Source organism: Cytobacillus sp. IB215316 (assembly GCF_033963865.1).
Taxonomy (GTDB): domain Bacteria; phylum Bacillota; class Bacilli; order Bacillales; family SM2101; genus Nanhaiella; species Nanhaiella sioensis.
On record NZ_JAXBMC010000006.1, the window covers coordinates 1 to 57,671 of the forward strand.

Below are 57,671 nucleotides of genomic sequence, written 5' to 3' on the forward strand. Positions count from 1 at the left end.
ATTCTTCTACTTCTCCAGTGACTGATACTAAATCACCAACGTTAACATTTGTGTCTTCGATATAGACGTAAATACCTTCTGATGTACGTACATCGGCATCAGCCTCAGGTGCTTCCATAAAGAATCCTTTTGAACCATCGATAAGCGTTACAATTCCTTTTACGTTTTTAACAATTTTTCCATCATATAAGGATTGATGCGCTGCCCCTTGGATATCATGAATATTCAGAGAATCAAGGGGTAAAATTGTTTGGTACTCAAAAACAGCCACTTCACTTGCTTCTCCGTCTTTGACAACTATTGCTTTAATTGTTACATCTTCCGTAACTTCTATAGCTTCACTATATACTTCACTTGTAGTTGATGGGTCTGTCCCATCTACTGTATAGTAAATCACTCCGTCTTCAACAAGTGTATCTAGCTCAACAGTTGATCCAGTTTCAATTGCTCCAGCTGCTGGATTAGCAAAAACCGAGAATGCATCTTGTACTATATCCAACGCTGAACGTGGTGTAAGCTTATATTCACTATAGTTGTAGTCAATTACTCCCGTAATTGATTCATATGTTTTTCCAACCTCTAGTAAACTAGCATCTTCTGGACGTAGCTTAAACTCACCGTTTTCATCTACACCTGTGAAGTTACCATTACTATCAACTTCAGTAATTGTAACATTTTCTACCTTGACTAACTCTGCTTCTACAGCCTCACCTGTATCAGTCGTTAAATCTTCAGCTGTAATAACCTGTACTTCTGGAATATCTTCGCTTTCAGCTACTACTTCTATAGCAGCTACTTCTAATTGTGCCATGTCAAAATATTGATTCAGTGTCCCTTCGGCAGAAATACGGTCACCAATATTAGCTGCAATATCACCACGTACGACAATTCCAGCTGAATCATCCTGTACGTATAAATTTGTTTGTCCACCTGCCACGAAAGATGCAGTAACAATTCCTTCAATTTTCGCTTCACTACCAACTTCAAGTGAGCGTGTATCTGCGATTGATTGCACTTCAAGTGGTGCTTTTACAGTGTATGAGAATGAAGCTACATTACTTGCATCCAATCCTTCTTTTACTGCAATCGCTTGAATCGTTACATCTTCAGTGATTGTGATTGGTGCATCATATAATGTGCTTTCTTCCGTAGGTAATGTGCCATCGGTTGTAAAATAAATGTCTGCACCATCAGTTGATGTTGACAAGGTTACTTCTGTGCCAGCTTCTACTTCTCCAGCGTTAACAGAAGCTTTTACTTTTGAAGCTTGTGTCACTTCCCCATCAAAGCTTGTCCAAGTAATATTATCAATGACTACTTGTTTGCCAGTAACATTTACTAACTGAATTTCAACCTCACCAGCAATATTTAATTCTTCTACTGAAAAGGTATGAACATCAGTATCATCAAAAGCTTCAGACAATCCTATTGATCCACCATTTATAAATAACTCTACTTGTCGGTCTCCGCTTCCAGTGAAGCCTTTCTTTAAATCTACTGAAAAAGAACTAATGCCATCCGAAATAGGGCTAGAAAGTATACTACTATTGTCGCTTGAACGACGTAACATTAACCCCTTACCTTCAATCGGATAATCACCTTCATCACGTGAAGCAACATATGACCAAGTCACCCCATCGTTTCCAACATATGAGTTTGTTTCATAACTTCCTGTTGCATTGGAGTTGTCAAACGTTTCTACATACTCTTCGGCAGCAAACGACTGTCGAATAAGCCCAACGTTTAACAAGTTGAACACTAATAAAGCCACTAACACAAGGCTTACTCGTTTTCTAGTTATCTTAGACACTTTCATTCTCCTCCTCTACATTCTTATCAATATATGTATACGCTTTCAAATAATTCCACAAGGTCTGATGCATGGTCTGATGTATGACATCTAACCTCGCGAGTTTAATTATATCAGTTATCCTCTAAATTAAAAATGAATTTTTTGTTGCGTTAATCTTAATTTTTGCTAATAGCAAGGGATAGTACTCATGTTGGAAAATTTTTCACAACAAAATGTTATCCCTTCAATTTAGTTTCGCACCATCCTTACTCAATTTTTACCACAATTTCACCTTTTTCCCTGTGTAACACTTTTTCTTTTTAATTAAAAATCCCCAACCTATTTTTATTCAAAGACCTTTGGTGAAGTAGTAATGAAGAAGCACTATAGATAAAGCACCATGTAATCTTCATCAAACTATTTTCATCCCTTTTTTGTTTTTTCCATACATTTCTTTTTTGGCTAGTTCATTATTTGATCAAACAGATAAATATACTTGTTCAATACCATCTAATTCATGAGCCTTTTTTAATACTACATTCATTAATGCTCTCCCTATCCCCTTACCTCCGCTTCGAGGGGAAAGATACATTGCAAATATATTTACTCTATGCTTTAATTTCATTTTTTATTTTTGTAGTAAAGTAACCACTCCAATAATTTGTCCACATTCAAATGCATCATAAGTGAAGGAAGCTCTGTTTCAATTGAAAATTCTTTCTCCTCTTCATAACTTGATGCAAATGCTTCAGGATAGTCTTTTAAAGCTTGTAATCGAAGTTGTTGATAAGCTTCTGCATGTGAGGAATCCAAAGGTCTAATATCCATAACTACAATCCTCCAAAAATGTATTAGTATAGCCTTCAAATCAAGCATAATCTGTAAAGCTATTAAAATACCACGCTTAATTTTTGAACGTTGCCTTTATTATAATAAAGTTTCACTTTAAAAATACTCTTATTTAGTCGTACTTTTCCTTATTTCTTGTAACATATACAAAGCAAATTTATTTAATTTATCATCTGGTATATCCATGCCTTTAACTTCCCCCATATATTCTTTTACAGCATCATCGACTATTTTTCGATATCGTTGGGGTAAGTTTTCCTGACCCCAATATCCACCTTCAAGTTTTGAACAAATAACACCTTCTGTTACATAATAAAGTACCCGACACAAGTTTAAAGTGAAGTAGACTGCATCATCCACAATTTCATTTTTGGCATTTTTAATATCGTACCAAATAGAATCAATATAAATATCTCTTGGTACGTCTGTAAAAACTTCATCAATTTCTTTTCCATATAAGCACTTACCTCTATGAAAAATAATAGTCAAATGGGCCGCTAATTCAGGGTCTGTATACCCTCCGCATATATAATTATTGTCTGATAAGTATCTTTCCTTATGAAAATTTGAATAGTGCAACTCAAACGGTGTTGGATGTACGATTTCATGTGCAAACCTCTCGAGAATGACACTCATTTCCACTCCCTTAGGTGGAACATTTTCTAAATGAATAATGGCATGAATGAGTTCTTTTTTTGTAGTAAAATTGATTGGTTTTTTTACGACAACAACAAAATCTATATCACTCGAATCGTTATAGCAATTCATCGCCAGTGAACCATGTAAATATATACCTACTAGATTATTATCTAATATACGCTTATATGTATCTATGATTTGATTTAATAGTTTATAAGGCTCCATTTTATACCTCGTCTTATTTTTGAATGATATATAATAGGCTGTTTTTCGCATTAATTGTTGCTTTTCGTACTAAGAGCCAAAACGTACACAAATAGAGTTCGTGGCATCTTTCCTTCTGTACAACAATGGCTAATCATGTAAAACCACTATTGTTGGAACTAATTGGATAACAATAGCCATAGTTTACTAAAAGAGCTTATATAAATTACCAGATTTTATTATATAATTAAATGAAAAAATAGAATAGACTTCGGAGGAATATTATGGTTGATCTTAACAACACTGGGAGTATTAATAATGGTGGTGCAGGAACAAGTAGTGAACTTGGCAAAGCTTTAGCTAGTAGATTAAGTCCTATCGAAGCTGCAAGAAAATTTATCCACTGTCATTTTCCAAATTGTCATGCAGCTATACTCGCAGGAAGTGTCATAAGAGGTGAGGCGACAGAGACTTCTGACCTCGATATCGTAATTTTTGACAAACATGTCGATCGTTCATATCGAGAATCACTCATTTATTTAGATTGGCCTATCGAGGTTTTTGTTCATAATTTATCTTCCTATAAGCAATTTTTTAATAGTGATTATAAAAGGGCAAGACCATCTTTACAAAGAATGGTTTCCGAAGGGATTGTCATAAAAGACTCCGACATCATAGGTCTAATCAAACAAGAGGCTAATGAAATATTAAGCAAGGGACCAGAGCAGTGGTCCGAAGAGACTATCACTATGAAACGATATTTCATTACTGATGCCCTTGATGATTTTATTGGCTGCACTGATAGGTTCGAAGCTATCTTTATTGCCAACACGTTGGCTGAACTGGTTCACGAGTTTGTACTAAGAACGAATAGGCAATGGACCGGTACGTCTAAATGGATTGTTCGCTCTTTAAATCATTTTGATAAGTCGTTTACGAAGGAATATGTCGAAGCGTTTGATTTGTTCTATCAAACGAATAATAAAGAAAAAATCATTACATTGGTAGAAAGCGTGTTACTGCCCTCTGGAGGACGTCTATTTAGTGGATTTACTTTAGGTAAAAATAAATAAGAGTTTGTCCTTACTATTTTCTAGGTCAATTTCAATAATTTACGGGTCTTTTCACTCCTTTTTCGGGTTAATTTCAATGATTTACGGGTCTTTTCACTCGTTTTTCAGGTCAATTTTATATATTTACGGGTCAACTTGCTATTTATTTGGATCTTTCACCTATTATCCATATTGAACAAGCTCTTCCGCTTGCTCACACGTTGCAGCAAGCGGTTTATCTACATATACATCTATTTGTTAATGAGAACAAGTTGAACTAATGCCGAGCATAGTACATTACACTATTTTCATTAATTTACTTCAATTCAAGGTAACTAAACTTCTTCATGCAACTCCCCTTTAGCTCCCCATGTTTCATAGTAGATTAACTTTTGTAGATCTTGGCGCTTTTCCCAGTTATGGATTTCTAGCAAAGGAGCTTTAGGGTAATTATCTGTATAACCAAGTGATAGAAGTGCAACTGGGTCGATATGTGGAGGAATATTTAATATGTCTCTAACATCATTCTTTTTGTAAAAACTTACCCAACCTAGTGCAATTCCTTCGACACAAGAGGCTAACCACATATTTTGGATGGCACAAGAAACAGACATAATATCAGTTTCAGGTATCGAATTTCTCCCGAGTACATGTGAACCACCGCGTGTCGGGTCACATGTAACACAAATCGTTAGTGGCGCTTGCTTTAAACCTTCAACTTTTAAATCTAAAAAGTTGTTCTTCCTCTCCCCTTCATAATGAATGGCCAATGCTTTACGTTCCTTATCCGCCGCCCAAGCTAACTGTTCTTTCACATCATCTGTAGTTATTAAAATGAAATTCCATGGCTGCATAAATCCAACTGATGGACCGCTATGCCCTGCCTGAAGAATTCGTTGAATAGCATCTACTGGTAATGGATCAGATAAAAAGGATCGAATATCTCTTCTTCTGCCGATGACCTTGTAAACAGCATCTCGTTCTTCATTTGAGAACATCACATCACCTTCAATCAAAATATTGTTTGTATACTGCGATTATAGCATGTATAGGTTTAGTTATAGTTTATGAAAGGACACCTTAAATGTTATTCATGTTTTCCCAAAAAGAGTAAAATAAACAGGCTGTTTTCGCATTAATTGTTTCTTGTCATACTAATAAGTATAAATCAAGCATTTGGTATCTGTTTAAACGTATAAAACCACCTAATAAAAGTTACAAGTGACCCTTTTATAATCATTAATATTTGCTAAATTTAACATCCTCGTCTCCATTATTAAATACGGAATGATTCCTTAATACTCAGTTATGTGACAAAATGTCGCATAACTAAGAGGCTGACACAAAAGTCAGCCTCAAGGAATTTCAACACATTGAAGACCTTATCAAAGCTCTAACTAGTAGTAAGTTTCTCTTACTATAAGACACTTAAGTATAATTGAAGCTCTTATCGTGAACATGCTGATACAAATAAAAGAATGCATGTAATCTCTTCTTCGTTCTTATAGCATTAATTGATATTATGAAGAATACCGCTACATGAAAAATGATTTCAACGATAGACTTGAATAAATCAAAAGAAACGTTGTGACTTACAGCTCCATCGTATTTAACATGTCTCTGAGCTTAATCAATTCATCTTTCGTAACTGTTATACCTTTACCCATTTTTTCGCCATCAGGAGACCACTCTCTAATATCAAATTTCGGCTCTCTATCGTTCCAGCTAATACTTCTAAGCTCTTTTGTCCAACCTTTCGCTGACTCAGAAAGAACTCCAAATCTATCTATTACTTCATATTTTATATTTGCCATATGATCACCTCATTTTTGTATAGTTTGTTTTATATAATAAAATATTATCACAATGACAACAACCCATTGCATCTTCTCAATTAGGAATACATCATCCCTACCTCCTATGTATACAAACAATTCTATATTTTCCACAGGGGCTATATAAGAAGCAACTTTTTAAAAAGAGATAAGAAATTTTAATATCTAATAAGTTAACGGAAAATTAGTACAATCACACCATTCATATAATGTAAAATATAGACATGAAGTATGAGGGGGTTATTTGTGAAAAAGCTTTTATCGCTATTTACACTTGTTTTATTTTTAGTAGGATGCAATTCAGGTTTAACTTTTTCAGAAACAACTATGAACCATATTGACAAAGGTGCTAGGGAATTTTTCGAATCGGTGGAGAGCGAAAATGGAGTTTATCTTTTTTTTGATGGCGAAAAAGCACTTTATGTGCTTTTAAACGGAAAAAATGTCATACAAGGAGATCCAGCTACTTACTATACGGATTTTAATGTAGAAGCTATTGATGATACAATAAACGTTCGGTTTAACAAAGATGAAACTGACGATTATACTAATAAAACCTTAAACAATCATGTATTGTTTAAGATAAATAAAGATAATGATAAGGATTATGAATACATTCGGTTTTTTAGTAATGGCCAAGAAATACCTATCGATGTAGTATCAGGTAACTAATCATGTCTCTCTGTTTTAGTCTACTAAGAAGTATTTGAAAGATAAGCAAATGATTTTAATCTGACGTATATTTACCCCGTCCAATTATAGGGTCGGGTAAACATACTTGTTTCATTTTAGAAACTTACTTCTACAAGATGCTTTGTAATCAAGATGCTTCACATTCACTTAATGATCCTCCACATCAATGAGAAACACTTTATCTTTAAAGCCACCTCTATTTTGGTTCTTTAAATCTCGCCTCTCATCAACTTTCTCAATGGTTACATGATGAACTTTTGCTAATGCATGTATGAGTTCAAGTACATCAGCTAACTCTTCTATAGCAGATTCATGATCTTTAGCATCAAGATACTCCTGCATTTCTTCTATCAGTTTTTTCTTCAATTCTTCCGTATATTCTTCTTCTGATAAATGTTTTATTCGATATTTCTTTCCTGATTGTTCAATAATTTGAGGTATGTAATCACGAACAAGTTTGTTATACAAGGGCATATGGACACTCCTTTGAACTATGAACCTTTCCCAGTTTATATTCATGAACAGAATATAAATAATGAGTCTGAAAAAATTGAATGAAACTAAAAGTGAAAATGAAATACTATTATTGCACATTTAAAAGGAGCGTCAAAAAAGTCAAGTATTGACTAATTTGACAGCCTCATAGTTATTTAATCACATTACATATATTTTTCAAGGAATGCTGATACAGTTCTATAAACCTTTAACTCATTCTCCAGCTTTGAAAATCCATGTCCCTCGTCTTCTAACACCATATATTCAACATCTCGACCTTTTTCTTGTAGTGCTGCTACGATTTGATCAGATTCTGCTTTTACAACACGTGGGTCGTTCGCTCCTTGAATAACAAGCATTGGTTTGGTCATGTTATCTAAATATGTAATCGGAGAAAATTCAATTAACTTCTCTTTGTCTTTTTCCGGGTTTCCGACCCATTGATCCATACTTGGTTTCCAGAAATCTGGTACAGAATTAATAAACGAAAACAAATCACTAGGACCAAAAATATCAACTACAGCTTTAAAATATTCCGGATGCCTTCCATGTAGCAATAATGACATGTAGCCACCATAGCTTCCACCTATTAGGAAAATCTTATCTCGATCGGCATAGCCATTTTTAATTAGGTATTCTAACCCTTCAATATTATCAAGGCGTGGACCATGTCCCCAATCACCTTCAACCATTTTTGTAAACTTCAACCCATATCCAGTAGAGCCTCGGAAATTAGGTGCAAAAATACTAAATCCTTCATTAATTAAATATTGAAACACACCTCTAAAGAATTTTCGTTCGCCATATTGAGGTCCACCGTGTGGCCAAAAAATAACATGACCATTGCTATGTGCAGCTGTTGCTTTAAAGAAGAGTGCTTCTATCTCGAGTCCATCAAACGACTCATACTTAATTACCTCGGGATCGACTAACTGTTTCTCATCTACACCGAGCACACGATTGTTTGTTAGCTGCTTCCATGTATGTGAGTTACTTTCTTTTTTATAAATATTTGCTGGCTTTGTAGCAGAAGTGCCTAATAAATATAAATGACCACTTTCTGTAACAGTTAACTTTTGAACCTCTCCTACTGGACTCTCTACTTCTTCTAATTTCTTCGAATCTATTTCGTATCGATATAGAAGATCTTCAACACCCTTATCGCTAACAGCGTACAGTTGTTTATGTTGTTTATCATATTTAATCATTTTGAACCCTGCACCAGGTACTGAAACTAGTTTGTTAAACTCTTTAGTTTCAATATTAAATTTAGCAATATACGAAAAATCCTCACCATAATCAGTTATTAGAAAAATTTCTGTCTCTGAAACATATATAGCATCTGTTACAGTGTGCTGCTCATTCGTTTCTGGTGTTAAGGAAATGATCTCCTCATTTACTTTTACATAGGATAGCTTGTGAGTGTTAGAGAAAAACTTACTAATAATAAAGCTCTCTTCACTAGGGCTAAAATCTAGTAAAAATGTAGCCGCGCCTTCCCCATCATGAATGACTTGTTCTTTCCCTGAATCGAGGTGATAGCAATAACTCTTTAGGAAAGTCGGTTCATCTTTTGAAGATGTATAGTATAAACGTTTGCCATCATCTGATAAAATCGGTGAAATGTGACGATTGCCTTCTGAGGTTCTAACTGGCTGTAATTCGCCACCGTGTGGAGGAATCATATAGAGTTGAGCGTTTTCATCCCCTTCATGATCAAATGCTGCGATTACAAATTTTCCACTCTTGTCATACTGAAGTCCATGGCAGCTTTGATCATTAAATGTAAGTGGATATGGAAATTCATTTGGTAAATCCATTGCCCACAAATTAAATTTACCACTAATATTCGTACTGAAAATAAGTTGACTTTCATCACTACTTACAACAAAATCTTGTATTTTATATGCTCGTAAAAATTGTTCTACATCTGGCTTTTTAAATGTTTCCACTCTGTCTTCCCCCTAACTAATAGATTATCATTTAGGCTGTTTTCTCAATAATTGTTGCTTTTCGTTCTTAAATATAAGCACGTATAGTTGGACCTTTGCTACTTTTACAATTACTGAGCTCTCATAAAACTCATCATTCTGTATATTTTTTAATGAAAAAAAAACAAAGTTTTACGAAAAGAGCCATAAGTTATTATGTAATATGCTCACTATTCATATTTTATTTTAAGTGACGACATTGTCACTTTCAAGTGTTTTTTGTTAATTTTCTTAATTTTTTTATTATGTTTATTTTAACTTTTTCAATGGACATATGGATAACATGGAATTCATAAACTATATATCATAAACATCCAACGTTAGGATCACATATCAAGGAGTGTTCATAATGAAAAAACGACATCAGATTCATTCGGAAGATGTGCCTCAGCCAATTAGGGAAGATGGAGCTGGTGCTACTGATCTTGGACCTAGAGACATTTTGAGAGATATAGAGAACCCCGATATGCTCGTCCCTCCTAAGACTGATGCTGGCAGAATACCTAATCTAAAGTTCTCATTTTCTGATACACCAATGAGTCTATATCACGGAGGGTGGGCACGAGAAGTGACTGTTAGAGAACTACCAATTGCAACTACAATCGCAGGTGTCAATATGCGTCTAACCCCAGGTGGCGTACGGGAGTTACACTGGCATAAAGAAGCCGAGTGGGCTTATTTGCTTCTAGGGAAAGCACGGATCACAGCAGTTGATCAGGATGGTAGAAACTTTATTGCAGATGTAGAGGCAGGTGACCTTTGGTATTTTCCACCAGGCATTCCACATTCGATTCAGGGATTGGATGGAGGCTGTGAATTCTTACTCTTATTTGATGATGGAAATTTTACGGAGAGCGATACCTTTATGCTCTCTGACTGGTTTGCTCATACACCAAAAGATATATTGGTAAATAACTTTGGAGTATCTGAAAGTGCTTTTGCTCATATTCCTACCAAGCAACGATACATGTTTCAAGCACAAGTTCCTAAGCCTATAAACAATCAAGCTATTCAAAGTCCCTATGGAACTGTACCAAAGAGCTTTACGCATCGTTTAATGGCACAAGAGCCAATCATAACTTCTGGAGGAACTGTTCGAATCGTTGATTCTACCAATTTTCCTGTTTCAACTACGATTGCAGCAGCTCTAGTTGAGATCAAGCCTGGTGCCATGAGAGAAATGCACTGGCACCCAAACACAGATGAATGGCAATATTATCTTACTGGTAAGGGAAGAATGACAGTATTTGCAGCAGAAGGTACCGCACGGACCTTTAATTATAGAGCTGGAGATGTTGGTTATGTCCCGTTTGCTTTCGGACATTATATACAAAACATAGGAGAAGAAAGTCTTTGGTTTTTAGAAGTTTTTAAGAGTAACCGCTTTGAAGATATATCTTTAAATCAATGGTTAGCATTAACACCACATGAGTTAGTGCAAGCTAATTTGCATGTTGGGCCAGAGCTAATGAACGCTTTACGACAAGAGAAGTGGCCTGTCGTAAAATATACTAATACGTAAATATTAACTAGGTAAATTGTTATTGATCTCCTAAAAAATCAATACATTTTGAACAGTAAAGGCTTTGTATGCTCTAGTGCTACACAGTCATTGTAAAAAACGCTTTCTTTTAAGTCATCTCCTGATTGAAATACACAAATAGACCTTTTAATAAATCCAACGCTTTTCGTAAAACACTAATTTAATTTCTGGATAAAGACATGATTCTTTGATATGTCCACTGTTTCCAATTAAAACCTTGTTCTATTATAGTGTTTATTACTTCATCTATGGACAGCTTAGGATTTAAGATGGTCCCGTTTTTTGTTTACTACAAGATAAGAAATATACATATTTGTAATTTAATAACAAATTCGCCAGACGGCAGAACCTTTTAAAAGTTCCACTAATATGAGATTCTCGACACTTATTAGTGGAACTTTTTTAAGTTTTATTGAGGTTTTAATATCAAAACCGATTTCGCCACCCAATCATGTACCACAAAACGTTCGGTATGGTTTGACTGATGGGTCTGGTGGTGTGCTATATTCAATCTGTTCCGAAGTGTGGTCGTATGGGTTCGAAAGGACGTGTAGTAGTCGCTGCATCACGCTATAATCTCCTCTTTCCACTGCTGCATCAAGCGCATCCTCTACCCGATGATTGCGGGGGATGATTGCAGGATTATTACCCTTCATCAACTGTTTCGATGCAGCACTCGATTCTAGTTGCCTTTCTAACCTCGCTTGCCACCTTTCATACCAAGTAACAAATTCCCCTGTCTTAAACATCACTGTATCCTGTAAAGTATCAAAAGTTAATGCACGGAATGTATTCGTATAATCAGCACGGTTCTCTTGCATCATCTTTAAAAGATCTTTAATAAGAATTTCATCCTTTTCCTCTTCATTAAATAGCCCAAGCTTTGCTCTCATACCTGAAAGCCAATGACTATAAAATAAATCATTATATGCTGAAATCTTTTCCTGAGCGATGTCAATTGCTTGTTTCTCTTTAACATGTAGTAGCGGCAACAAAGATTCAGCAAACCTTGCGAGATTCCATCCGCCTATCATTGGTTGATTACCAAAAGCATAGCGTCCTTGTGTATCAATCGAACTGAACACCGTAGCTTCATCATAGTGATCCATAAAGGCACAAGGACCATAATCGATCGTTTCTCCGCTAATGGTTGTGTTATCAGTATTCATTACTCCATGGATAAAGCCAACAAGCTGCCATTTAGCAATAAGTGAAGCTTGGCGCTCGATTACTTCCTGAAGTAGTGCAACGTATCGATTTTCATCGGCACTGACATCAGGAAAATGCCGATCCAAAGTATAATCTGCTAGTATTTTGAGTTCTTCAACTGTACACCCATTCCGAACGTATTGAAAGGTACCAACACGGATATGACTGGCAGCGATACGAGTTAATATAGCACCTGCTAAATCCGTTTCACGTATAACTGGCTCACCAGTTGTTACTACTGCCAAACTACGTGTAGTGGGGATATTTAGAGCATGCATCGCCTCACTAATAATATATTCACGGAGCATCGGTCCAAGAGCTGCACGACCATCACCACCACGGGAATATGTTGTCCTACCTGAACCTTTTAGCTGAATATCAACAAGCTCACCTTGAGGTGTATGCTGTTCGCCTATTAGTAAAGCCCGACCATCCCCCAGCATAGTAAAGTGCCCAAATTGGTGTCCTGCATAAGCTTGTGCAATAGGCTGAGCACCTTCAGGAACATCATTACCAGCAAATATCGCGAGCCCTTCTTCACTTTGTAGTTCCTGGACGTTCAACCCTAGTGTAGCTGCAACTTGCTCGTTAAGTATTATTAACTTAGGTGATCGTACAGGGTTTAAGCTTAAACTAGAGAAGAATGACTTCGGTAAACGAGCATAACTATGATCTAGGCTCCATCCGATTTCTTTTTTACTTGTCATTGTAACTCCTTTGCTATACTTATTTTTTGTAGTCCTTATTTTTTTACAAACAAAGTACCCTCTTTTTCTATCACTGTTTTCACATTGATTATAGTTTTTCGGTAAGATTGACAACTGTATAAAGTTACAGTTTTCAGTTCTCATTTATTAATAGCAGCTATATTCACAAAAATCGCCCTGCCAATAACACTTATGTTACATTTTAGTATAAATCTAAAAACGATCAGTAGCACCAATCAATCATTTTATTTATTTTTTATTAACCATTCCTGTAGTTTATGTCTTAAAGTAAATAACGATACAGGGTCATCTACTAATTGCGGATTTGATCTCATATTCATTAACGTTTCAGTGTTTTGGTCAATTTCTTGTATCATCTCTTGTAAACTATCATCTAACACTTGATGCGGTTGTGTAAAGAAAGATGATATTTCCTCTGCTAATGATTGTTCAAACCAATTGAACCTTTCTAGCAATTGATTTGTAAAGGCATCTGTTACATCAACGTAATCTTCATTTTCAACAAAATTTTTGTACTTATTATATATCATTTCATTATTTGGCTGCAGCATTCCAAACAACTTTCCAGCACTCTTTAGCATCATCTGAGAAGGAGTTCGTCTTAAAAAGATATTCTGCTTTGTAAAATTTGTTTTTACTGCCAATCTATTAGCATCTCTTCGCCAATCATCTAATAATTTGAAGTCGCATTCTAATTTCACTTTTTCTTCTTCATATATTTTATTAAATTCAACGCTCATTTCAGTTAAAAATTCCTGACTATCTCGTAGTACTTCTCCCGACATTTCAACCCATTGTTCAATGGAATTGCGTAATTTAGGTAAAGTTGTTTGTTCAATATATTGTTGTATCCTCATATTCATTTCTTCATTAATTTGATGGTGGATCGTGCCTAAATCACTAAGCTCACTAATCATATTTGAACATTCTTTTAATATTCTTGGAATATTGTCTTCCAATTCTGCTCTATACTCTTCTTTACGCGATCTGAACATATTTATAATCACTTGTACTTTTTCTTTCTCTATATCACTTAATTGGTTAATTGCCCCATTTAGCTTCGATACCATTTCTTCTTGTGATTGTATTTCATTCGTTAACGCTTGTTCATTTTCAATGCGTTTTTGCAAAATATAAGTAATCGTTTCTCGAATATAATAGAGAATCTTTTTCGTACGTTCATGCATGAGCTTTTTATTAGTTAAACCTGATTTCACCGCGTTCGCTAATTCATAAAAGTTCGATTTGTTCATTTCATGTTTCGTGTATGAGAAAATTCGAGCATTGGGGAAATACTTGTGAATGATAACCTTAGTATCCGCTATCGTTTCTTCATGAATATCCTTATAATAATCCCGTTCTACTGTCATTGAAACAAAATGCACAGGTAAAGACGGATTCCTTTCTTGTAGCTTAATTAACAATTCCACCTCTTTTTCTGTCAAAATGTTGCTACTATCAAGAACATAAATTAATGAATCTGCAAGTGGTAGATATTTCAACAACATTTGGTTATGACTTAAGAAGCCTGGCGTATTCATCATTGTTATTTGATGTTGTTGTAGAAATGTTGATGGTAGCTTAAAATCAAAGATTGTATTCGTGTCAATCGAACCAAAAGAAAGCGTTTGATGAAATTCACTTAAACTTGAAATTTCTTTTACAGCCGAATCCAAAACCTCTCTGATTTCCTTCTTCTCTCCATTGCTAAATACGACAAAAGGTGTAGATCGGTTCTCTGCTAAAACATGATCCCCTACCAAGGAATTGATAAAAGTAGCTTTCCCATTTTCAAATGCACTTGCAATTAGCACACGTTGTGTTTGTAAAGTTGTTAGTTCGTTTACAATCCACTTCAAACGATTACCTACATGTAACGAGTGTTGGTTTGACCAAGTTAAGATGTCATCAAATAAAGTTAAACTATCCTCAAGTCCGTTCTCATACAGACGATCTGTTAAAACGTGTTGTTCACATTGTCGAGCAATATCAATTGGGATGTCTCCATTAAAAACCTCATTCCAAGATAAGATTGCTGCAGACACAAACATTGCTTCATTATCAGGTGTAATATGTTTCCACACGTGCAAATAGATAGGGACAAGTTTAGCTAACTCTTTAATTGAATATGGTCCATGAAGAAAATCTATATAAGATTTCTTATATAGTTCACTTAACTTCTCCCACTTACGAAGTTTGTTGTCTTCATCATCCTCTCCAACTAATATCTCATTAATTACTGTAATCCAAGCAAAATAGTATTCCTCTTCTTTATAGCTCATCCAAAGTGATTGGACCATTGACTCAAAATGAGATAAATCAATTTGGTACAAAATAAGCAAAGGTTCTTTAAAAAGGTCGGGGTTTATTGATTTTGCCCAACCTTCCTCTATGTATATCATTAAAGTGTTATACCACTCGATTGATCCTAATCGTACTGCTTCATTCTTTGCCAGCTCAATCATGCTAAAATAATCTTCTTGTTCCTCAAAATAATTTTGAGCTAACTTCGTTACATTCGAATAATCTGGGTTAAATGCGACAGCATCTCTAATAGCTTTATTCGCTAACTGTGTATTTCCTTGGTCAATATAAAGAGTATGTAACTTTAAAGAAATTTCAGAAGTAAGTGTATTTGAGGTTGTTATAATTGAAGAATAAACATGCTCAGCCTCAGCATACATCTGTAGTTCAAGGTATGCATCTGCAATATTTTTCTGAGCCCAAGGTTTAAGCTCATTTTCAACCTTTTCCCATTTAAAAATGGCTGCTTCGTAATCATTACTTAAGTAGTAAACCTCCCCTTGAGCATACCTAATAAAGGATAACTCAGGCTGTTCACGTTGCTGCTCATGAACAAAAAGCTCACCAAGCACACGAATAGGATAACTTGATTGATAATCTCCCATAAAAGTCTCGTAATAAGACTTATTAATTAATTGTTGTTCTACAGTCATGACATTCCTCCGATGTATTTATTGTTAAGCCATGTAGCCAAAACTGACCGCTGTTACTGTATTCTATCAAAATTCTAAGCAAAGTAGATTTCAATACACTTTCATTTTTGTTACAAACAAAGAGAAAACTGTAATGATTCACAATTTAGAAGAAATGAATACCCTTTTAACAATTTATGTTAATGTAATACTATAGATTAATAACAGAAGGGAGTGCTTGAACAGTGTTAACAATTCACCATAAAACATATATTAAAATTCCAAAAGAAATAGTATATAAGACGATTACTACTGCTGATGGCTGGAATGCATGGTTTACAGACCAAACATCTTTAAATATGAATGCGGATGGTACAGGTGATATTCGGTTCAAATGGAGTAATTTCGGAATTGAAAATGCAAACCTTGAAGATGGTGGAAAAATAATTGAGAGTATACCTAATAAAAAATTTGTTTTTCAATGGTCACCAGGAACAACACACACTACAGTCACTCTTAAACTAGAGCCATATAAAGAAGGCACATTGATTGACCTCACAGAGACTGGTTATGCTAAATCGGATAAAGACCTCAAGGCATGTATAGGGTGTGCAACAGGTTGGGGAGAAGCACTTACCCTATTAAAGTTATACCTAGAAGAAGGAATTGTTTATAAACAGGATTTATAAACAATAGTTGAAATCATCCAATCAACTTAATAAATTAATGCTATTATTACTAAACTAGACGAGGGTTTATGGATATTCCATTGTTACTAAGCTGGACAACAACTACCACAAACATTAGTTGAAAACAGTCTATATTTATAAGATTCTCTGCACCCTACCAACTTGACCATCAATTAACCTTACTTTAATACCATGGGGGTGATGAGGTGAGTTTGTTAGAATATCTTTTACAATACCTCTAGTTAGTGCTCCAGTCATTTGATCTTTTTTTAACACTATCTCTACTTCAAGCCCTCGTTTAATGTTTGACCTTTGCTGACCGTTCATTGTTATCACCTGTTCTCCTTTATTATGTAATACTGTGTTTGCAAATTTATAACAATTATATATGATTGATAAGGCTTTTTTCAAAGCAAGTACATTCATGAACTCTTTTGTACTTTGTTTTTATATTGTCTTTATCTTCACCATTATAATAGGCAAAAGCTTGAACAGGGTGTAATGCTGGCACTTTAGCTGTTAGTATCTTTCATTTCTAGACTACCATCAATATACACATGCAAATAAGACTCTACATCTATAAACTGATTTGTACCAGTTATGCACCCAAGGGTCATTTCTAGTCCATGCTTCTAAGCGATTTAAGCCTTTTTCTATCGCTATCTTCTCTGCCTCACATAACAGTAAATTACCAATACCGTTCGTACGAAAATCAGGATGAACAGCTATATGCCAAATCATTCCTCCTAAACCGACTCCTCTTGATCATACTGTCCTTTCCACCAATTCGTACTCAATGTCTATTAATCCAACAATTTAAGCTTTTTCTACTGCTACAAGTTCAATTGCAGGGTTGTTGTACGTCTCTTTTTCCTTTATCACATTATCAAAGTAAGCTGTTTCCAAAAATGATAATACTCTACACCTTACCCAGCCTGCCTCGTCCTTTGAAGTATAGTTCCTAATATGCATGATTTCATCCTATAAATGTTCATGAAACTCGTCCATTCGACTATTAATGTGACGAGAGGGAAAAACTTATCACTACTTTATGACTTGGGTCTTTATTAAAGGCTGTTTTCGCATTGATTGTTGCTTTTCGTTCTAAGATTTAAACACGTATACATCTAGGGTTCGTGGCATCTTTTCTTTTTATAATTATAATATCTTATAATACTTACCTTACTGTCCATTTTTTTAAACAAAGTTTACGAAAATAGCCTTATAAAATTATCATAAATTTATAGAACGATCGATAGAATGAGTACACTATGCTAAAATAAATTCTACAGTTACATAGATAGTTATTAACATATATATTATCAAAATAATTGGTGGTGTGAACTATGAACAAGGAACAGAAGGATAAGCAACTTACTGTTACGAGTGGCAAATTGAAAGACATAGACACCCAACTAGAAAAGTTAAATATTCGCGGTTCTGTTACTATTCTTGAGGATGTAAACGTTAAAGTAATATCATCACATGGATCTAGCTCCTTTCACTCAAAGATTGTTGCTGATCTCTTAAAAAATGCGGGTTCTTGTGTAATAAAAGGGAATTTCGAAATAGCTGAGATAGAAAATATGGGCAATTTACATATTATGAATGGAAAAGCACAAAAAATTGTAAGCTCAGGCAGTGTTACAATTGATCAAAAACTTCAAACAGAAAAAATGAAATGTAAAGGAGTCGTGTTTGCAAAAGAGTTATTTGCAAAGCAATTTCACATCAAACTATCAGCCAAAAGTCATATAAATAAGTTAATTGCTGAAGAAATAGTTGTGGAACGGGATAGAAAAACTATCCCATTAATTAAGAAAAAACTAGTAAGCAAGTTTATTAAAGGGGAATATATTAATCTTTCTCATGCAGAAATTGATGTTGTTGAAGGGAATAATGTAGAAATCGGCAAGGATTGTAAAATAAACACACTATATTATAAAGAAGGCTACAAAATCTCTCCAAACTCACAAGTCTTACATGTTAAAAAAAGCGGTTAGAGGCATTGGATTTGAAACAAATGCTATTTCGTTACTTATATTAATCATCCCAATTTTATGGATTTTATATGTAGCGTTTACGCGAAGTGCATTCATTTCCGCCTTACTGGTGTTTTACGATTTTTCAACTCTTACCACACTCAATTGACTATTTGTATTTGATCGACATTTTCCAGTTAGCCTAATTATACCTTTACCTCTCCTTGTTTCTTGCTCGGTTTTGTTCGATGTATGTTAAAGGCTTTGGAATATTATTGATATAGATGTAAAGGTAAAAAATTCTATACACTTTAGTTGGTATGTATAGAAGAAAATAGCCTTGATAAAAGCAAAAAGAACTAAGCGTTGCGCTTAGTTCTTTTTATTTAAATCTTTTGAACTTAACTTAGTTACCGTTTTTGTCTTTTTTTGAATCATTTTTCGTAATAATTTCGTATGTGAAATCAACGAAACCTTTTGTACCAGCAGGTGGTGCATACCAGACGATCATATAGTTTTTACCCTTTTTAAATAATTGACGTAATTCTAGAGCATCTTCGTCAGTTACATTAAATGGTTCTACATTGACAACTTTATACTTTTTATTCTTGCCATTCTTGCCAACGGCTCTTTCATTAATGAACGTTACAGCATATTCAACGTATTGTCCTTTTACTTCATTAATCGATCGTAAGCCATCTAAAGAATTTCCATCATGGACATAGCCGATTTCTGGTATTTCGATATTATCAATGAACCAACCTGAATCATTGTATCCCCAGTCAGTCATATAGCGGAAAGCAACTAAAATCTCTTGACCAGCGTATGCAGAAAGGTCAAATGTTTCTTTTTGCCAATCATCATAATGCCCTGTAAATCCTGGAAGGTTTTCTTTAATCTTTGGATAACCTTCTGTTACGATATCCGAACGAGTATTTTCATTTGCAAGGCTTGTCCAATTTTCGCCACCATCAGTTGAAACTTGTACAATCCCAAAATCCCATTGTTCTTCAATATCGATATAATTATCGAATTGCAACGTTGCCTCGTTTACATTGCTAAGGTCAGCTTCTAAAACGATAAAATTATCTGCTTCATCACCTTCGCTTGCCCATAATACTTCATTGCCTGATCCTAATGGGTCTTCAGCTACTTCCCAAGGAATTGGAAGGAAATCAATACCATCAAAGTTAATTGTACGAATCTTATCATCTAATTCAATAACTTTGAAGTTCCCTCCCCAAGCTGGAACACCATCCTTTTCGAAATCAGCAGCAGATTCAAAATTCACCTGTAGATCGATACTTTCAAACTCATAAATTCCATTTCCAGGTTTAGAGCTATCAATAACTAGTGCTGTGTTAAATCTACTAAATAGTTCAGGGAAATCAATACCTGTATTAAATGCTGACAATTGGTTGTTTACACTTTCTATACCATTATCTTCGTCTTTGATTAACTCTTGAATAAACTCTTGTCCAAATTGTTCACTTAAGTAAAGCTGTAGTAAATACGCTTGGCCATAATCTGCTAACGTTTCTGGGGCCATTCCAGCTGCTAGAAACTCATCCCACTCTACAAGTGAATTTTCTGGGTGATCTAAGAAATAATTAACATGACCCATTGGATGACCATAACCAGTTAAGTACTCTGCATAATCAGACATACCCTCATTGATCCAGTTCTCTTCATCACTATCATTATCATCATGAATTAAATGTTGATATTCATGCGCAACCGTTCCTAGGAAACCATCCAGTCTATTTTCCCAATCTAACGTATCAATTGTTATAATATTACGATCAATATATGTTTCAAATAGAGAATAATAAAACCCTGCAGTAAAAAATGGATAGTCTGGATCATTGAAGTTTTCATCAACGATGTTATCCACTAACATGATGTTTTTACCTTCTTCAGATACATAATAATCTTCTGGCAAATCAAGAATTGCTGGTAATTCAGCATGCTCTCCAGTTAAAAAGTCTGATTGTCCGAAAAACTCTGTTTCTACTGGGTAAATATTATTATCAAATTCATCTCGTAATTTATCAACTTGTTCCTGAGTGACTACGTGAGCTGGTCTTGGGTCACCCTCTGGGAAAGAAAGGTCATCTGCAACCCATACTTCTACATTTTCACCGACACTACGGAGAGTGAATGTTTTCAATTGTAAATCTTGGTTTAGGAAATATTTAGTACCACCATCAAATGAAAAAGTACCCTCAGATGAATTTTCTGCATCCACTTCCTCACCGTTTAAATTAATGTTATCAACTTGAGCAGCAATTTCTTCTCTAGCCTTTTGTAAAAACCCTTCATCCTCAGCTTGTGCTCGTAATTTTGCTCCGATATCTAAAACATCACCATATCTCTCAGCATTCCAATCTTTCGAAGCTGCGCTCACTTGAGCCCCACTCAAGGAAGGTGTAAGTAAAGACAGTGTTAGTGCTGTTGCTGAAACAGCTGAAACTAGCTTCTTTTTCATATGCATTCCCCTCTCTTTGACCTTTTTTTCCAATTTTCTACATAATGAATTAAGAAAATTGTCGACTGTAATCGCTATTATACTATAGTATTTTAAAGTTTATAAATAGTTCGAAAATATTAATTTTAAGAGTTTTCTGTATATTAATTTCGCAAATTAGTGCTATAGTATTATTTTTTTTGAATTTTTTTCAATACTTAGAAACTATTACTATAGTTTTTTATTTACTTTGACTTTATTTTAGTAAAGAAACATGTCCTTAAGTATAACTACCACTTCTTATAATCATGGAACCATGGCGTATTGTTGAAAGCGTTTTTGTACAACTGTACCACCCACACCCCAAAATAGGTGTGTTATCTGGCGTAGTATTAGCATTTTATACTTTAAATGCCATTCCTCTGCTGAAATAATACGATTCCCTTATCATCTTTGGCTGGGCTATGATTATAGGTGGAATAACTTTAAGCTTTGTTCATCCACCTTGGCAAATCGATTATTCAAGCATGAAGGCACTTAGCTTCTTATATCTCATATTTGTCATCGTATCCTGAACAATGATAGCATTTTAGTTTTATATCGAAAGCTTACAGAGTCTCTCAACTTAAAGAACTAGCCTTATAAGTAGTTTAGAACCATTAGCCGCTGTATTAACTACGGTATTTTGGTTAAAAGAGCCCTTTGAGTTTTTTCAATGGCTAGGTACCATTTGTATCATAGGGTTGATTATATTGTTGGCTCTAAATAAAAACTATGTTAAGAATAATCAAACTAATAAGAAGCCCCCCACAATTAACTGATGCCGGCTAATTGTAAGAGGCTTAATAACTTACGTTACAGAAAACCAAACTCTACGATGAGATTGAAGTCTCCACTCTAAAGTAAAGGCTCTTTTCAAAAATTTGTTGCTATTGTTATCAAATTAATACCATAACAAGTGGCTTTAATTGTTAGTCATCGGTGTACATAAGAAAAAAAGCCCAAAAACTATAGTTGGGTATGTGTTTACCTCTTAATCCGAAAAACAGCCTTACTAAATGACAACAGAAAAATGATGTATTAGGCGGATATTATCATTTTATAGAAGAAAAAGTGTCACGAAACTTTACAGTGAGTACGTATTTATTTCTCATGAACCATTGCGAAACAGGCACAGTCAGGGAACATCTGTATTCATCAACAAATATTCAATTATTATGATTTGTTATTTTATGAAAAAACTGATCATACTCCTTTACTACAGAACTGTCAGGTATATATTTTGCTGCCAAGTCGTTATGCAATTTCGCATTTCGATAATCCTTTAAATGAATATAGCAGCTGCACAATTCAAGGTGAGGAAGCCATGTGTAACATGGTTCCTGAAAGATTGTTACACGGTCCTCTAGTTCTGGGATATCAAGATTAGTAGCTATTTTATACCAGCTTATCGCCTGAGTTATTTCGTTTTTTATTTGAAAACAATATGCTAATCTACAACACATTTCTGCTCTCGGAGAATCAATTGTAAAAGATGTTAAACAATACTCAATTGCCTTTTCATATTCTTTTAGACTTATATAAGTATCCGCAAGCTTCCAACATGCATAGTTACGAAAATCTTTAGGCTGATTTTCTGTGGCTAAAAAGGAGTCGAACAATTCAATGGCTTGATCAAATTGTTGATGATCTAAGCATTCATTTGCATAATGAAGCACATCCCTCGGAGGTAACGTTTTCTTTTCTGCAATGACTTTTTCGTATATTTTTATGTTGCGATCTGATTTTGTTCGAACTTTTTTATGCTGAATAATAATATTTGCTTTGAATACTTTACCTGAAACTTTAATTTCCTCATGAACATATCCATGCCATTTAAAATTACATTCCTTCTTCACTATCCGATTACGATAGATTGTTAAGATAGGTCTTCCCTCTGAGTCAAAGCTATATTGGTAAGGCATCATGATCGCATCAGGGTTAAGCTCCAACAGGTTTTTCTTTATTTCAGCAATTTTAAGTTGACTTTCATTTGGTACAATATCATCAGCATCAAGCCACATAATATAACCTTTCGTAGCTTTTGAGAAGGAGTAATTTCGAGCCTTTGAGAAGTCATCTACCCATTCAAAGTCATATATTTTATCAGTATATTTCATTGCTATTTCCTTCGTTCTATCCGATGATCCTGTATCAACAATAATTATTTCATCCATTAATTCGGCTATAGAAGATAAACAATTATCTAATACTTCCTCTTCATTCTTTACAATCATACAAAGGCTAATTTGCATGCTTTCACCTCCGTTTAGAGCACCTTGTTGCTAATATTTTATGATCTACGGTAGAAGGTGTTACAACGGAAAAACAGATCTAGAAGTGAGGATTTTTTTGAATCCTATATACACAGTTTGAAAACCTTAATCAATTCAGCTAACACGTTTTCAAAATATACAATTTAACAACAGCAAAGATTATTATTGAACAGTTCAATCTCTATTTGACTAGCAAGTTCGTAAAATACGTAAAGTATAAAAAACCACTAATTTTCTCCTCAAAATCAACAAGCTTGCTTGAGACAAACCACATAAAGAAAACAAACAAAAGAGCAACTTCAAAATAAGCATTACATTACTTATTGAAGTTACTTTACTTTTTCTGTATACAATCCATCATCATTAAATATGTTAATATGTCTCGAATATATATTAAGTCAAGCTTATAAAATAAAATTCTTGGCAAGTAGTTAAATTTAAGTGTACCTTGTTATCGCTAAATCTGGTGACCTATATGTTACACTACCCGTAACTTGACTTGGCACAACATTAACTGGTTGATTTGGAACATCATTAGATATAAAAATAGTTTTTGATACAGAATGAGTACCTTGATTATTTTCGAAGGTAAGTGATTCATTTAATGGGGAGCCACCTACGTTTACTTGAAGATTTATACTTGAATTTTCTTGTAAACTACAAACCATACCATATGTGATTTCATATATTGCCCCTCCAGCAGCTGGAAGTATGATTGTATTTGGCGTAGTTGTCGTATCAAAGCCTCCAAAACATGGTCCCATACTAGGCATAATAATAGGTTGATCCTGGATAGCAGACATAGAACCAACGGCAGAATCAAAAATTGAACAAACACCTAATGCGCTACCTGGCGGGCCAGTATTTCCCGTTGGTCCTTGTGGACCTTGTGGACCAGGTTTCCCCATTGGACCTTGTGGGCCAGATGGCGGTGAAGGAACGACTCTACACTTACAATCTTTGTCCTTATCATGCATAACTTTCACCTCCATTTGCTTTTACAAGTTATATTTATATTTATGACTATTTTTCATTTTTGCTTGGACTAACTACTACAGCTTGCCAAAAAAAATGTAGACATTCTATTCGATAGCCAGCCTTCTACATCAAAACTATTAAATTAACTCTTTCCTATATGGTCTTTTCAAAAACTATGTTCCAATATTACAATAAATATATGTTTATCATCGCTTTACAAAAGACAGAATGCCACGAACTCTTAAGGCAAAACCCCCTATAAACTCTCGTATAAAGCAATGTATTAAAGCATCATTTATTTCTGCGTTTGACGATTCATTGTTTCGCTACGATAAGCTCCATCGATCCATAAAACCTTTTTGAAGCAGAGTACTCCATACATACAAAACCGCTTATTTCTAAAGCTTTTAACAATGACGTATATGAAAAATAATTTACATGTTCGCAAACTCTCCACATGGCATCTTTATCCTTCATAATTGCTGTATAGCCACTTTCAAAATTGGGTGTTGAAATCCATAGTATTCCATCTTTTTTCAACAGAGTGCGGACTTTCTTTAACACCTTCAATGGCTCAGGTGTGTGCTCGATAACATCTCCTAAGATGATCACATCGTATAATTCGTTAGTTTCATAATGCATAAAATCTGTTTTAACGATAGGTATTTCTAACGTATCACTAACATGTTTAGCATATACAGGACGTATTTCTACTCCAGTAATGCTATAAAGAAACTCTTTAGCGACAGCAGCCATTTCACCAGCCCCTGTTCCTATATCTAACAACTTGCTCCCTTTTGAAAAACGCTTTATGTTACTAAAGATATCTCCTATAATAGGTAAAGTTTCAACCCTTTTTTGGAAATACAATTCTGGAGATGAATTTGTTAAAATCTTGTTAAGCTTGATTGGATAATTATGAGCAAAGATATGGTTACAAGATCTACACTGCATCCATATCCTCACTGGATTAAACCCTTGCACAAAATCTACATTTGTCAGGGAGTTATAACAAGAATGCAGTTCACCTTGTAACGAACATAATGGACAAGCTGTTACCTTATGTTCTGGTTCTTTGAAAGAAAGATAGTTGAAATGATACATAGGATGAGTTTCTGGTATTAGCTTATTAGCTAACAAGGGGTCTTGAAGAAAAGCATTCGTGTGAAATTGTGACGATTCCTTCACAAGTTTTTTTCTATTATAAATTTCACCTAAACGAAAGGAAGCTATGGGTGAAAGCTCTTTATGCGCTTTATCGTGCAATAGTAAATATTTTTCTTCGGCGTCGTGGTCTTGATTATTTTTTAATAATTGCTCTGCCTCAGTAAAGACATCTTCGTAACTATTATTCAACACAACCCCTACTTTCTTGTCATTTGTCAGTACCTACTTCCTAATGAGGAATTGTACATACTGAGTCAATAAAGAAATCAACCATCTTTCCTTAGCTCCTACTATGAAGAAAGCTAGACGATTCATGACTAATAAAAAAGTTTGCAATCCCAATGAAAAAATTGTGATCGTAGTCCAAATAAGTTCCCAAAATAATGATTTTTTTCAACTCTTCAATCAGTCACTTCTTCATGCTGATATATACACCTGATCGTAACTATAATGCGATTCCTCGCATCACGTATTAAACTTGTTCAAATTATTGTATGTGCATGGAAGAAAAAAGTGTTTACTCGATAGTTTAAAAGGTTTTAGACTTATCTTTTTAGCTCAAGTCTTTCAATAAGAATCGGATAAATCGATAAGCTATATACCTTTATACCAGTCATAATAAAACTTCGATAAACTTTGTACAGTTCTCAATAAAATGCACACTTAACCCACACATGAATTACACATGAAATTCATATTGAAATGTTTTAATACACTTGTAAGAAAAATTTTCAAAAGGAGAGAATACTTATATGAAATTTTTATCTTTAGCAATTGCAGGTGGTCTATTAACTACAGGATTAGGAGCTTCAGGAGTATATTTAACTGAAGACGAAAACTTAACAACAGAAGACAAATTATTACAATATGGTACTGAGTTCGAAGGAGGAACCCAAATAGCTATTAAAGATATTCCTCTAGATCTATGGGATGAAATAGAGACTACTAATTCTATAGATGAGCATAACTATCAAATTTTAGAAGTTAATGAAGACGACAAAACAGGACTCCACTTTGTACAAGACCCTGAAACAAAAGAATATTTGCACAAGTTAAAAACGCTTAAAACAGATATCAATACAGGTGAAATCTTTGACGCTGAGACAGACGAATTATTAACAAAACCTTCAGAAATTGTTGAACGATTGTGGGTTGAGGTTGAAGGAGGAATGCAAATGTCTAAAGATGATGTTCCAGAAAAACTGATGAATCTTTTAAATGATGAATTAGGCCCTATTGAAGAAGAATATAAACTGATCCAAGTTGATCCAGAAACAGGAGAGCCTATTGAAGAAAAATAAAGTAACCAAGTTGATTTAATATACAAATGTCCATAGGAGCAATGAACCGAGATTTCTCCTATGGATATTATAATTAGAAATGCTACTTATACCACTTACTAAACCACAATACATATTTGGTTATACTGGAATATTAATCGTAAATAATACGCCATTCTTCACATTTTTTATCTCATATTGTACATGAATAATATTAAAAACACGTTTTACAAGATACAATCCAATACCTGTACCACCAGAATTACGATTCCTTGACTTTTCCAATCTATTAAATGGCTCAAAGATTGTTTTTAAGTGGTCTTCTTCAATTAACACACCTGAATTGAATACAGCTACGTTAATATTTGTATCTTCCTTCTGACAAGAGATTTGAATTTCTGCTTCATTAGGAGAATACATCATCGCATTATGAATAACATTTCTTAGCCCTTTTTCTAAAAGGTTTTTATCCGTTTGAACGATTATATCAGGATCAATTTCTAGACTTACATTTAATTTTTTGTCAGATGAAAAATAGGAAAAAGAATAAACAATATCCTGTAAAGTTCTAGATATATTCACGTCAGTTAAAGATGGATTAAACCCTTCATTTTCGATTTTAGAAAGATTCAAGATTTCTTTAACGAGACCCTCAAGGTCCTCCATCACGTTCAAGCTTCGTTTCAAGTAACTATCTCGATCTTTATATATTCCTATACGATGAAGCATCCCTTCTAGTTGACCTTTTACGATCGTGATCGGGGTTTTTAATTCATGTGAAATTGCCGCAAATAGATCTTTTCTTTCTGCTTCAATACTTTTTACATGTTCGATGTCTTTTGTTAATAATTCATTTGCAATATGAAGATCATCTATTGTCCTTTGTAATCTAGATGACATATTATTTAAGGTTTCTGCTAGTTCACCAATTTCATCCTCTGCTTTATACTCACTTTTAGTTGAGAAATCTAGTTTCGCCATTTTTTTCCCTACTGAGTTAAGTTCTAGTAAAGGCTTGGATAAAATTCTAGCATAAAACATAGCTCCTAAAATCGAAATGAGAAAAATGACAATGATTACATAAGGAAAAAACCTTAATATAGCACTTTGAGCTTCATCAACAGGCTGCAAGGTTTGAGAAATTTTAATAATATAATCTCTTTCTTTCAAAGAAATTGACTTCTCTAATTCATTTGTTTCTAATAATTTTTGGCTAAGATAATCTTTTGGAGCTGTAACCAAACCATAATCGCTTTTCGTATCTATTAAGTATACCATTGCATTATTTTCATCCTGATATTGTTGTGAAGCTTCAAAGAACTCTGGTAAAGTCTTACCTTCAGTCTCTTTAATTAAATCGGACATTGCTATTTCTAATCGATTCAATTTATAATCCTTATAATATCCTGGAAGGAAAAAATAAATTGAAAAGTAAATCATTAAAGAAGCAATTAATAGTAAAAGTGTTGTTATAACAAAGATTTTGAAAACAATACCCCTATGTTTCATTTGACTAAAAAATTTACTCATTTATCTTATATCCTAATCCCACGACTGTTTTAATGTAGTCACCGTTTATTTTTTTTCGCAGATTCTTAATATGGGTATCAATGACTCTTGTATCTGCATAAAAATCATATCCCCATAATTTATCAATCATCATTTCTCTCGTAATCACCTTTCCTTTATTCTCCATTAACAGTTGAAGCAATTCAAATTCCTTTTTCGTGAGGTTCACCAAACCATTTTCTTCATAAGCTTGGTAGGATTGTAAATCAAGAATTAAGTTTTCATATGTAAGCTGTGTGCTTGATTTATCCTTTGGTCGTTTATTTCTTCTTAGTATGGCTTCTACTCTCTTAATAAGAATGTTAAAAGAAAAGGGTTTTGTAATATAATCGTCAATACCTAACTCAAAACCTTTAATTTGCTCAACATCGTCTTCTAACGCAGTAAGCATAATTATCGGAACTTCAGACTGTTGTCTTATAAGTTGACAAAATTGAAACCCATCCATATTCGGCATCATAATATCCATAATAATAAGGTCTATGTCTTCATATTGCTGAAACATTGTAAACCCTTTAAGGCCGTCACTTGCCAATTTCACATGATACCGCTGTGATAATAAAAATTCACTAATTAGCTCGCGAATATCATTGTCATCTTCAACGATAAGAATTGTAGGCATGATCATCACTCTCCCCTCATACATAAGCCAATTGGGCATCTTAAAAATATTATCTCATATTCATGTGTATTCTATGTGGAGTTGTCCATTAAATCTATAGGAGTTTCAAAGGAAGAAAGATTATGATAAGTAATCAACTTAGTTTACGGAATGAGCCTTTTATTCCAAAGTAAGGTTTCTTTATCAAATACCTTCTCTAACCCTTTTAATCCTTTCATGTGCTTGTTTTACAGAAATCAAAAACTCAATACACTCCTATTGATGGAAAATCTATTATTTCAATTGCCTGAGTAAATAAGAAAAGATGTATGTTAAGCTCTTCAACAGTCTATTAATTTGCTATGGATACATCAGAATGTTAAGATCTCAGCATTTTCAATTGTTGTATGACAATTCTCCTTTTTGGACATATGTGACTTCATTTCTACTAATCGTTTATAAGTCTCAATCATGAGAACCTCGTGAACATATATTGTCTATAGTTATATAAGGTGTTCCTAACTAAACAAAATGAACACTTTTTTGTTCGTTTGACTCGAACATCTTGAGCATAATAAAAAAATAAATTCGCATAATAAAGACAGTGAAATTAGTCTTTTTTCACATACCTAATTCAATGCAAAGAAAGGGTGTAAAACATGTCACAAAAACGACGGATTTCAAAAAAATTGATTGTAGTTTGTATTATGGCACTTACACTATTACAAACAACATATTACGCTCAAAGTGTTATGGGATACGAGCAGGAAACTGAAAGAAATGACATGATAATTAAAACAAATAGTAGTAATGAATTAGAAGAAGACAGTCAAGTAGCTCCACTTCCTGAAAATGCAAAAGGACCAGCTATTCCCATGGATAAAGGGTATTTAGTCGAGGAAATAGGAGATGGAATTTATGCAGTAATGGATGGTATTTTCACGACGATGTTCCTCACTACTGGCAAAGGTGTAATAGCGGTAGATGCACCACAATCGCTAGGAGAGAAGTATTTAAATGCGATTAAAGAAGTAACGGATGAACCGATAAAATATCTCATCTATACTCATGCACACAAAGATCATATTGGTGCCGCATCTTTGTTTCCTGATGATGTAGAGATTTTTGCACATGAAGAAACAGCAAAAATATTAGAGAAACGTCAAGATCCTAACCGTCCAATCCCTACAAAACCTTTTAAAGGTAGTCAGAAGAAGTTAAAGCTTGGTAACAAGGAACTTCTATTAGATTATATGGGGGATAATCACCAAAGAGGTAACATATTTATTTATGTACCAGATCAAAAAGTTTTAATGGCTGTGGATATCATTTTTCCAGGCTGGGTACCTTTTCGTTATTTAGCTCTTTCTGAAGACATTCCAGGGTACATAGAAGCACACGCTAAAATAATGGAATATGACTTTGACACATTAGTTGCTGGTCATGTTACGCGCTTAGGTACCCGTGAGGATGTACAAACTCAAATTGACTACATGAATGATGTACAGAAAAATGCTGAAAATGCTCTGAAAACCACTGATCTTAATGCAATTGGGCAAAATGTCGGCTTTGAGAACCCTTGGCACCTCATGGATGTTTATTATGATGAGATGATCAAATCTTGTAATGACGCGACCGTTCCAAAATGGATTGACAAACTAGGTGGAGCTGATATATATACTGACACTCACTGCTCCAAAATAATAGATAGTTTACGACTTGATTAATGAAACAATGTGAGGGTGTATACAAGCCTCTGGAATATTATGATTAAAAGTAAAAGCAGCTTTTGCAAGCTGCTTTTACTTTTTGATGCCTTCTTACTTTTACTATTTATTCAACTCCAAGACTGCGACTGCCTCTACATGCCCCGTATGTGGGAACATGTCAACTGGTTGAATATATTTTATTTTATATAGTCTATTGAGCTTTTCAATATCTTTAGCTAGTGTTGATGGGTTACAAGAAACATAGATCACTTTTTTCGGTTTAACCTTTTGAATTGTTTGTAATAACGCATCATCACAGCCTGACCTTGGTGGATCGACAACAATTGTGTCTGGCTTCCAGCCTTCTTTGACCCATTTCGGTAGCAGTTCTTCGGCTTTTCCTTGGACGTAAGTGGCGTTTTTGTAGCCGTGTTTTTTAGCATTTTTATTTGCGTCTTCAATAGATTCCGCAATGACATCCATACCACGAATTTCTGCTGCACCCTCAGCCAACCATAGACCAATCGTTCCTACACCACAGTATGCATCAACAATTTTTTCTTTACCAGATAATGCGGCTGCTTTTTTCACTTCTTCATATAGCTTTACCGTTTGGATAGGGTTTAGCTGGAAGAACGTTCTCGCCGATAACTCAAATGATAAGTCACCGAGTGTTTCTTGTATGACTTCATTACCATGTATATGAACTGTTTTTTCTCCGAAAATGAGCGACGTTTTTTGACCGTTAATGTTTTGCATTATGGACTTTACTTCTGGCAAACGATTTGTAATTTCTTTGATTAGCTGTTCTTTGCGAGGTAGCTTATCAGTTCTCGTTACAAGCACAACCTGTACTTCCTCTGTTTTAAAACCAACCCTGGTTACAATTGTTCTAATATCTCCTGAGCGTGATTTTTCATTGTAAATTGGTATTTGCATGTCTTGTAATATACGTTTAATGACATTTGTCACTTTGGTCGTTGCTTCATGCTGAATCATACAGTTATTGATGCTCACAAGTTGATGTGAATTCAAGCCATACAACCCGGCAATAACATTTTGCTTTTGCATACCTAGTTGGAATTGGCTTTTGTTTCTGTAATTCCATGGGTCTTCCATACCGATGGTTTCTTTAATTTGAATTTTTTCAACAGGTACTTTTCCATAACGTTCAAATGCCTGTACTACGATATCACGCTTTTGTTTTAACTGCTCATTATAGTCAAGGTGCATTAATTGACAACCACCACATTTAACATATAAAGGACATGGTGCCTTAACACGGTGTGGTGATTTAATGCGAATTCTTCTAATAATAGCTTCTGCATATTTAGAATGAATAACCGATGCTTCGGCTAAGATTTCTTCTCCAGGTAAGGCTCCTGGTACGAAAACAACTTGTTTTTTGAAATACCCTACACCTTCACCATTAATGCCAAGTCGTTTGATCGTTAACGGGAATTGCTGACCCTTTGTAAGGGTAATTGATGTATCTTGTTTTTGCTGTCTATTTCGATTTTGTTGCCTTGAGCGATTTTGTCGTTTCTGTTTCATTGTCACAACTCCTAAGAATTTTCAATACTACGCCATAAATACAATGAAGCATAGCTTAAGTATGGAGCCCACCTCTCACTTAATTCATCCATTTCGTCTTTAGTGGGCTTATCATCCAGTGAAAAATATTTTTTTAGTGCATTTTGAATACCTATATCTGCTTTTGGAAAAAGATTTTTCCTACCTAATCCAAATAATAATACATTTTGTGCTGTCCACGGACCGATCCCACGGATTTTCACAAGAGATGAAATAACATCTTCATCCGGCATGTTGCTTAGTTCATCTAAGTTTAGCTTTCCCTCAGAAATTAATCTCGATGTATCTATAACATATTCAGCCTTCCGCTGACTAAATTGTAATTCTCTCAGCATGTCATATGAAAGTTCTGCAATTTGTTCCGGTGATGGGTAAAACCAAACACCATCTACTTCACTTCCAAATGTTTTCACAAAACGCTCAGTTAGCGTAAATGCAAATTTTAAATTTAACTGCTGATGAATAATACATTTCATTAAACAGCCGTATAAACTAAAATCAAGAACAAGAGGTGTTCCACGATGTTCCTCAAATAACTTATTTAAATTAGTTTGTTTAAAGTGATCTGCGATTTTTTTTAAAGGAACATTCCACTGAAATAAGTGATTTATAATCCTCATTACTTCATCTTGAAGCGCACTTTGTTCACCACTTATTATAAAGCTTGGATGGTTGATAGTACCAATACTTCTCACCGTAGCGATAGTTCGTTCATCATCAATATAAAGTGGTATCTTTACCGTTTTTGCCTCTACATCAGCTTGATTTAATGGATCTAGTGATAAACGTCCCAACACTCTATTAAAATCGTATGGAGGCGAAATGTCAACTTCTTTTACCCACATAATTAACCTTCCTTCCTTTTTTATCATCGAATCTATTGGTTAAGTGCACCCTCCATCACAATTTTTAAGCATATGTTTATGAGCTGCTGACAAATGAAGTAGCTTGAAAGAGCCTTCTTCAAGTTGTTGATGAATTCGTTTCGCTTCTTCCCAAGCCTTATCGTATAAGGTTTCATCTATTATTCCTTTTAATCGCGCATCTTCTAATTCATCAGCATCTTGCTGAAAAATTGCTCCAGATGGTAATACAATTAAATCTAAAAATAAATCATCCACATAAGGAATATTATTTTCTACACCATTCTTGTTACAAATATCTATATACCATTGAACAACTTCACCTTTTTCATTAAACATAGTAGTAACTGAATGATGTTTATTTAGCGGGAATTGTTGAAGCCAATTATAGCCCTCATCAACTATACAGACATTTTGCGTTCCATAACTAACAGTTAATGGCTCAGTAACTTTATCAATTGATAGTAAAGATATATGACCTTTAAAGTCACTAGTATGAAGATAAGCTTGAGAATACCCACTTTTCACAATACGCTTCTAATTAGAGCGATCTGCATATTTACGCTTTAGCATTTTATTGTGCACTCCTTGAATTACTCTGAAAGGTTTTAGGTTTTTTTAATATTAACAATACCCTCTTTATCACTTTCATTGTCCCATTCTACTTGTATTTCAAACGTACCCTCTTCAAAGAACAGAGGAAACCTTCTCCTTATTGAGTCTTGCATAGGAAGATTGTATGCTTCCTGTATTTCTACCCAAACAGGACGACCTTCCCGAGATTCTTGTAGTAATTCACCTGAGAAATCATTCGTAAAATAATTAAATATCATATATCTATCTTTTTTATCCACATTAACATATTCATATAAACCTTTGAACTCAAGGTTATGTACAACAAGGCCAGTTTCCTCCTTGACTTCCCTTATAGCACTATCAACTATACTCTCAGGAAATTCAACCTTTCCACCGGGAGGTATAAATCCTTTAAAGCTATCATGCTGCCTATCCAATAGTAACACCTTGTTCCCATCTTGTATCATACAAACAGTCCAAATTTTATAGTTAATGTGGTCACTCATTAGAAACTCCCCCTACTAAGAAATGAAATTTTTTAATCAGCTGTTTGATATCTTAATTGAAGTATATTTCCTATAAAGATGAAAGCCGAACAGTACATCACGGTTTTCTGACAGTATAACATCGGTTTCGGACAGTATAACACGTTTGTTCGACAGTATAACTCCGATTTTGGACAGTAAAACATGGTTTTAGACTGTATTACATTGGTTTCGGATAAGTAAAACATATTTTTCTGACAGTATAGCATTTGTTTCGGACTGTACATCACGATTTTCCGACAGTATTACATCAGTTTTGGACCTTAAGATACGCTTTTACAACTGTAAAAGAACTTTGTTGGAAAGTAGGACAACGTAAATATCATTATTATACATGTATCGGGTGAGTTTCTATACTTGACACACCATATAGAAATGCCCATTATTAGTTAAATTTGTTATAATTAATATAAACAATATGAAAATAAGCCAGCACAGTCTACACCTAAATATTGTTAGAATGGTTACCAATATAAAATTCTTAATTTTCAATATATTAAAGTATTTTTTGAGGAGTGAGTGTATGAATAAAATCTCATATGGAGCATCAATTTTATGGAAGAGGTTTGTTAAAGCGTCAGTTTCCACCATTGATAAGAAAATAAAAGATGACATGGTTGAATTGTCTGAGAAAAATTCATTTTTAAGTGACGATATAATTCGAATAAAAATAAATTCTTGTTCTAATAACGTAAGGTTCATATGTTCACAAGTCAATGAGATCACAGTAGAGCTAACAGGACAAGTAAATAGCAAATTAGCAGATAATTTCATACTTGATACAGAGGTCAATGATAAAGAATTAAATATTGCATTACGATCAAAAAAAACATCTCACATTGGTATAATCATTGATCTGTCTATTTTAAAAATAACAGTTCCTCAGAAACACTTCGATTCAATTGATATTGACTCATCGTCAGCCGATGCAGATATTGAAGATATATCAGCTAGTACAGTTACATTTATTTCAGATTCAGGAGATATTAACGCTAATAAAATCATAGTAAAAGACACTTTATCTGTTGAAACATCTAGTGGCGATATTCATATTATGAATACGAAAGCTTCAAAACTTAATGTACGTTCATCAAGTGGATACATTAACACACGATATGTAACAGCCATGTTTACAAACAGTAAAACATCTTCTGGAGATATTAAATTAATCACAAATGAGCTTAAAGGCAAAACAACCGTAGAGTCAAATAGTGGTGATGTTTCAATTATATCTGATAATCAACCAGAATCACTTAAAGTTGACTTTAAAAGTTCTTCTGGTGATGCAAATATTCGCTTACAAGGACTTACATATGATAAAAATAAGCGTAATGCGGTCGTGGGAACCATCGGTAGTGGAGAGCATGAGCTGACTGTAAGAACTAGTTCTGGAGATTTTTCATTAACATAAGCTTCCTCCCTCATTGCATACTTTAAGGGGATTTTTTTTTGAGACTGCCACCTATGAATATTAGTAGTCAAAACAGTATGTGTACAACCAAAGTACGAAAAAATATTACTACTTTTGAGCAATGATAAATTGGATTAACCTAGATATACTAGTCTATAGGAAAGACTAATATATGAAACGGGGAAATTCACATGAAAAATTGTGTTCAGTTCAGAATAGCAAGACCTACGGACAACTTTGAAGAAGTCATTACATTTTATGAAGAAGGCTTAGGGTTAACAAGAATAGGAAGCTTTCAAAACCATGACGGGTACGATGGTGTGATGTTTGGCTTACCTGGAGTAGAATACCATTTAGAATTTACTAGACATGTTGATGGGAGTCCATGTCCTGCTCCAACAAAGGATAATTTGCTCGTCTTTTATATACCTGATATTAATGAAATTACAGAAATAAAAACGAAGTTGGACTTAATGGGGTATCATGATGTTAAACCAGAAAACCCATACTGGCAGGAAAAGGGGATTACTATTGAAGATCCCGATGGATGGCGAATTGTACTTATGCATTCACACGGTTTAACTTAGGATAACATTATTACTTATTAGCAAGTTTTCCACACAAACAAAATGTACCAGAGCTAACATTTAACTTGTTCTGGTACATTAGTTGAAACGAATCCACTCATTTTATCATCGAGTAAACATATGTATCATAAGGTCTACCATTCTGATATATATTATTTCTTAAAACGCCTTCTTTTTGAAACCCAAGCTTTGTTAATAGATTATTAGAGGCATCATTTTCAAGGAATACAACTGCGCCTATTCTAGTTAGATCAAGTGACTCGAATCCATAGGTAATAATTTTCCTAATGGCCTCTGATGCATACCCTTGCTGCCAATAAGCTGGATTAATTTCAAAACCTATTTCAGCCCTTTTGTATTTAGGTAACCAAGCATTAAAGCCGATTGTCCCAATGATCCCATCAGTGCCCTTTATTTGTATCCCCCACCTAACCCCCCTTTTTTCTTTATAATTATTTGCAAAGAAGTTTACTATATTTTTTGCTTGCTCTATACTCACTAACGATTCCTGCCCATAATACCGTGTGACATCGTCATTAGAAAAGCAAGCAAATATTCCTTCAGCGTCCGCTTCTGTAATTTCTCTTAAAATTAATCTATCAGTTGCTAATTCTGGAAACACATCATCACCTCTTATAGATTGTACAATTAAATTTCGTTTTCTCTAATTTACTTTTCATCCTTTATTAAAAAAATTCAAAATAATTACGCTAACAAGATTTCACCTCTTGCTGGAATACCATTTTATGGATACAAAGGTGTTTCAGGCTTTGTTTCTCATTGCGAATATATCATTAGGAAATTACTATCCTTCATTTATCCATGGTGCTAGATGGGATAAGCTTTATTATCATCACCCTTTTTATAAGCTCCTTCACATTTGTATTCATTCAAAGCCTGCCATAATGCTGATGAAGTCGCTCTATACATTCCTCCCAAGCTGGAATGCTATCATTTTCCCAATTCACCTTTTCTAATTCGTCTGCAATTTTCCTTGAGATTTTCATGGCTTTTAAATGACTTCCTGCATTTCTATAATTTTTCATAGCACCTTCGTTTTCCCAAACAGTTAATGTCCAAAAAGTATCCCATCCTTCTTGATGCAATGAAGAATGCAGCAACCCATTAGCTTTTTTTACTTGTCTTGTTGATTTATATGTATGAAAAAAGAAGATAGGTAACATTCTTTTACCCCTCAGATGAAGTCTAGTGACAGAAATAAACACTTTTCCACCTCTCGAGTATGTATTTTCCTATTTTTCTTTATTTTCTCATATTTGTTTTAAAATCTCTACTATAACTAACACCGTCTATTTTCTTAGGATAGGATTTCTGACAGCTCTATACACGAATTTTTTCTAAAAAAAGATTTATTTCGCTTTCTTCAATATTTTCTAGTTGGTCCAAAAAAGTATCAATTACTGCATTTAACTGATCATTGTCAGCATTTAACATAGTCGTTAAACGGAGAATTCTAACCTGCTTCGCTTTTTCCTTTTGAAGCTCAATTAATTTCTCCTTCAAAATTATAGAATCCTCTTCCTTAGTTGCTTTATTTACCTCAAGCATTTCCACGTCAATTTTCGTTATTGGATCAAGAGGTTTTGCAAACTTTTTCTCATTGACTAATACATCAGCAGGAACTGCAAAATAGTCACATAAACTTTTTAACCTTTCATTTGGTATAGGTCTACGTAGTTTAATCCAGTCAGAAAATTGTTGAGGTGTAATATTTAATAGCTTTCCTATTTGGGTGTAGGATTGCTCGTTACGAACAACTAAGTATTCTAATACGGTTTTTGAGTTTAATAGCCTCTGATACACATGATTCACCTCATCTTAATTTTTTTCGATTGTAATCGTATAAGATTTCCAAGTCAACTTCAAGTAATTTTTACAATTTCTTCATACATTTATATTTGACATATTTTATGTCTGTGTTATGATTGACATAAATTACGTCAATTTAAACTAAGATTTATATGAGCAAGTACCTTTTCTTCTTGCTTACTTAGCTGGTCAGCAAAACTATAACCTTATATTGAAGGAGGTCTTCATATGGACAAAAAGCAATTGAAAAGAGAATATAAACAAACCCATACTTTGATGGGTGTATACACGATAACGAACCTTGTAAACAGCAAAATGTATGTTGGAAGCAGTATGGATTTAGCTAAGATCATTAACCGCCATCAATTTGAACTAAAGTTTAAAACTCATTTTAATAAGGATTTACAAAAAGAATGGGATTTATATGGTAAAGACAACTTTTCTTTTCAAATATTGGAGAAAATAAAGCCTGAAGAGGAAATTGTATTGGACTACAATGATTTAAATAAATACGCTAACAGGATTAAAGACTTAGAAGAGAAATGGCATGAAGCATTACGAGCTGATGATAAGTATGTTGTTAAGATTTAACCACAGACTTTTCAGATCAAGATAACTTCTTGGCTATACTAATTTGTGCACAAATCGTATTCATGGCTAATCAATGAGATAACTAACGCAATGGAACCCTTTCTTCAGCCCGTACTCTTTTCATAAAAAATGCCACTAATTTTCATGTCTTATCTAAAATAAAGTGGTGTCTCACGAATTGAGACACCACACTTCATCTTTTGTTGGCAAATATTAATGTCCGGAGTTAAACTGATCAGGAAATTGTTTAATAATCCCTTTAGCAAGCACATCTGCAAGCATGATGATATGTTTTTCCCCTGCATCAAAAGCAGCTATATCAGCGTCCCAATCCTTTTTTAACCTTGAGACAACCTCGTCGGCTGTTAATTTCAAATGTTCATACAGAGATTCTTTTAATTCTTCCTCTTTCCAGTTCGGATTTGCTTTACTTAGAAAAACTGCTAAATCATCAGCATTTCTATACCATTCTTTAGTGGATTTTTCCAACGCCTCTTTATCTTCTCTCTTTGCAGCATCAATAATTTCTCCTGCTATTTCAATATGTTCAGTAAGTAGTTTTGTTAACTGTTCACCAGCATCTTCTCCGTAATATGGTTTTATAGCATTACCAATATCGGCTTGATTTTGAAGCAATCTAGTAAGTACTGTTTCTTTGTCTTCTAATTCAGCAATAGCACTAATGATATAATTTCTCGTCCAGACAGTATGGTCTATCCAGAGTTTACGTAGGTCAAATTTAAAATTTACTACCGATTTGGTGTAACAATCCGTATGAGCCTTATGTTTACTGTTCGCGTTTGTACTTACAGGTCCAGCTAGTAGAGCAAATAACACAAGAACTGCAACCATTGCGTTAATTTTGTTACGTTTCATCATTAGTCGATTCACTCCTTCTGTATTATTGAAGTTACTTTCTTATTTATTTTGGTTGATTTTATTTTTTTAATTCAAAAAATCACACTATTTTCATGTGGGCTGTTATTTTACAGAGGTTTTTTCGTAAGCTTTGTTACTATTTTTACTAAAGGCTCTTTTCGTAAACTTTGTTGCTATTTTTATTAAAAATGGACAGTTTGACGAGTTTTAGGAGTCCTCAATAATTGTTTAAGTAGAAAAGATGCCACGAACGCTATATGTTTACGTGCTTATATCTTTGAACGAAAAGCAACAATCAATGCGAAAACAGCCTTACTAAAAGTGGGAAATACGATGAGCTTTATGAGAACTCAATATATTTAATAGTAAGGTGCCGCGAACGCTAGGTGTATACGTGCTCATATCTATGAACTAGAAGCACCAATCCATGCTAAGACAATCTATCCATGAAATCACCTTTCTAATTAAATAGAGCAACAAATTTTTCAAAAAAAGAAAACGCTTAGACATTACGCTAAACGTTTTAAAGATATTCCTAGCACAAACTTATGTAGTTGGATATTCGCATATTTCATATGTAAAAATTGTTCAGTAATGAACTATGTTTTCTTGGTCGTTATACTGAGAAAGGTGTGAAACAACATTGTAATTTTCTATGCTCCATTTGCCATCAAAATGTAGGTGACTCATACATGTATTTCTTAAAACCGTTTTTCCAGTTCCAATCTTGCCATTAGACAATGTAGCTAAAATGGCATTGATGACTGCACCATGAGAAACAAGTAATATTTTTTGATTCGTAAACCTTTCATGTAATTCATAAAGTCCTTCCATGGAGCGTTTTTGTAAATCGGTCCATGCTTCTTGATCTCTATATTTTTGATCTGGGAATTTAGTATTTCTTTCTTCAACAGTCATCCCTTCTGCATCTCCGTAATGCCTTTCCATAAACTTTTTCACTTCAATAAGTGGAATGTTGTGGTTGTTATTTATTATTTGTGCTGTTTGTTTTGCTCTTTGTAATGGGCTTGTAGCCAGTATGTCCCACTGGGAGTTTTTCAAAAACTCACTACACTGGTGAGCTTGTAAAATACCATTACTATTTAGTGGTGTATCTTTTGTCCCTTGAAGTATGCCTTCTTTGTTCCAATCGGTTTCTCCATGTCTTATTAAACATATTGAAGTCATTTGTTAGCTCCTATTCTGAACAGCATTGTCATGTTCAATAAACCTTTCTCTAAATGAAAGACTCCCTTTACAATACGAGTAAAGGGAGCAAGCATTTGTTATACCATGATTTTACACATATCATTCGTAAACTCTACAGGATCATTGATCGGCAACCCTTCAATTAGAAGCGCTTGGTTATACAACAGGTTTGTGTATAAGTCTACTTTTTCCTTATCTGTTTCAAAAGCACTCTTTAATGATTGGAACACATCATGGTTAATATTAATCTCTAACACTTTATCAGCTTTAATATTTTGGTTATCAGGCATTGCATTAAGGACTTTTTCCATTTCTATACTTACTTCACCATCAGTTGATAAGCATACAGGGTGCGTCTTTAATCGTTTTGATACTCTAACATCCTTCACTTTGCTTGATAATATATTTTTCATATATTCGAAGAGGTCTTTATTGCTTTCCTCCTCTTTATTATCCTCGTTTTGCTTGTCATCAGAATCAATTCCTAAGTCACCACTTGAAATAGACTTAAATTCCTTTTCTTTGTAATTCATTAACATTCTAATAGCAAACTCATCTATATCATCAGTGAAATATAAAATTTCATAACCTTTATCTAGTACCATCTCTGTCTGTGGTAATTTTTCAATTCTGTCGTGTGTTTCTCCAGCAGCATAATAAATATATTTCTGATCTTCTGGCATTCTTGACACATACTCATCTAGTGTTACCATCTTCTTCTCTTTTGAAGAATAGAACATGATAAGGTCCTGCAATTCTTCCTTATGTGTGCCGTACTCACTATACACACCATATTTTAATTGTCTACCAAAAGATTGATAAAACTCTTCATATTTTTCTCGGTCGTCCTTTAGTAAACTTAATAATTGGCTTTTTATTTTTTTCTTGATATTTTTTGCAATAAGCTTTAGTTGACGATCATGCTGTAAAATCTCTCTAGAAATATTTAAAGATAGATCTTCAGAGTCGACCATCCCTTTTACAAAACTAAAATGATCAGGCAGCAAATCTGAGCATTTTTCCATAATTAAAACACCATTAGAATACAGCTCTAAGCCCTTTTCAAATTCTTTTGTATAATAGTCATATGGTGTTTGTTGTGGGATGAATAAAATCGAATTATATCTCACCGCACCATCAACACTAATATGTATATGTTTTAGCGGCTTATCAAAGCCGTAATGTTTTTCAGCATAAAAATTCTCGTAATCTTCGTCTGTTAGCTCACTTTTATTCTTTCTCCAAATCGGAACCATACTGTTAAGCGTTTGTTCTTCTTGTACATCTTCAAATTCGTCTTCGCTACCTTCTTTAGGTCTTTGTTCCGTAACGTCCATCTTTATTGGGTAACGGATGAAATCGGAGTATTTTTTAATAATAGATTTTAATCGAAACTCTTCTAAGTATTCATCATACGTTTCATCTTCTGTATTCTCTTTAATTGTTAAAATAATATCTGTTCCTACTTCATCTTTTTCATAAGGCTCAATCGTATATCCATCTGCCCCATGAGATTCCCATTTGTGTGCTTCTTCACTACCTAATGGCTTCGTAATAACAGTGACAACGTCAGCTACCATAAATGCTGAATAAAACCCTACACCAAATTGACCTATAATATCATGGCCATCTTTAATTTCAGTTTCTTTTTTAAACGCTAACGTACCGCTCTTCGCAATAACCCCTAGGTTATTTTCTAGCTCCTCTTTCGTCATACCAATACCAGTATCAGAAAGCTTCAATATTCTATTTTCTTTATCAATGACTACCTTCATATAGTAATTATCTTTTTCAAAAGTAATCGTATCATCTGATAATGCTTTATAATAAATTTTGTCAATCGCATCACTCGCATTGGAAATTAATTCTCTTAAAAAGATTTCCTTTTGTGAATAGATGGAGTTAATCATCATCTCTAATAACCTTTTCGATTCTGCTTCAAACTGCTTTACAGTCATATAAACCTCTCCTTTCAGTACAATCCTACTTTAATTTTTAATATATGTAAAACATACTGTTCATACATTTAGCACTCAAACTAATTGAGTGCTAACCCATTAATTAAATAACATACTAGACCGTACTATGTCAACATTTAGTGCAAATATAAGAAATCGCCGTTTTATTGGGTCAAATTCAGATGTTTATCGGTCAAATTATGCGGTTATCGGGTCAAATATTGATTTTATTGGGTCAATTTGAACTTTTTTCGGGTCAAAATCAAGCTTTTATCGGTCTTCCGACTTTTAGAACACCTTAGCGTATATACAAGTATCTCTCAACTCATTCGAATCAATAGCTACAGCCTCATTTTTCAAAATTCCTTCTAACGTATAATTTAAACGCTCTGGAATTGCTCTACTTTTTACATTTCTCGAATCACAGCGTATTTCAATTCTTCTCGCTTTCAATTCATCTTTAGCGAAATCAGTAATTCCTTGCACTGCTTCCGTCATATAACCCTTACCAGTGAAACGTGAATCAACCCAGTATCCTATTTCAAACTTTGGAATAGACCAATCGATTCTATGTAATCCGGAGGAAGCAACAAGCTGTCCAGAATCTTTCAAGAAAACAAGGAGGCGTAAATCCTCTCTTTTCAAAAAATTTACATATGCTTCTCTAATATTAATTTCTGTTTGCTGTTGGGATTGTTCCTTTTGTGCGAATGGCAACCAAGGCTGTAATTCAGGTAACGAAGCAGTAACAGCTTGATATACAGCTTCCCCATCACCCGGTTTTGGCATTCGTATGAGCAATCTTTCAGTAGTAAATTCTGTTGGAAAATCTAATAATATCGGATTCATTTAACCTCTCTCCTAGTCATAGTTGTTTTCTATATTTTCGTTGTGACTAACCCTTGTTCCTTCTCCACCATCAATAAGATGTATTAACATGTCTACAGACTGTTAACTCTTCCATGATTCATTAAATATACTTGAAAAATAACTATAAAACTGTCTTCAATATCTGATAAGGAGCTTCTATAAACGTTATGGTTTATTAAAAGAATCTCGATAAGCGCCTCTTAATAGTCGGTCATATCAGCTCAATTGAGTAAAGCTAATAAACCTTCTCCACGTTTTATATATATTTGTAAATGGTCTTCTAGTAAATTTGGATCGCGATTTAGTATATTTATAGTTTTCTTAGTGAAATTCCAATTTATACAACCTGATAACCATATTAATGACCTTAACCGCTCAAAGTCTTTATCATCTAGTATATCCGTTGCTCGATAGCCTTCTATAAAAGCTGCTGCTACATTAGATGACATCTTATGAGAATGCACTCCGTCAGTTCTTGAATACCACTTAACGAGCCAAGCTAAACCTTCCACTCTATCTACATACCCAATTGATTCAAAATCAACGATGCCTTTTACACTTCTTTGCTCATCCCAAAGTATATTTAACGGATTTAAATCCGACTGTACAATAAATTCATAGTTCCCTATCGATGATCTTTCAATGTGATGTTCAATTAGCATGACATAATCTTCTATCATCTGTAGATGCTTTACTGAAATATATGCTGTAGCAATATTTTCACGAATTTTTTTTATAAACTCCCTATAACCATGCAAGTGTGATTTTTTTATTAACACATCACTATGAAAGTCTCTTGACACATCATGAATACGCCTTGCTACTCTTCCAAATTTAGCTGCAAGATATTCATTACAATGAGTGATATGTATACCTTCAATCCATTCAAACAAAATAAACAACAATAGGTTATTATCCCATTTGAGAGATATAAATGGTTCATTTTTTGAAGTTGGTTTAACTCGCATAAATGGAATTTGATTATCAACAAGATAGTTACAAAAGCGAATCTGCTCAATCATAATAGTCTCATTTAATAAACCAAAGGCATGATGAGGAGAACGACTTTTGTTAATAATCCTTGCAGAATATCTTTTTCTACCAGCAACTATTTTATAATGAAGATCACTATGCCAACTGTTATGATGTAGTTCTTTTTCAACAATTACTGTTTGGTTAGCTATCGTATAGTGCTTAAGAGCTTCATGAATTAATTTGTCCAATTATTCTTTATCCTCCTGCAATAGTATTGTGAGCTTCTATCAAACTCCTACTTTGCGACTTCTTCTTTCTAATAAAATGACATCACGCCACCTACCTTGCATTTTGCCAATATGCTTTTGTATACCAATTTCTCCAAAGCCCGCTTTTTTGTGTAATGCAAGACTCGAAGCGTTCTCAGGAAAGATTCCCGCTTGTAATGTCCAAATTCCTTCCTCTTCACTCGATTTAATGAGCATATCCATCAGTTTCGATCCAATCCCTCTTCCTTGGCTAGCACTACTTACATATACACTTATTTCTGCAACACCATTATACACACATCTACTGGAAACTGAACTTAACGCAGCCCAACTTAAAACCTCGTCACCATCCCGTGCAATAAACCGACATTCTTTGAGATGATTACGATCCCACTCCTCATACATTGGAGCTTCATCTTCGAATGTGGCATTGCCAGTATTTATACCCTCTTGATATATGCCCTTCACTTGTTCCCAATCTTTTGGAACCATCTTGTCTAATATTATTTTTTTGGTCATATAATCACCTACCTAACATTACTATTCAATAATAATTTCTTAAATCCTGTTAGGATAACAAGCAATCTCATGGATATTAATACTTGATTTTATCTTAACTAATTATCATACAAATATTAGCAGGAGAAATTGGCTCAATAATAGAAAATACAAGCATGGGGTATATGTTCAACAAAGAGAAATCTCGTGACTTTGTACATTCGAGACAAATAAAGCATACTGACTAAGTCCCATTACTACCTCTCACTCAATGCATATTCGTTAAAAATTAACATGCATTTTTGAACATCTCCTACTAACTTTTGAGGTGAGATCATGTCTATAAAGCATCTTAGGGATTTGTCATCCAATTGGGGAATTGAGATTTCAAATTCAGCAAAACTATCAGAAAGAGCTACTCTTATAACTTCTAATAATGGAGAACGATATGTATTAAAGCAAAAAGAAAGCGTAGAAAAAGCGATAAATGAAATAAAGCTATTGTTACGTATAGATAAACAAGATTTCAAGGTACATCTACCCATACAAACAAATGGAGGAGAATATTATTACTGTTCTGATGATGTTGTTTATTGTATTTACAACTACCTTGATGGCCAAACATTTAAAGCAATTGATACAGTAAAAAATACATCTATACATGAACTACTTGGAAGTAGCATAGCTCAATTGCATCAAGTACTAAAACAAGTAAGTAATGATATACAATTCCCGAAAAAGAACCTGTACAACCAAGTATTTGATTGGGCTGTTCAAGAAATATTAAATAATGAAGAAAATCAAGATTTAACAAGTATATATCATACTCTCCAGGTCGATTTAAAAAATGTCATACATGATTTATCACAGCAATTAATACATAGGGATGCACATATTTATAATGTAATTATTCAAAAGGATAGACTTGCTGGTTTTGTAGATTTTGATATCGTTGAGCATAATGTTAGGTTATTCGATATTTGCTACTGCTCTACAAGTGTATTGAACGAAGTATTTTCTGATGAAGCTTTGAGGGAAAAGTGGTTTGATTTTATCAAAAACTTGTTTGCAAGTTATCATACAGTAAATCCTTTAAGTGAAGTAGAAAGAAAGTCTGTTGCATTAGTAATGTTATCCATACAAACAATTTTTATGGCGTTTTTTATGAATATACCTACCTTGTTTAACGCAAATAAAAAAATGTTCTTATGGTTACATGAAAATAAAGAGAGGATTTTAAAGCATAGCACCCAAATGGTTGAATGATTTACGCTCAGGATTATAATATACTTTCACATTTCTCATAAAGCTTTAGACAAATCACGTCTAAGGCTTTGTTCTCAAAAAATTAATTTCTAAACTTCAATAACAAATTGATTCAACAGAACCACTTAAGTGCCGTTTAATCTAGGTTCAATATAATAATCTGAAGATGTGGCAATCCCCACTTGTATGTCCCCTGGCCAATTAACTTATGTTATGCTCGATCTTTCTCACCGACAAAATGGGGGCATGAGCTCCAAAAAAACTAGACATTCAATAGATTCTACCCCTTCAATGAACCCGTGACATCCTCCTTAAATAAACATAATGCACAGGTAATAATATCAACTTATGTTCCTTTGTAGTATACAAACAATGACAAGTTGGCTTTGGTCGTACACAGAGACCTTTTGGGAGCTATAACGATAAATGGCAATGGATTCTCGGCTAGAACCAATTGCTTTTAATAAATATAAAAACATTCATACATGATAAGATCAATTTACTATATCTTCTTCCTACTTAACTATAAACTCTATATCTCCAGTAGTGAGAATTGTATTAATATTAACAATAACATCCGCATTTTCATAAGTATTATTTACGTAAAAGTCATCTGTATTTGAGAATAGTCTTTTAAAATTTGTTGATTGAAATCCTTTATTAGAGTTAATTTTAACTCCTACATCAGAAGGTAAATATATTTTTGTACTTCCCATAGCTTTTTTAAGAGTAACGTCAAAACTTTTTTCCCAGTCACCACTTAAGTCAATAGTTAGTTCACCAATTGCAGAATTGATATTTAAAATGTTTAATTGTAAACCTCGTAAATCTAACTCTGTGTATGTTGCCCCCGCATTAATAATAAGGTCCATAGGAATTTTATCTGTCAGATGAATATCCCATCTATTATTTTGACTACCAGAAAAATCATTAAAATCTTCTAAAATTGAAGCTTTGTCAGGTTGTTTTACTGTTATTGTTCCTTTGTCCATAATTAAATCATATGAAACATCTGGCTTAACTTCTACATCTTCATATTTAAATGTTCCTTCTGCCCAACCTTTTGCACCATTAGAAACATTTAAATAACCTGCACCATAATATAACAAAACCTCAAGTTTCTTGGCTTTGTCCTCCTTTATTTCATGTATTTCTTCTTTTATAATATTTTCCCTGGACTCTTCTTTGTTAACATTTTCTGTTATAGTTTCTACTTCATAATTTTCTGTCGCAGTTTCTTTTTCAGCACTTTCTGCTTTAGTTGCAAAATTAGTATTTTCTGTCGTAGAAGTAAAACCGCATGAAGTTGCAAAAAATGATCCAATTATTATCATCACAAAGCCGACAAACCCCTTCATTATTGATCCTCCATAGTTACTAGGATAGTAAGAAACAAATACTTTCACGTTCAATTTGTAATATACAAATGAGAGATGAGTCAAGGCTTACAAGATTTTGATAGCGTATTTTTAATGATTTTGTGTAAATAAAGAATATATTCTACTAGTAGCAATTCTTTATTCTATTTAACTCTTTAAATCATTGTGAGAGTTTAATTAAGATAGATAAGTATTTTTACAGCTATTTTTTAAGAGCCTAAAAAATATGTCTGTAACTCCTCCTCTATATTGTGATTATTCAAAGAGACTTGATAAGCCTTTGCATTTGGCCTTGAGCTAATAATTTTATTTACCTTTTGTTCAATAAAATGAATGGCAACTCCGTCATCTGCAGCAATACCACCTTGTATGTCTCCACTATTAATTAATCTGTGATACGCTGGTCTCCGACCTATTTCTCCATCGTAGTGAGGACAATGGCTTCCATGTAAAAAACCTAAACAATTAATAGACTCTAGCCCTTCTCCAAACGAATCTGTGACACCTTCCTCAAACCAACATATTGCACCAGCACTAATACCAGCTAATATAATTCCTTTGTTCCAAGCTTTTCTCAAGATATGGTCGAGCCCCCACTCTTTCCATAATACTAATAAGTTTTTAGTACTACCCCCACCCACGTAAATGATATCTTTCTTCAATAAAAATCTCTCTAAATCCCTTGTTTGTGGCTTAAATAAAGATAAATGGGATGGGTTACAATTTTGCTTATGAAAAAACTGATAAAATCTCTCTATATAATCTTCTGCATCCCCACTAGCAGTTGGAATAAAGCAAATGCTAGGCTTTGGTTTTATAGATTGCTTTAATATGTACTGATCCAACAGGGGATTGTCAGGTTCCATAGAGAAACCACCCCCACCTAATGCTATGATTTGTCTTTGTCTCACATAAATACCTCCAATCAATCTAAAACTTACACATTTAATGTTTATCCACCAGTAGAAGAAATCAGCCCTTAAAACTTTCCAAATAATCCCTTCTACCTTACCATTCTCTCCAATATTTTTGCAACTCCGTCATTGTCATTAGTATCCGTTACCTCGTCGGCTATCTCTTTAAGTTCTTGGACAGCATTTGCCATTGCAATAGCGTATCCATTCATATTAAACATGTCCAAATCATTATAATCATCTCCAAAAACAATGACATCTGATTGTTTGACACCAAAATGATTACATAATCTTAGTATCCCAGTTTTCTTTGATACATTTTTATTCATTATTTGAATGAGCTTACCATTGTCTGTTACGATTAATTTAACATACTCTCCGAACAGTTCCTGTAGCTTCTTAGCATCATTGAAACCTGTAAGTAACAGCTTTGTTGCTTCAAACTCTTTTAATTGCTCAACTGGTAAAATACGTGGACGATACTTAACATTGAATATTGAAGCATCACATATTTCTTCATTTGCAAACCATTTGTCTCGTACTTCAACACTAACCGAACAATTTTGATCGTAGTCTAAGCAATAGTCAAAGACCCTTGCTGTTATTTTCTTCGATATAGATATATGTTCTTCAAAATGTGATAAGTGATCAACAACAAGAGCACCATTGTAATAAACAAATGATGATACTTCTCGTAGCACGGTTGGTAAAAAGTCTTTGACTGAACGTGGAGGTCGTGCTGTAGCTATAATAATTTTTTTACCATTGTTATAGCAATTAAGCACAGCTTGTAAGTTTCTATTAGTAATGTGTTTTTCATTATTAAGTAATGTTCCATCAAGATCCAATGCGATAACAGCTGGATTCAACTACATTCTCCTCCCTAAATAGAGCCTTGCTAACTAAAGTAAGCTATTATTTTTTTCAAAGGCTCTTCTCGTAAACTGTGTTGTTGTTACCAAATAATACCACAAAAAGTGGTTATATATTGTTCTTCATCGTTGTACAGATGAAAAGATGTCACGAACAACGCTAGTTGTGTAAGCAACAATTAATGCGTAAACAGCCTTTTAAAACAACTTCGATGTACTTTCAACATATAAGTTAATTACATGAGTTTGAACTTATAAATCGATTCAGGTAGAGATTATTCCACCTAAAAAAATGGTCAACAAAAACTTCGGTTAACCTTCGACGATCGCAGCTTGGAATCAGCTAGCGTAATATTTTCTACTAAATAATCTGGTAAGCCCTCATGATTCATAACTTGTTCCGTAGTCAACCACATTACCTCGTCTACTTCATCAGGGCTTTTTGCAAATGGCTTGCCAGATTCATATTCACAAAGAAATACGATATCTACTACATGCTCTCCAAGATCGGTAACAAACGACGAGCTGTTTACATACCCAAGAATTGTAACTTGAATTCCAACCTCTTCGAATATTTCTCGCATTAGAGTTTTTTCTAAAATATCTGTACAATGTCCTTCTCTTTCAACCTTTCCACCAACTAAAGAGAGCTCACCACCTGCATGCTCTTCTTTCATACTTCGACGAATCATTAACCACTTTCCATCTTTATTAATAGCACCTTCAACATTGACAATAAACATGCGTATCCCCCTATTCCATTTTCTAAAATGTGAACCTCAGCGTTATTGTATGTATGAAATAAAAATTATCCTCCACCCAATCCAAGTAATATGTAATGTGTTCTATTAAAGTCTTGCCTAGACTCTGAACGAGGAAGAGTTGTCGTACAAATGCTTGCTGATGAATTAAAATCAAGAGGCAAATCTGCCATTATGGTTACGCATGATCAGCGTATGTTAGATTTATGTGATCGTGTTGTATATATCGAAGATAGTAAACTAAGCGAATCGTCAAATGAGCTTAACGCCTTAAAATAAACTGAAATAGCTTAACTAAGGGGTGCACAAATACCTCCTTAGTTACTCGATGAACAATCAAATTCCATGAAAATAAATTCGAATGACCCACCATTTGTATTTTGCATAAAAGCCCTCCCCTCTACAAAGCCTGCCTTCTTATAGACCTTAATTGCCCTTTTATTAAATATAGCAACTGAAAGAGTTATTTTTTGCGGTTTATATTTCGTTTTAGCATAGTTCAGACCAGCTCTCAAGAAATCTAAACCTAAACCATGCCCAGTTAATTTCGGCTTCAGTCCCAACCCTATATCGACTATAGACGTAGCAGTTTCGATAAAACTCATAAACCCAATAATTTCATTTTCTTTTTTAACTACATAATAATAATCTCTTCGTTTGTTTACATCTAAAAACTCAGCTAAATCTTCTTGATCTGCTTCCATGTCATAAAAGGAATAATCCCCATCATAGTGCCAATTGAGCGCTATATCCTCCGCTTGTTTTTGTGACATTTTTGTAAAGTCGTAAGTCATAATTCTTTCCTCTCTCTCAAAACATAGTCCTTTTCATGCAGGCCCACTGCTGCAATAGTCCAATCCAACTTTACTAATTAAAACTAATTAAAGTTGCTTTCGCCTAGATTAATATATTTATAACTAATAAAATTGCTTATACAACTAGTATTCGTGGCTTCTCTGCTTCTATTAAATGATTGCAGCAATTAAAAACCCCCTTTTTTAACAATATCAGAATAGGAAACGAAAAGAGTCTTTCTTCAATAAATATTATATTGATACAACTACTCTATGGTGGTATAATTTACCTCGAATTTGAAATTGTAAGAATATTTTTTATAAATACAACTGCTTATAAAATGGCAACAACGTAAATAGAGTTTACCTACACAAATTATATTGTAAGGAGATCTTTTACATATGTTCAAAAAGGTTAGAGAGTTCTACTTATTGTTTAATAAGGTTAATTTCAATAGTAAGATAACGCTTATGTGGCTAATTCTGTTCCCATTGCTTATGGCTATTCTTTATAATATGAAATTCCTTTCTGAGAAACCTAGCGAAAGTGTTTTTTTAATGTATTTTGGAGGTTACATAGCACTAATCATCATTTTAACAGCTTTTAATGTATGTACGAATATCATTCAAATGAGAGAACAAGGATTTTTAAAAAGATTTTTCTTTATTACGGGAAGTAAACTCCCTATTATAATTGGATTATTTTTGTCATTCTTTACAATTGCAATATTATCTGTATCTACTTTTACAATTTTTAGTTCAATACTATTTTTAGGAAGCACACATCTTACATTGAAATTTTGGTTATTAGGTGTCGTTTTGTTACTCGTCTCTTTTATTCCTATCACATTTCTCTGTCTCTTCTTGTTAATTCTTCCTATAAAGCAAGAATCTTTAATTACTTTTGCAAATATTATTATGTTTTTGTTATTTATGACATCCTTTAACAATAGTCTATCTATAGATGTCCCTGCTTATATAAGTCTTATTAACCCTGTAAATGTTGTACTTAACCTAGAAAACTATTTAATGTCAGTACTATTTCAAAATGATTTTAACTATATTAATATGTATTTTACGATTTTATTGCTCGGTGTTTATTTGACTATTGGGGTCTATTCCTACAAATCATTTAAAATTACAGCAATAAACTCAAGATCTTAGGAGAATTGGACATGATTACAGTTGAAAATCTAACTTATGAATACAAAAAGTCAAAAATAAAACGAAAGATACTCGATCAGCTTCATATCAAGTTTAAACCTAATAAAATCAATGTATTATTAGGTTCTAATGGTAGCGGAAAAACTACGCTGTTTGATTTAATATCTGGTTCCATAAAATTGCCAAATGAAATAAAAAATACACCTAGACAAAAAGATATTTTATATATGACTCAAAGCACCTTATTACCTTATTCAATAACAGGAAAAGATATCTTCAGGCTCTACCTTCATACTGACCATAGTACGAATTACAAAATTACGAAAGAACCTTTTTTTATAGATGGAATGGACACTATTGATAAAGATATGGTAACTAGGCTGTGGCAAACTAAAATAGGTGATATGTCCATTGGTGAAATAAGATGGCTTCATGTAACTGCCATTACGTTATTAAAAAGGAAGCTTTATATATTTGATGAACCAACCGCGGGTATTGACCCCCACGCTCGAGAGCGTATATTAACAAGAATTCAACTACTTACAAAAAGGGCAGACACAACAGTTCTAATGTCTACACACATCATGCAGGATTTAGAATATTTGAAAGCAAATTGTGCAATATTTTTCCTATCAAAAGGAAAAATCATATTTGAAGGAGATTATAACGAGTTTACGAACATTGGTAAAAACAATAGTCTTGATGCTGCTTTTAAAGAATTAATTTCCTAAAATATATCGGCTTGTTATAAATATATAGCAAGTCGTTTTATGATTTCCTAGTCAGAAGACTCCCACTTAATGACTTTTGACATACCAAAATTCAACGAATAATAGATTGTTTAAAAAGTATATATTGAACTATAAAAACTGAAGGCATGAGGTTGATGTATCATTTTGTCTACAACGAAAAACCATATTTTCACGGGGAAACCTACCTACAGAACCAACTAAACAACAAGCGGTTAAGCTCACTTATTATTTAATAGTTTTAAAGTGAATATTAAACTTCTATTTCCTAAATTCTTTATTAAATGTGCTGATGGAAATGATGACTATTAAACTAGCCACTTTATTCTAGTTAACAAAAATAAAGTGGCTCAAATTTAGGACTTCGCATATGATTACATACACTTTATCAAGAATAATCTATCTTTTATATTTGTGTAACAAAATTTAGCATAAGTCACTGGAATAACATCATGTTCTATCTTAACCTTGTTGTCGCCCCACCATCTAAAGGCATGATTACACCAGTCACCCATGATGCACGATCACTAGCTAAATATAGAATTGCCTCAGCTACATCCTCTGGTTGACCATTTCTTCCTATTGGATGAAATTCATTAAAGGTAGGTAATGTTTTAGAAACTTGTTCTTCAGACATAAATGTGTTGTAAATTGGTGTTTCTACAACAGCTGGTGCAACTGCATTCACACGAATGTTATCCTTAGCAAATTCTACAGCTAAGTTTTTAGTAAGTGCGTGTCTACCTGCCATTGCTGCTGAATATGCAGTAGATGGTGTCGCTTCAACTGACTGGATTGCCCACATTGAACCAGTATTGACGATTGCGCCACCTCCACGTTTTTTCATTTCAGGGATAACTACCTGTGCTGGATAGAAGGTACCTTTAACGATCACATCAATATAACTGTTTAAATCATCTTCTGTGTGATCTAAAAAACTAGTTGGGTTGAAGATTCCCGTATTAGCAACTAGTACATCCACACCTCCAAATTCTTCAACTGCTACTGCAACTAATTTTTCAGACGTAGCTTTAACACTTATATCTCCTGCCACATATGCAATGTTTTTACCTGTAGGATCAAGTTCCTTCGCTGCTTCAGTTAAGATACTTTCTCTTCTCCCATTTATGACTACTTTCGCACCTTCACCGATAAACTTCTTAGCCGTAGCCTTTCCAATTCCAGAGCCACCACCTGTAATGATTACCACTTTATCTTTGAACATCTTGCATTCCTCCTGCTGTTTTTATTTGACCTAGAGATCAATATCATTTGCTTATTCACATTCTACCTATCAATAGGTAGAATTGCAAGAGAAAAGATTTTTTTCTAAACAACTTTATTATGATTTGATAAAATAGCTATTTGAGTGAGTGTAGATCGGCAAGCTTTATTTAAAAGGGCCTTAATCCATACAAAGCTCATTTGTCTAGTACCATATTTTTCACACTTAACAGAAGTCGCCAATGACGTTTTTATTTCGATGACTTTACGAAATAGACTCCTTTGAATGTTTTTCAGCTTTAATTCGATATTATTTTTTCTCTGTTAGTGCATTCTCTGCTTTACCAGTGTTATTACCTAGGGTCTTGAACGATTTGTTCTGTAGCATCTATTAATAACAAATCCGCCTAAACTATAAGAGTAGCCACTTTATTATCCCAATAATAAAGTGGCTACAATGATTAATTTAAAAGATATTAGGATGTTTTGTTAATCAGCTTTTCTAACTCTTTTGCTATCTTACTAATATATTTTTCACTGTCAAAATTCTTTTTATCTAGCTCTCCTGCCATACGCTCTAAATCTCTTTCAATATGCTCAGTAATATTTCGAACATGGATAACCGTTTCATTAGCAGTTTCTTCAGCTAAAAAAGCTTCTTGAAGTAAGATTTTCACTTCTTCTCCATCGACTTCACCTAGCATGACACTGTTTACGATCATTGCTGATAATTGTTCCATTTGATTCGAATCAGATTTGAACGCTTCAATATGCTGCTGAAGCTGCTGAGCTGAATTAATAAACTTAAGCCAATTTACGTTACCTATGCCTCCATCTTCACTCTTAAATACAAGATATACATCATGGACACCTTTTGCGCCAGATATTTCAGCTGATTCAGTTACCCACGACTGCCAACCGCCTGTTTTCGTAATATTAATTGTTCCAATTAAATCTCCAGTAGGACTATCTAAATGAAGCTCAATCATCCCACCTTCAGAGTCAGTTGCTACCCTCGCTTCAACAGCTACAGCTCCCTCACCAAAGTCAACATTGTTGTAGCCTATATAATCACCGTTATCAGTATGACCAACGTTCAGGCCTCCACCAACGTCACTAGAATTTTCAGTTTGTACACCGTACTGTGTATCATAGTTTTCAGCTTCAATTTGTTCAAAAGCATTTATTGCAGGATTGTCCTGTATGGCATCCGAAAATGTAAACCAGTTTAGGTTACCTATACCACCAGTTTCACTTTTGAACACAACATATAGGTCATGAACACCATCTGCCCCTAAAACTTTTGCTGATCTTGTCACCCATGATTGCCAGCCACCCGTTTTTTCAACATCTATAGTACTAATGACAGGCCCAGTTGGGCTATCTAATCTAAATTCAAGTTCTCCACCATCGCCATCTGTAGCTACTCTCGCTTCAACAGATATTGCTCCACTACCAAAGTTAACATTTTTAAATCCGATATAGTCCCCGTCATCTGTATGCCCAACGTTTAAACCATAACCAGCATCATTAGCTCCTTCAGTTTGAATACCGAACAATGTATCATAGTTTTCAGCTTCAATTCTTTCAAATGCATTAACTTCGTTTGTAATTTCATTCGTTGCTGAAAATTCAAACCAGTTAAAGTTACCAATACCATTTGAGCCACCTTTAAACACAATATACAAATCATGTACACCAATTGCATTTTCAACTTGGGCAGAACTAGTTATCCATGATTGCCAGCCACCTGTATTCGGAATATCTATTGTACTAATCAATGTGCCTGTTGGACTTCCTAATCGAAACTCTATTTGTCCTCCATCAGCTTCTGTAGCAACCCTTGCCTTGACAAGTTGGGCGCCATCATCAAAATTAACATTTTTAAATACTACATAATCATCATTATCAATTTGTCCAACTACTAAGCCGCCACCGATATCATTTGCTGATTCAGTTGCAACACCTTCCATTGAAGAAAAGTTCTCAGCTTCCATTTGTTGATACGGGTTAAGTTCGAATAATCCACTATCTCCTTCCTGTTCACCGTTCCATGTAAAGGTAGCTACTGCCCCAGCAGGAAGTGAATACTCAAACGCTTGTGTTCCCCATCTTACTTTAAACGTTTTTTGTTCATTTGTACTATTCATTGCGAGTAATACTTTTGAACCGTCTGGATTTTTGAATACAACATTCTCTATTTCCATATTTTCATTAGACTCTATTCTCTTTGCCCCTGGCTTTACAAACTTACTAATATGTCCAAGCACGTAATACTCTACGTTCTTAACAATATCTCCAGTACCTTGATTTACTGTAACAACGCCACGACAGTCAACACATCCACCATTTATCGGACCAAAATTTTCGTCTAGTGCTAAGTTCCATAGTAAGACTGATTTTGCCCAATTGCGCGTTGCACCTATTACAATATTAGACATATTCCATTTTAAATTATCACCAAAATCAGTTGCCCATTCCCCACCAGAACATTCAGTAAACCAAATTCCTTTATCTGGGTGTGCATCAAACACTGCAGATTGTGACTCTGGTGCACCTGCATAACAATGGAATGCACTTCCTGCTACATAAGAATTAGCCTCTTCATCATTTAACACTTGAATTGGATAATCAAATTCATTCCAATTGTGATCCCAGGCAATAATCTTTGTATCCATTCCTTCTGCGTTAAAGGTAGGACCTAGATAATTTTTCACGAAATCAATTTGTTGATTTGCATCCATATACATACTTGGATAGCTGGTTGTTTCATGATGAGGTTCATTTTGCACTGTCACAGCATAAATTGGTAATCCTTCACTTTCATACGCTTGAAGATATTTCACAAAATAATCCGCATAAGACTGAAAATGTTGAGGATCCAAGCTCCCCCCATTTAATGTACCACTCTCTTTCATCCACGCTGGTGCACTCCATGGTGTACCTAAAATTTTCAATTGTGGATTAATACTTTTAATTTGTTGCAGAACAGGAATGACATCGATTCGATCTTCGTCAATTGTAAAATGACTTAAGGTTGGATCTATTTCACCTTCAGGCATATCATCGTACGTATAGCTTTTTAGATTAAAATCCGACGCACCAATTGTTTGACGCACAAAGCTTAAATCAATACCCTTTTCACTAAATAAATCATTTAAAATTTGTTCC

Annotated in this window: 50 protein-coding genes and 3 pseudogenes (1 of these 53 running past the window's edge); 15 read left to right on the forward strand and 38 right to left on the reverse strand. The window is 34.0% G+C overall.

Annotated elements, in window-relative coordinates:
- From SLH48_RS11460 to SLH48_RS11475, 4 genes are all read right to left on the reverse strand, one after another.
- Positions 1–1,810 (reverse strand): chitobiase/beta-hexosaminidase C-terminal domain-containing protein (locus tag SLH48_RS11460; protein WP_320258260.1); only part of this gene is annotated, 1,810 nt, incomplete at its 3' end.
- A 460-nt stretch (positions 1,811–2,270) separates the two neighbouring features.
- Positions 2,271–2,417 carry a GNAT family N-acetyltransferase gene (locus SLH48_RS11465; protein ID WP_320258261.1) on the reverse strand — a complete coding sequence of 49 codons (147 nt, stop codon included), beginning with the start codon at positions 2,415–2,417 and terminating at the stop codon, positions 2,271–2,273.
- Positions 2,414–2,620 carry a hypothetical protein gene (locus tag SLH48_RS11470; protein WP_320258262.1) on the reverse strand — a complete coding sequence of 69 codons (207 nt, stop codon included), beginning with the start codon at positions 2,618–2,620 and terminating at the stop codon, positions 2,414–2,416. The genes SLH48_RS11465 and SLH48_RS11470 overlap by 4 nt, the downstream gene beginning before the upstream one ends.
- Before the next feature lie 129 nt (positions 2,621–2,749).
- Positions 2,750–3,505, reverse strand: coding sequence for an aminoglycoside adenylyltransferase domain-containing protein (locus tag SLH48_RS11475; RefSeq protein WP_320258263.1), 756 nt, complete (start codon positions 3,503–3,505; stop codon positions 2,750–2,752).
- Between the two features lie 263 nt (positions 3,506–3,768).
- Between SLH48_RS11475 and SLH48_RS11480 the strand changes: the two genes are divergently transcribed.
- Positions 3,769–4,557: a nucleotidyltransferase domain-containing protein gene (locus tag SLH48_RS11480; protein WP_320258264.1), complete on the forward strand. Its 789-nt coding sequence runs from the start codon at positions 3,769–3,771 to the stop codon at positions 4,555–4,557.
- 314 nt (positions 4,558–4,871) lie between these two features.
- On the opposite strand, the gene bluB is transcribed toward SLH48_RS11480, so the two are convergent.
- Entirely contained in the window at positions 4,872–5,534 is a 663-nt protein-coding gene (gene bluB / locus SLH48_RS11485) for a 5,6-dimethylbenzimidazole synthase (RefSeq protein WP_214480560.1), read from the reverse strand.
- Between the two features lie 594 nt (positions 5,535–6,128).
- Positions 6,129–6,350 carry a YdbC family protein gene (locus SLH48_RS11490; protein WP_320258265.1) on the reverse strand — a complete coding sequence of 74 codons (222 nt, stop codon included), beginning with the start codon at positions 6,348–6,350 and terminating at the stop codon, positions 6,129–6,131.
- A 267-nt stretch (positions 6,351–6,617) separates the two neighbouring features.
- Between SLH48_RS11490 and SLH48_RS11495 the strand changes: the two genes are divergently transcribed.
- Positions 6,618–7,043, forward strand: coding sequence for a hypothetical protein (locus SLH48_RS11495; RefSeq protein WP_320258266.1), 426 nt, complete (start codon positions 6,618–6,620; stop codon positions 7,041–7,043).
- Positions 7,044–7,211: 168 nt separating this feature from the next.
- Here the strand turns inward: SLH48_RS11495 and SLH48_RS11500 are convergent, their stop codons facing one another.
- Together SLH48_RS11500 and SLH48_RS11505 are read right to left on the reverse strand one after the other, a co-directional pair.
- Entirely contained in the window at positions 7,212–7,538 is a 327-nt protein-coding gene (locus tag SLH48_RS11500) for a nucleoside triphosphate pyrophosphohydrolase (protein WP_320258267.1), read from the reverse strand.
- Between the two features lie 185 nt (positions 7,539–7,723).
- Positions 7,724–9,511, reverse strand: coding sequence for a S9 family peptidase (locus SLH48_RS11505; protein WP_320258268.1), 1,788 nt, complete (start codon positions 9,509–9,511; stop codon positions 7,724–7,726).
- A gap of 388 nt (positions 9,512–9,899) precedes the next feature.
- Between SLH48_RS11505 and SLH48_RS11510 the strand changes: the two genes are divergently transcribed.
- The gene (locus SLH48_RS11510; protein ID WP_320258269.1) at positions 9,900–11,072 is read left to right on the forward strand and encodes an oxalate decarboxylase family bicupin; all 1,173 of its coding nucleotides are present in this window, start codon (positions 9,900–9,902) and stop codon (positions 11,070–11,072) included.
- Positions 11,073–11,542: 470 nt separating this feature from the next.
- Here SLH48_RS11510 and SLH48_RS11515 read toward each other — a convergent pair whose 3' ends face one another.
- Both SLH48_RS11515 and SLH48_RS11520 read right to left on the reverse strand, forming a co-directional pair.
- Entirely contained in the window at positions 11,543–13,009 is a 1,467-nt protein-coding gene (locus SLH48_RS11515) for a protein adenylyltransferase SelO (protein WP_320258270.1), read from the reverse strand.
- A gap of 245 nt (positions 13,010–13,254) precedes the next feature.
- Positions 13,255–15,987 (reverse strand): GTP-binding protein, encoded by a 2,733-nt coding sequence (locus SLH48_RS11520; RefSeq protein WP_320258271.1) that lies wholly within the window; start codon positions 15,985–15,987, stop codon positions 13,255–13,257.
- 224 nt (positions 15,988–16,211) lie between these two features.
- On the opposite strand from SLH48_RS11520, the gene SLH48_RS11525 reads away from it, so the two are divergent.
- Complete coding sequence (locus SLH48_RS11525) at positions 16,212–16,655, forward strand: SRPBCC domain-containing protein (protein WP_320258272.1); 444 nt, start codon at positions 16,212–16,214, stop codon at positions 16,653–16,655.
- A 135-nt stretch (positions 16,656–16,790) separates the two neighbouring features.
- Here the strand turns inward: SLH48_RS11525 and SLH48_RS11530 are convergent, their stop codons facing one another.
- Both SLH48_RS11530 and SLH48_RS11535 read right to left on the reverse strand, forming a co-directional pair.
- A complete protein-coding gene (locus SLH48_RS11530) occupies positions 16,791–16,982 on the reverse strand; it encodes a YwbE family protein (RefSeq protein ID WP_214480569.1) in 192 nt (63 codons plus the stop codon).
- 55 nt (positions 16,983–17,037) lie between these two features.
- Positions 17,038–17,627 (reverse strand): annotated as a pseudogene (locus SLH48_RS11535) (GNAT family N-acetyltransferase).
- Between the two features lie 374 nt (positions 17,628–18,001).
- Here SLH48_RS11535 and SLH48_RS11540 point away from each other — a divergent pair.
- On the forward strand, positions 18,002–18,658 hold the full coding sequence (locus SLH48_RS11540) for a hypothetical protein (RefSeq protein ID WP_320258273.1): 657 nt from the start codon (positions 18,002–18,004) through the stop codon (positions 18,656–18,658).
- A gap of 385 nt (positions 18,659–19,043) precedes the next feature.
- On the opposite strand, the gene SLH48_RS11545 is transcribed toward SLH48_RS11540, so the two are convergent.
- The gene (locus SLH48_RS11545; RefSeq protein WP_320258274.1) at positions 19,044–21,125 is read right to left on the reverse strand and encodes a choice-of-anchor J domain-containing protein; all 2,082 of its coding nucleotides are present in this window, start codon (positions 21,123–21,125) and stop codon (positions 19,044–19,046) included.
- Positions 21,126–21,475: 350 nt separating this feature from the next.
- Here SLH48_RS11545 and SLH48_RS11550 point away from each other — a divergent pair.
- A pseudogene (locus SLH48_RS11550) lies at positions 21,476–21,925 on the forward strand (EamA family transporter); the annotation flags it as partial.
- Between the two features lie 387 nt (positions 21,926–22,312).
- On the opposite strand, the gene SLH48_RS11555 reads toward SLH48_RS11550, so the two are convergent.
- The 3 genes from SLH48_RS11555 to SLH48_RS11565 form a co-directional block, all read right to left on the reverse strand.
- Positions 22,313–23,398, reverse strand: coding sequence for a glycosyltransferase family 2 protein (locus SLH48_RS11555; RefSeq protein WP_320258275.1), 1,086 nt, complete (start codon positions 23,396–23,398; stop codon positions 22,313–22,315).
- A 458-nt stretch (positions 23,399–23,856) separates the two neighbouring features.
- The gene (locus SLH48_RS11560; RefSeq protein WP_320258276.1) at positions 23,857–24,396 is read right to left on the reverse strand and encodes a hypothetical protein; all 540 of its coding nucleotides are present in this window, start codon (positions 24,394–24,396) and stop codon (positions 23,857–23,859) included.
- Between the two features lie 316 nt (positions 24,397–24,712).
- A complete protein-coding gene (locus SLH48_RS11565; protein ID WP_320258277.1) occupies positions 24,713–25,753 on the reverse strand; it encodes a class I SAM-dependent methyltransferase in 1,041 nt (346 codons plus the stop codon).
- 563 nt (positions 25,754–26,316) lie between these two features.
- Between SLH48_RS11565 and SLH48_RS11570 the strand changes: the two genes are divergently transcribed.
- Positions 26,317–26,865, forward strand: a complete 549-nt coding sequence (locus SLH48_RS11570) for a hypothetical protein (RefSeq protein ID WP_320258278.1) — start codon at positions 26,317–26,319, stop codon at positions 26,863–26,865.
- A 120-nt stretch (positions 26,866–26,985) separates the two neighbouring features.
- Here the strand turns inward: SLH48_RS11570 and SLH48_RS11575 are convergent, their stop codons facing one another.
- Both SLH48_RS11575 and SLH48_RS11580 read right to left on the reverse strand, forming a co-directional pair.
- Positions 26,986–28,374 (reverse strand): HAMP domain-containing sensor histidine kinase, encoded by a 1,389-nt coding sequence (locus tag SLH48_RS11575; protein ID WP_320258279.1) that lies wholly within the window; start codon positions 28,372–28,374, stop codon positions 26,986–26,988.
- Complete coding sequence (locus SLH48_RS11580) at positions 28,367–29,041, reverse strand: response regulator transcription factor (protein ID WP_320258280.1); 675 nt, start codon at positions 29,039–29,041, stop codon at positions 28,367–28,369. Before SLH48_RS11580 ends, SLH48_RS11575 begins: the two co-directional genes overlap by 8 nt.
- Positions 29,042–29,673: 632 nt before the next feature.
- Here SLH48_RS11580 and SLH48_RS11585 point away from each other — a divergent pair.
- A complete protein-coding gene (locus tag SLH48_RS11585) occupies positions 29,674–30,741 on the forward strand; it encodes an MBL fold metallo-hydrolase (RefSeq protein ID WP_320258281.1) in 1,068 nt (355 codons plus the stop codon).
- 102 nt (positions 30,742–30,843) lie between these two features.
- On the opposite strand, the gene rlmD is transcribed toward SLH48_RS11585, so the two are convergent.
- The 4 genes from rlmD to SLH48_RS11605 form a co-directional block, all read right to left on the reverse strand.
- Positions 30,844–32,277 (reverse strand): 23S rRNA (uracil(1939)-C(5))-methyltransferase RlmD, encoded by a 1,434-nt coding sequence (rlmD, locus tag SLH48_RS11590; RefSeq protein WP_320209026.1) that lies wholly within the window; start codon positions 32,275–32,277, stop codon positions 30,844–30,846.
- A gap of 11 nt (positions 32,278–32,288) precedes the next feature.
- Complete coding sequence (locus tag SLH48_RS11595; RefSeq protein WP_320258283.1) at positions 32,289–33,161, reverse strand: DNA-3-methyladenine glycosylase; 873 nt, start codon at positions 33,159–33,161, stop codon at positions 32,289–32,291.
- A gap of 39 nt (positions 33,162–33,200) precedes the next feature.
- Entirely contained in the window at positions 33,201–33,707 is a 507-nt protein-coding gene (locus SLH48_RS11600; protein WP_320258285.1) for a DUF402 domain-containing protein, read from the reverse strand.
- An 80-nt stretch (positions 33,708–33,787) separates the two neighbouring features.
- A complete protein-coding gene (locus SLH48_RS11605) occupies positions 33,788–34,261 on the reverse strand; it encodes an 8-oxo-dGTP diphosphatase (RefSeq protein ID WP_320258286.1) in 474 nt (157 codons plus the stop codon).
- Between the two features lie 562 nt (positions 34,262–34,823).
- Between SLH48_RS11605 and SLH48_RS11610 the strand changes: the two genes are divergently transcribed.
- A complete protein-coding gene (locus SLH48_RS11610; protein ID WP_320258288.1) occupies positions 34,824–35,711 on the forward strand; it encodes a DUF4097 family beta strand repeat-containing protein in 888 nt (295 codons plus the stop codon).
- A gap of 191 nt (positions 35,712–35,902) precedes the next feature.
- Entirely contained in the window at positions 35,903–36,298 is a 396-nt protein-coding gene (locus SLH48_RS11615; protein WP_320258289.1) for a VOC family protein, read from the forward strand.
- Positions 36,299–36,395: 97 nt separating this feature from the next.
- Here SLH48_RS11615 and SLH48_RS11620 read toward each other — a convergent pair whose 3' ends face one another.
- The 3 genes from SLH48_RS11620 to SLH48_RS11630 all read right to left on the reverse strand — a co-directional run bounded on the left by SLH48_RS11620 (position 36,396) and on the right by SLH48_RS11630 (position 38,122).
- The gene (locus SLH48_RS11620) at positions 36,396–36,920 is read right to left on the reverse strand and encodes a GNAT family protein (protein WP_320258290.1); all 525 of its coding nucleotides are present in this window, start codon (positions 36,918–36,920) and stop codon (positions 36,396–36,398) included.
- Between the two features lie 268 nt (positions 36,921–37,188).
- A complete protein-coding gene (locus SLH48_RS11625) occupies positions 37,189–37,482 on the reverse strand; it encodes an antibiotic biosynthesis monooxygenase (protein WP_320258291.1) in 294 nt (97 codons plus the stop codon).
- 157 nt (positions 37,483–37,639) lie between these two features.
- Positions 37,640–38,122, reverse strand: coding sequence for an XRE family transcriptional regulator (locus tag SLH48_RS11630; protein WP_320258292.1), 483 nt, complete (start codon positions 38,120–38,122; stop codon positions 37,640–37,642).
- Between the two features lie 234 nt (positions 38,123–38,356).
- Here SLH48_RS11630 and SLH48_RS11635 point away from each other — a divergent pair, with 234 nt between their 5' ends.
- The gene (locus SLH48_RS11635) at positions 38,357–38,719 is read left to right on the forward strand and encodes a GIY-YIG nuclease family protein (protein ID WP_320258293.1); all 363 of its coding nucleotides are present in this window, start codon (positions 38,357–38,359) and stop codon (positions 38,717–38,719) included.
- Positions 38,720–38,932: 213 nt separating this feature from the next.
- Here SLH48_RS11635 and SLH48_RS11640 read toward each other — a convergent pair whose 3' ends face one another.
- From SLH48_RS11640 to SLH48_RS11665, 6 genes are all read right to left on the reverse strand, one after another.
- On the reverse strand, positions 38,933–39,598 hold the full coding sequence (locus SLH48_RS11640; RefSeq protein WP_413785411.1) for a glycosyltransferase: 666 nt from the start codon (positions 39,596–39,598) through the stop codon (positions 38,933–38,935).
- A 588-nt stretch (positions 39,599–40,186) separates the two neighbouring features.
- Positions 40,187–40,786, reverse strand: coding sequence for a histidine phosphatase family protein (locus SLH48_RS11645; RefSeq protein WP_320258294.1), 600 nt, complete (start codon positions 40,784–40,786; stop codon positions 40,187–40,189).
- Positions 40,787–40,884: 98 nt separating this feature from the next.
- On the reverse strand, positions 40,885–42,765 hold the full coding sequence (gene htpG / locus SLH48_RS11650) for a molecular chaperone HtpG (protein WP_320258295.1): 1,881 nt from the start codon (positions 42,763–42,765) through the stop codon (positions 40,885–40,887).
- Positions 42,766–43,053: 288 nt separating this feature from the next.
- On the reverse strand, positions 43,054–43,614 hold the full coding sequence (locus tag SLH48_RS11655) for a GNAT family N-acetyltransferase (RefSeq protein WP_320258296.1): 561 nt from the start codon (positions 43,612–43,614) through the stop codon (positions 43,054–43,056).
- A 242-nt stretch (positions 43,615–43,856) separates the two neighbouring features.
- Complete coding sequence (locus SLH48_RS11660; protein ID WP_320258297.1) at positions 43,857–44,858, reverse strand: aminoglycoside phosphotransferase family protein; 1,002 nt, start codon at positions 44,856–44,858, stop codon at positions 43,857–43,859.
- 39 nt (positions 44,859–44,897) lie between these two features.
- A complete protein-coding gene (locus tag SLH48_RS11665; RefSeq protein WP_320258298.1) occupies positions 44,898–45,398 on the reverse strand; it encodes an N-acetyltransferase family protein in 501 nt (166 codons plus the stop codon).
- A gap of 315 nt (positions 45,399–45,713) precedes the next feature.
- Here SLH48_RS11665 and SLH48_RS11670 point away from each other — a divergent pair, with 315 nt between their 5' ends.
- A complete protein-coding gene (locus SLH48_RS11670; protein WP_320258299.1) occupies positions 45,714–46,643 on the forward strand; it encodes a phosphotransferase enzyme family protein in 930 nt (309 codons plus the stop codon).
- A gap of 515 nt (positions 46,644–47,158) precedes the next feature.
- Here the strand turns inward: SLH48_RS11670 and SLH48_RS11675 are convergent.
- The 4 genes from SLH48_RS11675 to SLH48_RS11690 form a co-directional block, all read right to left on the reverse strand.
- The gene (locus SLH48_RS11675) at positions 47,159–48,001 is read right to left on the reverse strand and encodes a toast rack family protein (RefSeq protein WP_320258300.1); all 843 of its coding nucleotides are present in this window, start codon (positions 47,999–48,001) and stop codon (positions 47,159–47,161) included.
- A 230-nt stretch (positions 48,002–48,231) separates the two neighbouring features.
- Entirely contained in the window at positions 48,232–48,933 is a 702-nt protein-coding gene (locus SLH48_RS11680; protein WP_320258301.1) for a Type 1 glutamine amidotransferase-like domain-containing protein, read from the reverse strand.
- 92 nt (positions 48,934–49,025) lie between these two features.
- The gene (locus tag SLH48_RS11685; RefSeq protein ID WP_320258302.1) at positions 49,026–49,805 is read right to left on the reverse strand and encodes a Cof-type HAD-IIB family hydrolase; all 780 of its coding nucleotides are present in this window, start codon (positions 49,803–49,805) and stop codon (positions 49,026–49,028) included.
- 299 nt (positions 49,806–50,104) lie between these two features.
- Positions 50,105–50,551: an NUDIX hydrolase gene (locus SLH48_RS11690; RefSeq protein WP_320258303.1), complete on the reverse strand. Its 447-nt coding sequence runs from the start codon at positions 50,549–50,551 to the stop codon at positions 50,105–50,107.
- A gap of 117 nt (positions 50,552–50,668) precedes the next feature.
- On the opposite strand from SLH48_RS11690, the pseudogene SLH48_RS11695 reads away from it, so the two are divergent.
- A pseudogene (locus SLH48_RS11695) lies at positions 50,669–50,848 on the forward strand (hypothetical protein); the annotation flags it as partial.
- Positions 50,849–50,886: 38 nt separating this feature from the next.
- Here the strand turns inward: SLH48_RS11695 and SLH48_RS11700 are convergent.
- Positions 50,887–51,363 (reverse strand): GNAT family protein, encoded by a 477-nt coding sequence (locus SLH48_RS11700; protein ID WP_320258304.1) that lies wholly within the window; start codon positions 51,361–51,363, stop codon positions 50,887–50,889.
- A gap of 402 nt (positions 51,364–51,765) precedes the next feature.
- On the opposite strand from SLH48_RS11700, the gene SLH48_RS11705 reads away from it, so the two are divergent.
- Together SLH48_RS11705 and SLH48_RS11710 are read left to right on the forward strand one after the other, a co-directional pair.
- Entirely contained in the window at positions 51,766–52,527 is a 762-nt protein-coding gene (locus SLH48_RS11705; RefSeq protein WP_320258305.1) for a hypothetical protein, read from the forward strand.
- A gap of 11 nt (positions 52,528–52,538) precedes the next feature.
- Entirely contained in the window at positions 52,539–53,258 is a 720-nt protein-coding gene (locus SLH48_RS11710) for an AAA family ATPase (protein ID WP_320258306.1), read from the forward strand.
- A 475-nt stretch (positions 53,259–53,733) separates the two neighbouring features.
- Here the strand turns inward: SLH48_RS11710 and SLH48_RS11715 are convergent, their stop codons facing one another.
- Both SLH48_RS11715 and SLH48_RS11720 read right to left on the reverse strand, forming a co-directional pair.
- A complete protein-coding gene (locus SLH48_RS11715) occupies positions 53,734–54,501 on the reverse strand; it encodes a glucose 1-dehydrogenase (protein ID WP_320258307.1) in 768 nt (255 codons plus the stop codon).
- Between the two features lie 475 nt (positions 54,502–54,976).
- Positions 54,977–57,671, reverse strand: the 3' portion of a protein-coding gene (locus SLH48_RS11720; RefSeq protein ID WP_320258308.1) for a carbohydrate-binding protein. It continues 308 nt past the right edge of the window; the window shows 2,695 of its 3,003 coding nt (coding positions 309–3,003); its start codon lies off the right edge, out of view; it ends in the stop codon at positions 54,977–54,979.

What these genes read in the sequence shown, in the direction of transcription:
- SLH48_RS11670 (WP_320258299.1), top strand. Translation starts at nt 45,714, where the DNA reads ATGTCTATAAAGCATCTTAGGGATTTGTCATCCAATTGGGGAATTGAG.
- SLH48_RS11520 (WP_320258271.1), bottom strand. Translation starts at nt 15,987, where the DNA reads ATGACTGTAGAACAACAATTAATTAATAAGTCTTATTACGAGACTTTT.
- SLH48_RS11575 (WP_320258279.1), bottom strand. Translation starts at nt 28,374, where the DNA reads ATGAGTAAATTTTTTAGTCAAATGAAACATAGGGGTATTGTTTTCAAA.
- SLH48_RS11580 (WP_320258280.1), bottom strand. Translation starts at nt 29,041, where the DNA reads ATGATCATGCCTACAATTCTTATCGTTGAAGATGACAATGATATTCGC.
- SLH48_RS11560 (WP_320258276.1), bottom strand. Translation starts at nt 24,396, where the DNA reads ATGCATGATAAGGACAAAGATTGTAAGTGTAGAGTCGTTCCTTCACCG.
- SLH48_RS11480 (WP_320258264.1), top strand. Translation starts at nt 3,769, where the DNA reads ATGGTTGATCTTAACAACACTGGGAGTATTAATAATGGTGGTGCAGGA.
- SLH48_RS11530 (WP_214480569.1), bottom strand. Translation starts at nt 16,982, where the DNA reads ATGAACGGTCAGCAAAGGTCAAACATTAAACGAGGGCTTGAAGTAGAG.
- SLH48_RS11700 (WP_320258304.1), bottom strand. Translation starts at nt 51,363, where the DNA reads ATGACTTACGACTTTACAAAAATGTCACAAAAACAAGCGGAGGATATA.
- rlmD (WP_320209026.1), bottom strand. Translation starts at nt 32,277, where the DNA reads ATGAAACAGAAACGACAAAATCGCTCAAGGCAACAAAATCGAAATAGA.
- SLH48_RS11585 (WP_320258281.1), top strand. Translation starts at nt 29,674, where the DNA reads ATGTCACAAAAACGACGGATTTCAAAAAAATTGATTGTAGTTTGTATT.
- SLH48_RS11690 (WP_320258303.1), bottom strand. Translation starts at nt 50,551, where the DNA reads ATGTTTATTGTCAATGTTGAAGGTGCTATTAATAAAGATGGAAAGTGG.
- SLH48_RS11465 (WP_320258261.1), bottom strand. Translation starts at nt 2,417, where the DNA reads ATGAAATTAAAGCATAGAGTAAATATATTTGCAATGTATCTTTCCCCT.
- SLH48_RS11710 (WP_320258306.1), top strand. Translation starts at nt 52,539, where the DNA reads ATGATTACAGTTGAAAATCTAACTTATGAATACAAAAAGTCAAAAATA.
- SLH48_RS11515 (WP_320258270.1), bottom strand. Translation starts at nt 13,009, where the DNA reads ATGACAAGTAAAAAAGAAATCGGATGGAGCCTAGATCATAGTTATGCT.
- SLH48_RS11605 (WP_320258286.1), bottom strand. Translation starts at nt 34,261, where the DNA reads ATGAGTGACCACATTAACTATAAAATTTGGACTGTTTGTATGATACAA.
- SLH48_RS11500 (WP_320258267.1), bottom strand. Translation starts at nt 7,538, where the DNA reads ATGCCCTTGTATAACAAACTTGTTCGTGATTACATACCTCAAATTATT.
- SLH48_RS11645 (WP_320258294.1), bottom strand. Translation starts at nt 40,786, where the DNA reads ATGACTTCAATATGTTTAATAAGACATGGAGAAACCGATTGGAACAAA.
- htpG (WP_320258295.1), bottom strand. Translation starts at nt 42,765, where the DNA reads ATGACTGTAAAGCAGTTTGAAGCAGAATCGAAAAGGTTATTAGAGATG.
- SLH48_RS11610 (WP_320258288.1), top strand. Translation starts at nt 34,824, where the DNA reads ATGAATAAAATCTCATATGGAGCATCAATTTTATGGAAGAGGTTTGTT.
- SLH48_RS11640 (WP_413785411.1), bottom strand. Translation starts at nt 39,598, where the DNA reads ATGATGAAACGTAACAAAATTAACGCAATGGTTGCAGTTCTTGTGTTA.
- SLH48_RS11705 (WP_320258305.1), top strand. Translation starts at nt 51,766, where the DNA reads ATGTTCAAAAAGGTTAGAGAGTTCTACTTATTGTTTAATAAGGTTAAT.
- SLH48_RS11540 (WP_320258273.1), top strand. Translation starts at nt 18,002, where the DNA reads ATGAACAAGGAACAGAAGGATAAGCAACTTACTGTTACGAGTGGCAAA.
- bluB (WP_214480560.1), bottom strand. Translation starts at nt 5,534, where the DNA reads ATGTTCTCAAATGAAGAACGAGATGCTGTTTACAAGGTCATCGGCAGA.
- SLH48_RS11470 (WP_320258262.1), bottom strand. Translation starts at nt 2,620, where the DNA reads ATGGATATTAGACCTTTGGATTCCTCACATGCAGAAGCTTATCAACAA.
- SLH48_RS11595 (WP_320258283.1), bottom strand. Translation starts at nt 33,161, where the DNA reads ATGTGGGTAAAAGAAGTTGACATTTCGCCTCCATACGATTTTAATAGA.
- SLH48_RS11475 (WP_320258263.1), bottom strand. Translation starts at nt 3,505, where the DNA reads ATGGAGCCTTATAAACTATTAAATCAAATCATAGATACATATAAGCGT.
- SLH48_RS11635 (WP_320258293.1), top strand. Translation starts at nt 38,357, where the DNA reads ATGGACAAAAAGCAATTGAAAAGAGAATATAAACAAACCCATACTTTG.
- SLH48_RS11490 (WP_320258265.1), bottom strand. Translation starts at nt 6,350, where the DNA reads ATGGCAAATATAAAATATGAAGTAATAGATAGATTTGGAGTTCTTTCT.
- SLH48_RS11545 (WP_320258274.1), bottom strand. Translation starts at nt 21,125, where the DNA reads ATGAAAAAGAAGCTAGTTTCAGCTGTTTCAGCAACAGCACTAACACTG.
- SLH48_RS11570 (WP_320258278.1), top strand. Translation starts at nt 26,317, where the DNA reads ATGAAATTTTTATCTTTAGCAATTGCAGGTGGTCTATTAACTACAGGA.
- SLH48_RS11615 (WP_320258289.1), top strand. Translation starts at nt 35,903, where the DNA reads ATGAAAAATTGTGTTCAGTTCAGAATAGCAAGACCTACGGACAACTTT.
- SLH48_RS11625 (WP_320258291.1), bottom strand. Translation starts at nt 37,482, where the DNA reads ATGTTACCTATCTTCTTTTTTCATACATATAAATCAACAAGACAAGTA.
- SLH48_RS11715 (WP_320258307.1), bottom strand. Translation starts at nt 54,501, where the DNA reads ATGTTCAAAGATAAAGTGGTAATCATTACAGGTGGTGGCTCTGGAATT.
- SLH48_RS11665 (WP_320258298.1), bottom strand. Translation starts at nt 45,398, where the DNA reads ATGACCAAAAAAATAATATTAGACAAGATGGTTCCAAAAGATTGGGAA.
- SLH48_RS11510 (WP_320258269.1), top strand. Translation starts at nt 9,900, where the DNA reads ATGAAAAAACGACATCAGATTCATTCGGAAGATGTGCCTCAGCCAATT.
- SLH48_RS11655 (WP_320258296.1), bottom strand. Translation starts at nt 43,614, where the DNA reads ATGAATCCGATATTATTAGATTTTCCAACAGAATTTACTACTGAAAGA.
- SLH48_RS11555 (WP_320258275.1), bottom strand. Translation starts at nt 23,398, where the DNA reads ATGCAAATTAGCCTTTGTATGATTGTAAAGAATGAAGAGGAAGTATTA.
- SLH48_RS11675 (WP_320258300.1), bottom strand. Translation starts at nt 48,001, where the DNA reads ATGAAGGGGTTTGTCGGCTTTGTGATGATAATAATTGGATCATTTTTT.